The 53,210-nt window shown below is 59.4% G+C and carries 62 protein-coding genes and 5 tRNA genes (1 of these 67 running past the window's edge); 37 read left to right on the top strand and 30 right to left on the bottom strand.

All coding sequences use genetic code 11. From position 1 onward, the window contains the following. The 3 genes in view from H8F21_RS29865 to H8F21_RS22115 are tightly spaced (at most 53 nt apart) and all read right to left on the bottom strand, a layout consistent with a single transcriptional unit that may run on beyond the window. On the bottom strand, nt 1-132 hold the beginning of the coding sequence (locus H8F21_RS29865; RefSeq protein ID WP_203585323.1) for a DnaT-like ssDNA-binding domain-containing protein. It extends 684 nt beyond the left edge of the window; 132 of the gene's 816 nt are visible here — the first part of the coding sequence; it begins with the start codon at nt 130-132; its stop codon lies off the left edge, out of view. A gap of 3 nt (nt 133-135) precedes the next feature. Beyond that, nucleotides 136-393, bottom strand: coding sequence for a CII family transcriptional regulator (locus H8F21_RS22120; RefSeq protein ID WP_236043165.1), 258 nt, complete (start codon nt 391-393; stop codon nt 136-138). 53 nt (nt 394-446) lie between these two features. Then, nucleotides 447-686, bottom strand: a complete 240-nt coding sequence (locus H8F21_RS22115; RefSeq protein WP_203585321.1) for a helix-turn-helix domain-containing protein — start codon at nt 684-686, stop codon at nt 447-449. Nucleotides 687-802: 116 nt separating this feature from the next. Here H8F21_RS22115 and H8F21_RS22110 point away from each other — a divergent pair, with 116 nt between their 5' ends. The 16 genes from H8F21_RS22110 (at nt 803) to H8F21_RS22035 (ending at nt 10,452) form a co-directional block, all read left to right on the top strand. Further along, nucleotides 803-1,498, top strand: a complete 696-nt coding sequence (locus H8F21_RS22110; protein ID WP_203585320.1) for a helix-turn-helix domain-containing protein — start codon at nt 803-805, stop codon at nt 1,496-1,498. Nucleotides 1,499-1,500: 2 nt separating this feature from the next. Beyond that, nucleotides 1,501-1,809, top strand: coding sequence for a hypothetical protein (locus H8F21_RS22105; RefSeq protein ID WP_203585319.1), 309 nt, complete (start codon nt 1,501-1,503; stop codon nt 1,807-1,809). A gap of 484 nt (nt 1,810-2,293) precedes the next feature. After that, the gene (locus H8F21_RS22100; protein ID WP_203585318.1) at nt 2,294-2,542 is read left to right on the top strand and encodes a hypothetical protein; all 249 of its coding nucleotides are present in this window, start codon (nt 2,294-2,296) and stop codon (nt 2,540-2,542) included. Continuing rightward, nucleotides 2,539-2,694, top strand: a complete 156-nt coding sequence (locus tag H8F21_RS22095) for a hypothetical protein (RefSeq protein ID WP_203585317.1) — start codon at nt 2,539-2,541, stop codon at nt 2,692-2,694. The genes H8F21_RS22100 and H8F21_RS22095 overlap by 4 nt, the downstream gene beginning before the upstream one ends. Further along, the gene (locus H8F21_RS22090) at nt 2,684-2,833 is read left to right on the top strand and encodes a hypothetical protein (RefSeq protein WP_203585316.1); all 150 of its coding nucleotides are present in this window, start codon (nt 2,684-2,686) and stop codon (nt 2,831-2,833) included. The genes H8F21_RS22095 and H8F21_RS22090 overlap by 11 nt, the downstream gene beginning before the upstream one ends. Nucleotides 2,834-2,957: 124 nt before the next feature. Continuing rightward, complete coding sequence (locus tag H8F21_RS22085; RefSeq protein ID WP_203585315.1) at nt 2,958-3,719, top strand: recombinase RecT; 762 nt, start codon at nt 2,958-2,960, stop codon at nt 3,717-3,719. After that, nucleotides 3,706-5,388 (top strand): YqaJ viral recombinase family protein, encoded by a 1,683-nt coding sequence (locus tag H8F21_RS22080; RefSeq protein WP_203585314.1) that lies wholly within the window; start codon nt 3,706-3,708, stop codon nt 5,386-5,388. The genes H8F21_RS22085 and H8F21_RS22080 overlap by 14 nt, the downstream gene beginning before the upstream one ends. A gap of 15 nt (nt 5,389-5,403) precedes the next feature. After that, nucleotides 5,404-5,604, top strand: coding sequence for a hypothetical protein (locus H8F21_RS22075; protein WP_203585313.1), 201 nt, complete (start codon nt 5,404-5,406; stop codon nt 5,602-5,604). A gap of 9 nt (nt 5,605-5,613) precedes the next feature. Then, nucleotides 5,614-6,435, top strand: a complete 822-nt coding sequence (locus tag H8F21_RS22070; protein WP_203585312.1) for a DNA translocase FtsK — start codon at nt 5,614-5,616, stop codon at nt 6,433-6,435. Between the two features lie 74 nt (nt 6,436-6,509). Then, nucleotides 6,510-7,121 (top strand): 3'-5' exonuclease, encoded by a 612-nt coding sequence (locus H8F21_RS22065; RefSeq protein ID WP_203585311.1) that lies wholly within the window; start codon nt 6,510-6,512, stop codon nt 7,119-7,121. Between the two features lie 3 nt (nt 7,122-7,124). Further along, nucleotides 7,125-8,153, top strand: coding sequence for a DNA cytosine methyltransferase (locus H8F21_RS22060; protein ID WP_203585310.1), 1,029 nt, complete (start codon nt 7,125-7,127; stop codon nt 8,151-8,153). Nucleotides 8,154-8,157: 4 nt separating this feature from the next. After that, on the top strand, nt 8,158-8,475 hold the full coding sequence (locus H8F21_RS22055; RefSeq protein WP_203585309.1) for a hypothetical protein: 318 nt from the start codon (nt 8,158-8,160) through the stop codon (nt 8,473-8,475). Continuing rightward, nucleotides 8,472-8,636: a hypothetical protein gene (locus H8F21_RS22050; RefSeq protein WP_203585389.1), complete on the top strand. Its 165-nt coding sequence runs from the start codon at nt 8,472-8,474 to the stop codon at nt 8,634-8,636. Before H8F21_RS22055 ends, H8F21_RS22050 begins: the two co-directional genes overlap by 4 nt. Further along, nucleotides 8,626-10,023, top strand: a complete 1,398-nt coding sequence (locus H8F21_RS22045) for a hypothetical protein (protein ID WP_203585308.1) — start codon at nt 8,626-8,628, stop codon at nt 10,021-10,023. The genes H8F21_RS22050 and H8F21_RS22045 overlap by 11 nt, the downstream gene beginning before the upstream one ends. Continuing rightward, nucleotides 10,020-10,229: a hypothetical protein gene (locus H8F21_RS22040; protein WP_203585307.1), complete on the top strand. Its 210-nt coding sequence runs from the start codon at nt 10,020-10,022 to the stop codon at nt 10,227-10,229. The genes H8F21_RS22045 and H8F21_RS22040 overlap by 4 nt, the downstream gene beginning before the upstream one ends. Nucleotides 10,230-10,239: 10 nt before the next feature. Next, complete coding sequence (locus H8F21_RS22035; RefSeq protein ID WP_136474509.1) at nt 10,240-10,452, top strand: helix-turn-helix transcriptional regulator; 213 nt, start codon at nt 10,240-10,242, stop codon at nt 10,450-10,452. Here H8F21_RS22035 and H8F21_RS22030 read toward each other — a convergent pair. From H8F21_RS22030 to H8F21_RS22020, 3 genes are all read right to left on the bottom strand, one after another. Beyond that, on the bottom strand, nt 10,449-11,657 hold the full coding sequence (locus tag H8F21_RS22030) for a tyrosine-type recombinase/integrase (RefSeq protein WP_203585306.1): 1,209 nt from the start codon (nt 11,655-11,657) through the stop codon (nt 10,449-10,451). The two genes, H8F21_RS22035 and H8F21_RS22030, sit on opposite strands and share 4 nt — an antisense overlap. 164 nt (nt 11,658-11,821) lie before the next feature. Beyond that, nucleotides 11,822-11,897, bottom strand: a tRNA-Thr gene (locus H8F21_RS22025). 63 nt (nt 11,898-11,960) lie between these two features. Continuing rightward, nucleotides 11,961-12,389, bottom strand: a complete 429-nt coding sequence (locus H8F21_RS22020; RefSeq protein WP_203585305.1) for a pilin — start codon at nt 12,387-12,389, stop codon at nt 11,961-11,963. 219 nt (nt 12,390-12,608) lie between these two features. On the opposite strand from H8F21_RS22020, the gene H8F21_RS22015 reads away from it, so the two are divergent. The 4 genes from H8F21_RS22015 to yacG are packed head-to-tail and all read left to right on the top strand — an operon-like array spanning nt 12,609 to nt 15,515. Continuing rightward, on the top strand, nt 12,609-13,817 hold the full coding sequence (locus H8F21_RS22015) for a type II secretion system F family protein (RefSeq protein WP_203585304.1): 1,209 nt from the start codon (nt 12,609-12,611) through the stop codon (nt 13,815-13,817). A gap of 2 nt (nt 13,818-13,819) precedes the next feature. Next, complete coding sequence (locus tag H8F21_RS22010; protein ID WP_203585303.1) at nt 13,820-14,689, top strand: prepilin peptidase; 870 nt, start codon at nt 13,820-13,822, stop codon at nt 14,687-14,689. After that, on the top strand, nt 14,689-15,312 hold the full coding sequence (coaE, locus tag H8F21_RS22005) for a dephospho-CoA kinase (RefSeq protein ID WP_203479410.1): 624 nt from the start codon (nt 14,689-14,691) through the stop codon (nt 15,310-15,312). Before H8F21_RS22010 ends, coaE begins: the two co-directional genes overlap by 1 nt. Beyond that, nucleotides 15,309-15,515 carry a DNA gyrase inhibitor YacG gene (gene yacG / locus H8F21_RS22000; protein ID WP_203479409.1) on the top strand — a complete coding sequence of 69 codons (207 nt, stop codon included), beginning with the start codon at nt 15,309-15,311 and terminating at the stop codon, nt 15,513-15,515. Before coaE ends, yacG begins: the two co-directional genes overlap by 4 nt. Nucleotide 15,516: 1 nt before the next feature. Here yacG and H8F21_RS21995 read toward each other — a convergent pair whose 3' ends face one another. Together H8F21_RS21995 and H8F21_RS21990 are read right to left on the bottom strand one after the other, a co-directional pair. After that, a complete protein-coding gene (locus tag H8F21_RS21995) occupies nt 15,517-16,206 on the bottom strand; it encodes an energy-coupling factor ABC transporter permease (RefSeq protein WP_203479408.1) in 690 nt (229 codons plus the stop codon). Between the two features lie 145 nt (nt 16,207-16,351). Beyond that, a complete protein-coding gene (locus H8F21_RS21990) occupies nt 16,352-16,654 on the bottom strand; it encodes a hypothetical protein (RefSeq protein WP_203585302.1) in 303 nt (100 codons plus the stop codon). 66 nt (nt 16,655-16,720) lie between these two features. On the opposite strand from H8F21_RS21990, the gene H8F21_RS21985 reads away from it, so the two are divergent. From H8F21_RS21985 to H8F21_RS21965, 5 genes are all read left to right on the top strand, one after another. After that, the gene (locus H8F21_RS21985) at nt 16,721-18,079 is read left to right on the top strand and encodes an 8-oxoguanine deaminase (RefSeq protein WP_203479406.1); all 1,359 of its coding nucleotides are present in this window, start codon (nt 16,721-16,723) and stop codon (nt 18,077-18,079) included. Between the two features lie 132 nt (nt 18,080-18,211). Further along, the gene (locus H8F21_RS21980; RefSeq protein WP_203585301.1) at nt 18,212-19,726 is read left to right on the top strand and encodes a nucleobase:cation symporter-2 family protein; all 1,515 of its coding nucleotides are present in this window, start codon (nt 18,212-18,214) and stop codon (nt 19,724-19,726) included. Nucleotides 19,727-19,852: 126 nt separating this feature from the next. Continuing rightward, entirely contained in the window at nt 19,853-20,482 is a 630-nt protein-coding gene (locus H8F21_RS21975) for a DUF1780 domain-containing protein (RefSeq protein ID WP_136474498.1), read from the top strand. Between the two features lie 166 nt (nt 20,483-20,648). Further along, complete coding sequence (locus H8F21_RS21970; RefSeq protein ID WP_136474497.1) at nt 20,649-20,822, top strand: DUF3094 family protein; 174 nt, start codon at nt 20,649-20,651, stop codon at nt 20,820-20,822. Between the two features lie 84 nt (nt 20,823-20,906). Beyond that, nucleotides 20,907-22,202 (top strand): NAD(P)/FAD-dependent oxidoreductase, encoded by a 1,296-nt coding sequence (locus H8F21_RS21965; protein ID WP_203479404.1) that lies wholly within the window; start codon nt 20,907-20,909, stop codon nt 22,200-22,202. Between the two features lie 52 nt (nt 22,203-22,254). Here the strand turns inward: H8F21_RS21965 and H8F21_RS21960 are convergent, their stop codons facing one another. The 8 genes from H8F21_RS21960 to rluD all read right to left on the bottom strand — a co-directional run bounded on the left by H8F21_RS21960 (nt 22,255) and on the right by rluD (nt 27,979). Continuing rightward, nucleotides 22,255-22,776 carry a dihydrofolate reductase family protein gene (locus H8F21_RS21960; protein ID WP_203543641.1) on the bottom strand — a complete coding sequence of 174 codons (522 nt, stop codon included), beginning with the start codon at nt 22,774-22,776 and terminating at the stop codon, nt 22,255-22,257. A 100-nt stretch (nt 22,777-22,876) separates the two neighbouring features. Continuing rightward, a tRNA-Pro gene (locus H8F21_RS21955) sits at nt 22,877-22,953 on the bottom strand. A 98-nt stretch (nt 22,954-23,051) separates the two neighbouring features. Continuing rightward, nucleotides 23,052-23,127: transfer RNA gene (locus tag H8F21_RS21950), tRNA-Lys, on the bottom strand. 5 nt (nt 23,128-23,132) lie between these two features. Further along, a tRNA-Pro gene (locus H8F21_RS21945) sits at nt 23,133-23,209 on the bottom strand. 10 nt (nt 23,210-23,219) lie between these two features. Continuing rightward, a tRNA-Asn gene (locus H8F21_RS21940) sits at nt 23,220-23,295 on the bottom strand. Nucleotides 23,296-23,590: 295 nt separating this feature from the next. Further along, on the bottom strand, nt 23,591-26,155 hold the full coding sequence (gene clpB, locus H8F21_RS21935; RefSeq protein ID WP_203479402.1) for an ATP-dependent chaperone ClpB: 2,565 nt from the start codon (nt 26,153-26,155) through the stop codon (nt 23,591-23,593). Nucleotides 26,156-26,279: 124 nt separating this feature from the next. Then, nucleotides 26,280-27,020, bottom strand: a complete 741-nt coding sequence (gene pgeF / locus H8F21_RS21930) for a peptidoglycan editing factor PgeF (protein ID WP_203479401.1) — start codon at nt 27,018-27,020, stop codon at nt 26,280-26,282. Further along, nucleotides 27,017-27,979 carry a 23S rRNA pseudouridine(1911/1915/1917) synthase RluD gene (rluD, locus tag H8F21_RS21925; protein WP_203479400.1) on the bottom strand — a complete coding sequence of 321 codons (963 nt, stop codon included), beginning with the start codon at nt 27,977-27,979 and terminating at the stop codon, nt 27,017-27,019. Before rluD ends, pgeF begins: the two co-directional genes overlap by 4 nt. 150 nt (nt 27,980-28,129) lie before the next feature. Between rluD and H8F21_RS21920 the strand changes: the two genes are divergently transcribed. From H8F21_RS21920 to H8F21_RS21875, 10 genes are all read left to right on the top strand, one after another. Further along, nucleotides 28,130-29,146 (top strand): outer membrane protein assembly factor BamD, encoded by a 1,017-nt coding sequence (locus H8F21_RS21920; protein WP_203479399.1) that lies wholly within the window; start codon nt 28,130-28,132, stop codon nt 29,144-29,146. 92 nt (nt 29,147-29,238) lie between these two features. Then, the gene (locus H8F21_RS21915) at nt 29,239-29,469 is read left to right on the top strand and encodes a PP0621 family protein (protein ID WP_136474490.1); all 231 of its coding nucleotides are present in this window, start codon (nt 29,239-29,241) and stop codon (nt 29,467-29,469) included. Nucleotides 29,470-29,640: 171 nt separating this feature from the next. Beyond that, nucleotides 29,641-30,411 (top strand): FadR/GntR family transcriptional regulator, encoded by a 771-nt coding sequence (locus H8F21_RS21910; RefSeq protein ID WP_203479397.1) that lies wholly within the window; start codon nt 29,641-29,643, stop codon nt 30,409-30,411. Nucleotides 30,412-30,500: 89 nt separating this feature from the next. Beyond that, nucleotides 30,501-31,703 carry an ABC transporter substrate-binding protein gene (locus tag H8F21_RS21905; RefSeq protein WP_203479396.1) on the top strand — a complete coding sequence of 401 codons (1,203 nt, stop codon included), beginning with the start codon at nt 30,501-30,503 and terminating at the stop codon, nt 31,701-31,703. Between the two features lie 64 nt (nt 31,704-31,767). Further along, on the top strand, nt 31,768-32,628 hold the full coding sequence (locus H8F21_RS21900; RefSeq protein WP_203585300.1) for a branched-chain amino acid ABC transporter permease: 861 nt from the start codon (nt 31,768-31,770) through the stop codon (nt 32,626-32,628). Nucleotides 32,629-32,630: 2 nt separating this feature from the next. Then, a complete protein-coding gene (locus H8F21_RS21895) occupies nt 32,631-33,641 on the top strand; it encodes a branched-chain amino acid ABC transporter permease (protein WP_203479394.1) in 1,011 nt (336 codons plus the stop codon). Beyond that, the gene (locus H8F21_RS21890; protein ID WP_203543643.1) at nt 33,638-34,390 is read left to right on the top strand and encodes an ABC transporter ATP-binding protein; all 753 of its coding nucleotides are present in this window, start codon (nt 33,638-33,640) and stop codon (nt 34,388-34,390) included. Before H8F21_RS21895 ends, H8F21_RS21890 begins: the two co-directional genes overlap by 4 nt. Continuing rightward, nucleotides 34,390-35,085 carry an ABC transporter ATP-binding protein gene (locus tag H8F21_RS21885; protein WP_203585299.1) on the top strand — a complete coding sequence of 232 codons (696 nt, stop codon included), beginning with the start codon at nt 34,390-34,392 and terminating at the stop codon, nt 35,083-35,085. Before H8F21_RS21890 ends, H8F21_RS21885 begins: the two co-directional genes overlap by 1 nt. A 13-nt stretch (nt 35,086-35,098) precedes the next feature. Continuing rightward, entirely contained in the window at nt 35,099-36,373 is a 1,275-nt protein-coding gene (locus H8F21_RS21880) for a Zn-dependent hydrolase (protein WP_203479391.1), read from the top strand. A 1-nt stretch (nt 36,374) separates the two neighbouring features. Beyond that, a complete protein-coding gene (locus tag H8F21_RS21875) occupies nt 36,375-37,784 on the top strand; it encodes an amidase (protein ID WP_203585298.1) in 1,410 nt (469 codons plus the stop codon). A gap of 6 nt (nt 37,785-37,790) precedes the next feature. Here the strand turns inward: H8F21_RS21875 and thiO are convergent, their stop codons facing one another. The 5 genes from thiO to H8F21_RS21850 are packed head-to-tail and all read right to left on the bottom strand — an operon-like array spanning nt 37,791 to nt 40,734. After that, complete coding sequence (thiO, locus tag H8F21_RS21870; RefSeq protein WP_203585297.1) at nt 37,791-38,885, bottom strand: glycine oxidase ThiO; 1,095 nt, start codon at nt 38,883-38,885, stop codon at nt 37,791-37,793. 37 nt (nt 38,886-38,922) lie between these two features. After that, complete coding sequence (locus tag H8F21_RS21865; protein WP_203479388.1) at nt 38,923-39,330, bottom strand: type IV pilin protein; 408 nt, start codon at nt 39,328-39,330, stop codon at nt 38,923-38,925. A gap of 11 nt (nt 39,331-39,341) precedes the next feature. Continuing rightward, nucleotides 39,342-39,851, bottom strand: coding sequence for a hypothetical protein (locus H8F21_RS21860; protein WP_203585296.1), 510 nt, complete (start codon nt 39,849-39,851; stop codon nt 39,342-39,344). Beyond that, entirely contained in the window at nt 39,848-40,519 is a 672-nt protein-coding gene (locus H8F21_RS21855; protein WP_203585295.1) for a PilW family protein, read from the bottom strand. The genes H8F21_RS21860 and H8F21_RS21855 overlap by 4 nt, the downstream gene beginning before the upstream one ends. After that, the gene (locus H8F21_RS21850) at nt 40,516-40,734 is read right to left on the bottom strand and encodes a prepilin-type N-terminal cleavage/methylation domain-containing protein (protein ID WP_268963090.1); all 219 of its coding nucleotides are present in this window, start codon (nt 40,732-40,734) and stop codon (nt 40,516-40,518) included. The genes H8F21_RS21855 and H8F21_RS21850 overlap by 4 nt, the downstream gene beginning before the upstream one ends. A gap of 141 nt (nt 40,735-40,875) precedes the next feature. Between H8F21_RS21850 and H8F21_RS21845 the strand changes: the two genes are divergently transcribed. Further along, complete coding sequence (locus H8F21_RS21845) at nt 40,876-41,355, top strand: GspH/FimT family pseudopilin (RefSeq protein ID WP_236043163.1); 480 nt, start codon at nt 40,876-40,878, stop codon at nt 41,353-41,355. On the opposite strand, the gene ispH is transcribed toward H8F21_RS21845, so the two are convergent. The 6 genes from ispH to murJ all read right to left on the bottom strand — a co-directional run bounded on the left by ispH (nt 41,344) and on the right by murJ (nt 48,679). Continuing rightward, the gene (gene ispH / locus H8F21_RS21840) at nt 41,344-42,291 is read right to left on the bottom strand and encodes a 4-hydroxy-3-methylbut-2-enyl diphosphate reductase (protein ID WP_203479384.1); all 948 of its coding nucleotides are present in this window, start codon (nt 42,289-42,291) and stop codon (nt 41,344-41,346) included. The genes H8F21_RS21845 and ispH overlap by 12 nt on opposite strands. Nucleotides 42,292-42,305: 14 nt before the next feature. Continuing rightward, entirely contained in the window at nt 42,306-42,743 is a 438-nt protein-coding gene (fkpB, locus tag H8F21_RS21835; RefSeq protein WP_203585294.1) for an FKBP-type peptidyl-prolyl cis-trans isomerase, read from the bottom strand. Continuing rightward, a complete protein-coding gene (gene lspA / locus H8F21_RS21830; protein ID WP_203479383.1) occupies nt 42,736-43,251 on the bottom strand; it encodes a signal peptidase II in 516 nt (171 codons plus the stop codon). The genes fkpB and lspA overlap by 8 nt, the downstream gene beginning before the upstream one ends. Continuing rightward, a complete protein-coding gene (gene ileS / locus H8F21_RS21825) occupies nt 43,244-46,075 on the bottom strand; it encodes an isoleucine--tRNA ligase (RefSeq protein WP_203479382.1) in 2,832 nt (943 codons plus the stop codon). The genes lspA and ileS overlap by 8 nt, the downstream gene beginning before the upstream one ends. Then, nucleotides 46,072-47,022 carry a bifunctional riboflavin kinase/FAD synthetase gene (gene ribF / locus H8F21_RS21820; protein WP_203543655.1) on the bottom strand — a complete coding sequence of 317 codons (951 nt, stop codon included), beginning with the start codon at nt 47,020-47,022 and terminating at the stop codon, nt 46,072-46,074. Before ribF ends, ileS begins: the two co-directional genes overlap by 4 nt. 118 nt (nt 47,023-47,140) lie before the next feature. Next, entirely contained in the window at nt 47,141-48,679 is a 1,539-nt protein-coding gene (gene murJ / locus H8F21_RS21815) for a murein biosynthesis integral membrane protein MurJ (protein ID WP_203543648.1), read from the bottom strand. A gap of 251 nt (nt 48,680-48,930) precedes the next feature. Here murJ and rpsT point away from each other — a divergent pair, with 251 nt between their 5' ends. Next, nucleotides 48,931-49,209 (top strand): 30S ribosomal protein S20, encoded by a 279-nt coding sequence (gene rpsT / locus H8F21_RS21810; protein WP_136474478.1) that lies wholly within the window; start codon nt 48,931-48,933, stop codon nt 49,207-49,209. A gap of 158 nt (nt 49,210-49,367) precedes the next feature. On the opposite strand, the gene H8F21_RS21805 is transcribed toward rpsT, so the two are convergent. The 3 genes from H8F21_RS21805 to H8F21_RS21795 are packed head-to-tail and all read right to left on the bottom strand — an operon-like array spanning nt 49,368 to nt 52,930. Beyond that, a complete protein-coding gene (locus H8F21_RS21805; RefSeq protein WP_203479379.1) occupies nt 49,368-51,668 on the bottom strand; it encodes a PqiB family protein in 2,301 nt (766 codons plus the stop codon). Next, nucleotides 51,661-52,284, bottom strand: a complete 624-nt coding sequence (locus H8F21_RS21800) for a paraquat-inducible protein A (RefSeq protein WP_203479378.1) — start codon at nt 52,282-52,284, stop codon at nt 51,661-51,663. The genes H8F21_RS21805 and H8F21_RS21800 overlap by 8 nt, the downstream gene beginning before the upstream one ends. After that, nucleotides 52,271-52,930 (bottom strand): paraquat-inducible protein A, encoded by a 660-nt coding sequence (locus tag H8F21_RS21795; RefSeq protein WP_203585293.1) that lies wholly within the window; start codon nt 52,928-52,930, stop codon nt 52,271-52,273. Before H8F21_RS21795 ends, H8F21_RS21800 begins: the two co-directional genes overlap by 14 nt. Between the last annotated feature and the right edge of the window lie 280 nt (nt 52,931-53,210).

Raw genomic sequence — 53,210 nt, 5'->3', positions numbered from 1 at the left:
CCGACGTTTAGCTCCTGATACTCCAGTTCGATAGTCCATCCACTTACGAATGACGAAGTACAGCTTGAATACGTCCGCTGGCTCGTCGGCCAGTGCTGCGTACTCTTCGTCATTGATCTGGAAGGCAGGCACGGCCTATTCCTCGTCCAGCTGGTCGACGTGCTGGACATGCTCCATCCAACGCTTGGCCTGGTGCAGGATCGCCTCGATGTCGCGCTGGTTGAAACAACGCATCTCCATCGGGACGATCTTCAGGTCCAACACCGCAAGGATCTCTGCGAACTGCTGGAACTTCTCAGGCTTCATGCGGCTGATGGTTGCTTCATCGCAACCGACTGCAAGCGCGACCGGACCATTTCCGACCGATGCAAGCCGTTGCATGAGAACGGCCATGTTCTTGCGAGACCTTACAAGTTGGTCCTGGCTTAATTGGGTCGTCGACATGATCAAGCCGCCACGTCATCTGCCCCGGCAAAGCGCTCGGGATACAGGATGTGGATCTCGGTCAGGTCACCTTCGAAAACCTGGACCAGCTTCTCAGCTAATGCCGTGGATGCCTTCTGTTCGCCACGCTCAACTCGGGAGAGGTTTCCCGAATCGAGGCGGTCGCCCAGCTCCGCAACGCGGGCCGATACATCGGCCAGCGTCCACTTGCGGGACAGTCGTGCTCTTTTCAGCGGGGACATGGGAAATGCCTTCTTGAGGGGTTTCGAAGCAATTCTGCGCACAACGCAGATTTCGTGCAACAAAAATCTGCGCAGGGCGCTTTGCGCACAGCGCAGCAGGATCAGAAAATCAGCAGATGGACATTGGACAAAGCATCAGACAAGCACGTAAGGCCAAGGGATTGACCCTTGAGGCTCTCGCCAACCAGGTTGATACCGACACTGGCAATCTTTCACGCCTTGAACGAGGTAAACAGGGAGCCAGCCAGGAGTTATTAGGAAAAATAATGAAAGTTCTTGATATGGAAGTGGTAAGCCATATCAGGCCACTAGGACCCATCGACAGCTACGCCTTAAACAATTCCATTGAATTGACACCCGAAGAGCATCGAACGCTCTACAAGGGAAACATTGGCAACAAACTCATTTTACCCGCCAGAAGATACCCATTGTTTGGCTGGGAAGAGGCGCTGGTGCGGCATAACAGCGATCACTCAGAGTTCATTGAAGAAGGCACCCTTCTCTATCCGTCAGTTGAAAACGCCAGCACAGAAGGCTTCTGGCTCACGGTCGTGGGTGACTCTATGGCTTCTTCAGGGTGTCCGACGTTTCCCGAGGGAATGCTGATACTGATTCACCCAGCATCAGAGGCTGAGCCCGGAAAATTTTATTTAGTAAAAATGCCAAACGGGCAATTGACGTTTAAGCAATACATTGAAGATGCTGGGGCGCCCTATCTGAGACCTCTAAATCCAGCTTACCGCGTAATACCGCTTGATGGAGAATTTGAAATAGTTGGTCGTGTGATCGACACCAAAATAATAGGACTGTGAGAATGCGCGGAACGACAGAAAACGATGATGAGTTTTTCAAACGGTTCAGGCGAGCTGAATCGCTTGCGGATGAAAAGCAAGGACGCAAGCCTCAAGCGCCGATGCTCTGGCTTGTCTCGTCGTTCTTTGCCGGCTCACTACCAGCGTATTTTTGCCTGCTTATTGCTGGCTACAACGGTGAGCGCCTACAGATCCCTTTGATCTGTGCTGGATTGGTGCTCACCGGTATTGCCTACCTGCTCATAAGGGAGAAGCAGAAGCTTTGGCACAAAGAATTCATGCAGTACATGGAGCGAACCAAGCCTGACTGACCCACTGCTTCCCGACGAGTCCCGCCACAGAGCGGGATTTTTTTTGTCCTCGAAAAATTTTCTGCGCTTGACGCAGATTATTTTCTGCGCATAATGCAAATCATGTTCTGCGCACAACGCAGATTCATGGCAGCGAGCCGAAGCCAATTCGGTACAGGGGAAGCCTCACCCCGGGTGCGCAGCGTCGAGCACCGCATAAACGAGAGCCGACAGCATGCATGGCGTGGTCGGCTGTTGGGCTCTCAGGGCCCCCGAGAAAGCAATCGCCCAGCCGGATGTGGCGTGTAACACCGGCCAGCAGCATCCCTTCGCAACTCCCCGGAGCAACACCATGCCAAGACTCACGCTTGGCGCCTGGCTCTTTGTCATCGGCCTTGTCGCTTGCCTTGGTGGCAGCGTCTGGGCCCTGGCCGGCGCAATCACCTGATTTCACTGGCAGCCCTTCCCGCGAGGGGCTGACGGGAAATCAACCGAGGAACCCACCATGTTCAACAAAACCGCCCGCCAGCTGTTCGATGAACGGCTCAGCAAGGTGCATACAACGCCGCCGGGTGACCTGGTGGCAACCGAAGCCGAACTCAGTTACGCCGCTGGCATGGTCGCCTATGCCCTCTTCTGCGGAGACATAGGCCACGAAGAGCACAACCTGATCAACATGCGCATCGATATGGCCCGCCTGGGTGCTGTTGCCAGGCAGTGCCGACAGCACCGCGCAGAACCGGTGGGCGTATGAGCGCCCACGATCGCTGGCTCGACCCGCCCGATCTGGACGACGAGCCAGAGCCCACCGAAGACGATGCCGACCAGGACGATTATCCGTTCCAGGCCGGTGACTGGCGCTCCGATGAGCGCTGCATCCTGCTGGAGCGCCGCTATGACCAGTAAATGCCGGGCGGTCATCGCCCCAACTATCCCCGGATTGATCAAAGCCCTGCACCGTCAGGGCTTTTTTCTGGTTACCGATCTGCCGCAGCGAATCTCGATCGAGGTCCGCCGCAACATGCTGGTGGTGAAGCTGCCATGACCGCCATTCAACGTCGGCGCCGCCACCTGATCTGGCGCGGCGCCTTCAACTCCCTCCTTGGCTGGAACGGTTGGCTTGCGCTGATCGGGCTGGCTGACGCCATTACCCGATAGGAACCCCGCTCATGAACGATCTTGCAGTCAAACAGACATTCAGCCTGGCCCCGCAGAACCTCGACGAAGCATTGAAGTTCGCTGACTACCTGGCCAATTCCGACATCGTCCCCAAGGACTTCCAGCGCAAGCCGGCCAACATCTTGGTGGCGGTGCAGTGGGGCATGGAGCTGGGCCTGCAACCCATGCAAGCCATGCAAAGCATCGCCGTCATCAACGGACGCCCTGCGCTGTGGGGCGACGCAGTCATCGCCCTGGTGCGCAGCTCGCCCCTCTGTGAGTACGTCGTCGAGACAGATGACGGCGAGACGGCCACCTGCCGGGTGAAGCGCCGTGGCGAGGAAGAGCAGGTGCGCACGTTCAGCATGACTGACGCGAAAGCGGCCGGCCTGGCTGGCAAGCAAGGCCCCTGGAGCCAGTACCCCAAGCGGATGCGGCAGATGCGTGCTCGAGCTTTTGCCCTGCGCGACCTGTTCCCCGATGTTCTGCGTGGCATGGCGGTCGCCGAGGAGGTGCAGGACATCCCGACCGAACGCGAGCTAAACCAGGCGCATGCCCGCAAGGCTGATGAGGTGAAGCAGCTTCCTCCCTACCCCGACAGCAAGCTGGACGAGAACGCGGACAAGTGGCGCGGAATGATCGCGAACAACCGCACCAGTCCTGAGCACCTGCTTAGCACCCTGCTGAGCAAATACACCGTAACCCCTGAGCAGGTCGAGCGTATCCACGCCCTGGCCCCTATTGATGGAGAAGCCACCGATGCAAGTGCATAACGTCCAACAAGGCACGCCCGAGTGGCACGCCCTTCGCTCCAGCTACTTCACCGCTTCGGAGGCGCCCGCGATGATGGGCGCCTCGAAGTACCAGACCCGCACCGATCTGCTGGCCATGAAGAAAACCGGCATCGTCGAAGAGGTCACGCCCCAGCAACAGGCCATCTTCGACCGTGGCCACGCTACCGAAGAGCTGGCACGCCCTCTGGTCGAGGAAATGCTCGGCGAAGAGCTTTACCCCATCGTCGGCACCAGCGGGAACCTGCTGGCCTCGATGGACGGGGCCACGATGCTGGGTGACACGCTCTTCGAGCACAAGCTGTGGAACCAGGGAGTGGTCGCGCAGATCCGCGCCGGCGAATTGCAACCCCACTACTACTGGCAGTTGGAGCAGCAGCTGCTGGTCAGTGGCGCCGAACGCGTGATCTTCGTTTGCTCGGACGGCACGAACACCAACTTCGAGCACCTGGAATACCGGCCCGTTGATGGTCGCCGGGAACAGCTGCTGGCCGGCTGGGCCCAGTTCGAGGAAGACCTGGGCAACTTCGAAGTGAAGGAAGCCAAGGTCGAGGCCATCGGCGCTGCCCCAGATCAGCTGCCGGCCTTGCGCATCGATGTCACCGGCATGGTCACCGCCAGCAACCTAGACGCCTTCAAGGCTCACGCCTTGTCGGTGATCGGCAACATCAACACCGAGCTGTCGACCGACAAGGACTTTGCCGATGCCGACGCCACAGTGAAGTGGTGCGGCGAGGTCGAAGACAAGCTCAAGGCAGCCAAGGAACACGCCTTGAGCCAGACCGAAAGCATCGACGTGCTGTTCAAGGCCATCGATGACATCACAGCGGAAACCCGGCGCAAGCGACTTGAGCTGACTTCGCTGGTCAGGGCACGCAAGGAAAGCATCCGTACCGATATCGTCATGGATGCGGCCAAGGCCTTGAAGGCGCACATCGACCAAATCGACGGCACCCTGGGTGGTCGCATTCGTATGCCGCGCGTTGCTGCTGACTTCGCCGGCGCAATCAAAGGCAAGAAGTCGGTTTCCAGCCTCCAGGAAGCAGCCGACGCCGAACTGGCCCGGGCGAAGATCGAGGCCAGCCGGATAGCCGACGGCATCCGCGTCAACCAGGCGACCATGAACGATCTGGCGAAGGACCATAAGTTCCTGTTCCACGACTTCCAAGAGCTGGTGCTCAAGGCCAATGACGACCTGGTCGCGCTGATCAAGGTTCGAATCGATGAGCATGAGAAGGAACAGGCCGAGCTCAAGCGTCAGCAAGATGAGAAAGCGGAACAGCAACGCCAACAGGAAGAACTGCGGAAGCAACAGGCAGCAGAGCAAGTCGCGCAGCAGTCTGCTCAAGAGCCAGTGCAGGAAAAACCGGTGACGCAACAGGCCGTCGACCCTGCCCCAACTGCCACGCCGATCACCAGCGCAGCGCCAGCAGTCCAGCAATCAACCGACGACGGCCAGCGCATCAAGTTGGGCGATATCGTTGCCCGCTTGGGCTTCGCGCTTACTGCTGACTTCCTTCACACGCTTGGCTTCCTGCCAGCCGAGGTGAAGGCCGGCGCCAAGCTGTACCGCGCCAGCGACTTCCCACTCATCTGTGCCGCCCTTATCCAGCACATCCAGGCAGTTCAGGCAGAGCGAGCCGCTGCCTGACCAGGAGCGCAGCCCATGGCCAGCCAAACCGTTGAAGAGCTTTACGACCGAGTCGAAGAATTCCAATCCCTGCTTGTCGCCGCCGAGCTTCATGCCGACGGCGCTTGGGAAAACGAGTTCGTCGAAAACCTGCGGGCCCACTTCAAGCGCCACGGCCCGCGCACCCTTTTGAGCGTTCACCAGCAGAAGAAGCTGGAACAGATCGCCAAGTACTGAGGAACCCTCATGAAAGTAGAACACCGCGAAGCAATCGAACGCGCCAAGCTGCACGGCGTTGAACCTATGGTGCTGGCTCATCAGCTGATGGTACATGACCTCGTAGGAGCGGCCCTTTTCGAGTTGCGCAACACCAAAACGCCGTTTGGGCGGCTCAGCGAAGAAGATCAGCAGGAAGTGATTGACAGGATCACTGAGCAGGCCGAAGAGGCCGTCACCACAGCCGTTGGCATTATCAGCTCGCGCAGTGTGTGCACGATCCCATTCAAGGTGGCCGATTCCAAGTTTAAAGAGAAGAGCATCACGGTCACGGGCATAGTGGATGCGCAGGACCCGAACCGGGCTGGGCTGGTCGACCTGTCGGGCAAGTTGGTGATGATGGTGCTTGCGCCGAACGACTACAACGAAGGCAAGGACGGCATCCGGGCAGAGCGTGATCAGCGCGAGCTGCCGCTGAGCGCCGGCGCCATCGCCGAGGCCATGTATCGGGACCGCCGCAACACGCCCATGCAGGAAGATGAGCCAGAAGCTCAGGCAGTTGACCTGGATCCGACACCCCAAACCGCTCCAGCCACTGGCGATGTAGCAATAAGCAAGGAGTTCGGCGACTTCGACTATGACGATGCCAAGCAACTGATCGTGCTCAAGGCCAGCGGCAAGCCCTTCAAGGCCCACTGGGTGCAGAGCCGTCTGGCAGTCAGCAGCGAGCAAGCAACCACCCTCCTGCTGCGTCTGCTCGATGACCAGGTCATCACCGTGGAAACCGAAGGCGAGACGGCGCTCGACCACAGCTACAAGGTCAGCGCCACGCTGGAAGAAGTTGTCGCCTGACCCTGACTTATCCACAGCGAAATATGCATAACCGGCGCCGTAAGGCGCCTTTTTCATGCCCTGAGGAAACCTCCATGTCCGATTTGATCTGCGTTTACGACTCCGAAACCACCGGCTTTCCCCATTGGAAGCTGCCCAGTGACGACCCGCGCCAGCCGCATATCGTCGACATCTGCGCCCTGCTCTACACACCTGAGGGCGAGCTGGTAGACAGCTTCGAAGCCATGGTTCGCCCGGATGGCTGGGACATCCCGAACGAAGTATCGGTAATCCACGGCATCACCAACGAAATGGCGCTCGAGCACGGCATTCCCGAAGCCCTGGCCATCGAGGGCTTTCTTGCCATCCAGCGCCGTGCAGGCCTGCGGGTCGCACACAACGAATCCTTTGACGCACGCATCATGCGCATTGCCTTGAAGCGGTTCAAAGATGCTTGGGTCGCCGAGGACTTCCGCGACGGCGCCAAGTACTGCACCGCGATCATGTCCAAGCCGATCTGCCAGCTGCCGCCCACCGATGCCATGAAGGCAACCAACTTCAAGAACAGCTTCAAGACGCCAACCGTGTCCGAGGCTTTGAAGTTCTTCACCGGAGAAGACCTGGTCGACGCGCACCGCGCCCGTCCGGACGCAGAGGCCTGCGCCCGCGTGTACTTCGCCCTCCAGGCCTACCAGTCGGCGGCCTGAATCATGGGAGCCATTGCCTACTACAACGAGATTGACCCTTACACCGCGCAATGGCTCCGCAACCTGATCAGGGGGGGGCACATTGCTCCCGGCGACGTCGATGAACGATCAATCGAGGACGTACACCCAGATGACCTCAAGCCATACACCCAATGCCACTTCTTCGCCGGTATCGGCGTTTGGTCCTATGCCCTTCGTCGCGCCGGCTGGCCAGATGATCGACCTGTTTGGACCGGTTCCTGTCCGTGCCAACCTTTCTCCTCGGCAGGCCAAGGAGATGGGTTTGATGACAAGCGGCACCTCTGGCCGCACTTTCATTGGCTCATCCAAGAGCGAAAGCCTCCAGAGCTCCTTGGAGAGCAGGTTGCAAGCAAGGACGCAGAGTCTTGGCTCGACCTTGTACAAGCTGACCTGGAAGCCATGGACTATGCCTTCGGGGCTATCGCGTTCCCGTCTGCGGGCGTCGGTGCGCCGCATATCCGAGACAGAACGTACTGGGTGGCCAACGCCACAGGCCAGCGACAGCACAGGCGACGGCCAAGCGGCGCGGGACTGGATAAGCGCTTCGGGCTCGCCGGAGTTTCTGGCAGAGCGATTGGAGCAGACCAGGGGCAAACCGCTGAGCGAACAAGTCTTCACCCTGGCCGGCTGGCCAAGCCCGACCGCCTGCGACTCGAACAGGCATCCGGGCGAGAACTTCACTACGCCGAACATCACCTTGAATCACGCTGCAGTGATCAGCGGATGGCCGACGCCGACCGCTATGGACAGCGAGCAAGCGGGCGGCCAGGGATGCATTGCCAGGGGGAAACGCGGTCACTCGCTGAGCAGCGCGGCCCGGTTAACGGCATGTGGGCAGATGCTGACTGGCTCCACTGCCGGGATGGAAAGTGGCGGCCAGTTGAACCCGGCACATTCCCGCTGGCTCATGGGGCTCCCGGTCGAGTGGGACGACTGCGCGCCTACGGAAACGCCATCAATGCTGAAGCGGCGACGCAATTCATAGCCGCATATCTCGACACACAGAGGTAACACCATGAACCCAATCGCCCAGTCGGCCCTTGACCGGGCCCGCCACCCTACAGCTGCGCCTGTGTTTTCCACCTTGACGGCGCCGACACCAGATAAGCAGCTGCCGATGCCGGTACCGACCGGTCCCATCAACGAGTACATGCGCCAGCAAGCGAGGGCCGATGCCATCGAGACGGTGCATGCCTTGCGCGCCACCTTGGCCAGCCCCAATGGCGTCACGCAGGTTATCAACCAGCTCAAGCGATCAGCGGTCGGCAGGCCCGGAAGCCACGTCGCGGGGATTCTGGACGTGATCAATTTCCTACTGGAGCACGGGCAATGACCGCCCTGCGCCGCAAGGCCGTGATCCGCGGGTGCCCGATGAAGCCGCTCGACTGCAAGAGCCGCTGCGACATCTGCAACAAACCCCGCAACAAGGGCAACCACACCAAATGCAGCGCCGAACGCCAAGCGCGGGCGCAGGAGAAGGGCAATGAACAATAACGACAAGGCCATGGTTACACCGGAAATGCTACGCGCGGCTCAGATCAAGTCAGAGCTTGGCATCTACGTGACAGCCAACTGGGCCGGGGCATATGACGTAATGACCGAGCTCTATCAGGTAATGCATGAAGCCCAGCCAGCCGCCCAGCACCAGGGCGAGCCGGTGGCGCTGCCTGAGCGCAAGAACCATGTGCATCAGGGTCTATCTCATACGGATGCCAAGGCAGACGGCTGGAACGCCTGCCTCGATGAAATCGCAAAACTTGGCCCGCTCTACACCCACGCCGATCCTGGAGAGGTTGAACAGCTCCGAAGCAATCTGCGGCAATGGCTTGACGTAGATGCCGATCGGCTTGAAGTCATGGGCCGGATGTGCGCCAAGCTGGCCGTGCAGGAAACCCTGCTGCGAAAGGTGATCGAGAACGAAGAAGGCTTCACCTTCGATCATGACCTCATGAAAAATATCAAGGCCGCTCTATCCACCAGCGCAGAGCCGATCGTGCCAGAACAAGCCCAGCTCATGGAGGTCGATCTCAACAAAATCCATGGAAGCGTTACTTGCCAGCCTGAAGGTGGCGTGCCGTTTACCGTGAAGTCCGGACCAATGGAAAATCCAATAGATGGTGGTGAAAATTGGAGCCTGACAATCACCGGAGACCTATTAGGATGCCGAATTGTCAGTGAAGACGTTGAGCCAGAATCGGACATGGCGCGGCGCATTGATTTTAGTTGGGGGGGAGGAATTACTGTAGAAGGCCTTCTTCCTGAAGGGACTACTTTCAAGATCCATGGTCCGAGCCGTGATGCTAGCGCGCCGGTTGAGCGCGATGAGCTTCCGCCGTTCGCTCAGAAGGTGCTGAAGAAGCTGCGCCGCACGCAGGCATGCTTCGAGGACAGCCAAGGCACCGATATTGGCCGGGATTGGCTCGATGTTCTGGTGAGGCTTGGGCTTATGAATAGAGTTCAGCGCAGCCCGGCATTGTGGGAGATCAGCGATGCTGGTGACGCACTCTTGGAGGCCCGCGACGCCCTGGAGCGCAAGCCTTCTCTAGAGCGAGCCTTCAATGAGTGGGTCGATAAGTGCCAATGGGCACGCAAGGATGCTGTGGCCAATGAGCTGGGCATGCACCTCGCCGACGTCATCAAGCAGCGTTTCGACAGGATGCGCGCAATCTGCGTCCATCTGCAGGACGACCTTACTGCGCGGGATGAAGAGCTCGACAACCTGCGCATGGACGCCGGCCGTTACCGCTGGCTTCGAGATAAGAGTCAGTCAATCCATCCCTTCTACCTAAGCGTCCCTATATGGTTTTCCGGTATTCGCTTCCGCAAGGAGAATGTTGACGAATCTATCGACTCATCCATGACCGAGGATGTGCAGCCATGAGCCCCGCCACCGTCTTCTGGGCCTGCATTACATCGGCAGCCTTTGCCTTCCTCGTCGGCGTAGTCCTCACCATCTACGCCACAAACCAACGCATCACGCAGGCCGATGAGCAGCACCCACCACCGGCTGGTGAACAGTTCAGCGAAGGACCGGTGCTGGCCAGGCTGCCACGCACCAACACCAACCACATCCGTTACATCTTCTGAGAGGTCACCTATGAACGCTGCAAAAATCCCGGATGACGTTGAGTTCATCAAGATCGCTGAGGTTCGACGCATCACCGGCCTTGGCACCAGCACCATCTATGAGCGGATGCTGGCCAAGGAGTTTCCAGGGCAGGTGAAGCTGGGCCCCAAGGCTGTGGCCTGGATCAAGTCCGAGGTGCAAGCCTGGGTCAAGGAGCGCATCAGCGCTTCCCGCCCTGGCTAGTCCACCATCAGGCTGTCCAGGTAGTCGGCCCATTCCTGCATCATCACCCTGCGCTGCTCCACGAACTCAGCATGGTTGTACGAATCGCCAATGTGCGAGAGCTGAGCATCGATCCACTTCTCGTTGTATCCCATCTCATTCAAGGCGGTAGAGATCGTTCCACGGATTCCGTGGCCGGTAAGCCTCCCCTTGTACCCCATCCGTGAAACGGCTGAATTGACAGTGCCATCACTTATCGGCTTACGCGGGTCATTACGACCCGCGATAAGCAGCCGATATCGGCCAGTCAGCTGGTGCACACGCTTTGCTTCTTCCACGGCCTGCCGCGAAAGCGGTACCAGGTACGGTGGAATCTCCCCGCTTTTCGTTCGAACCCTCTTTTGTAATTGCTTGACGATCCCGGCCGGGATTGACCACAAACCATCCTCGAAGTCGAACTGATCAACTGTTGCGCTCCGGAGCTCTATTGTCCGGACGCCGGTCAGCAACAGCAGCCGGATGGCGCTCCGAACGTACTCGGCGCACTTGAAGTCGCGCAGCACGATCAAGAACTCTTTCAGTTCATCCCGCCGCAGGTATGGGTTGTGCTGAACTGGCGGTTCAGGCTGGGCCACGATGTCCAGGTCAGCCGCCGGGTTCATGTCGAGCAGACCCTCGGCCATCCCGTACCGGAATATCTCGTTGAGCCAGGACCGGCACTTGCGGGCAGAGTTCAGGGCGCCGCGGCGTTCGACCCTGCGCATGGCCGCTAGTACATCGCCGCGCTTCATCTGGGCAATAGGCGTCTTGCCCAGTTCGGGGATCAGGTCCTTGTCCAGGTAGAAGCGCGCCTGCACTGCAGCGCCCTTGCGGGCTGCGGACCAGCGCGGCAACTTGAACTCATGCCAGCGGTTGGCCACCGCCTCAAAGGTATTTTCCTGATGTACTGCCGCTTCTGCCTTCGCTTGCCGGCGCTCGGTTCGCGGGTCAATCCCTTTGGCAACCAGCGACCTGGCCTCGTCCCGGCGCTCCCTCGCATCGCGCAGGCCTATCTCTGGATAGGTACCCAGCGATATGCGCGCCTGCTTGCCGTGCCAGCTGAACCGGAAGTGCCAAGACTTGGTACCGCCTTCGGCGATGTACAGGAACAGGCCGTCCCCGTCCTTGAGCGTGTATGGCTTTTCTTTGGGCTTGGCCTGCCTGGCCGCTGTGTCTGTGATAGGCATTTAGTACATCACCTGAGCACTCGAATCTAGGATGTGCTGGGTAATGTACTAAAAAAGAATGGAATGTACCGGAAGAATTCGGAATGTACCGGACAAAAGAAAACCGCCAAGTGGCGGTTTCTATGGGGTTTCCGGAACCTGCTGGGCCTTCCCGGAAATGTACATGGTGCCGGAGACAGGAATCGAACCTGCGACCTTCGCGTTACGAGTGCGCTGCTCTACCGACTGAGCTACACCGGCGTGGCACCAACGCTACCACTGCCGGGTCGCTTGCGCAATTCACTGTTTAATAACAGGTATTGATCACTTCTGTGCGGCGCTTTCTGCAGGTTTGCAGCCAGCCGGAGCAAGGTCTTCTTCCAGGGTGCTGGTGCAGGCCCAGCCCGCGGCCGAGCGGGTCAGGCTGAGGGTTTTACCAGCGGCGGTGGCCGGGGCGTCGACCAGGGTGCAGACGATGCTGCCCACGCCTGTGGCTGCGGTGCCAGTGGCGGTGATGGTGCAGTTGCTGGTGGTGGCCTGGCCGCCCAGGGCGGTTACGTCGGTGATGTCTTTGCCTTGGTTGATGCGCACGTCAAAGGGGGTTTTCAAGGCGGAGATTTCCACCAGGGCAGCGGTGGCTTTGGTGCGTACCTGGTGGTTGGTGTACATGGGTAAGGCGATGGTCGCCAGGATGCCGATGATTGCTACGACGATCATCAGTTCGATCAAGGTAATGCCGCGTTGCCCTTTCATGGACGTTGTTCCTCGCAATTTCAGTTCCGGTCGGTGGCGTTCAGGGCCGGCCGCCAACAGACGCGCCAGTAGGCCCGAATAGACACCTTTTGTCACCCTGCGCCGGTTATTCGTTGATGCCGGCTCGACTACTCTAGTGAGCAGCGGGCGGCTCTGCTCGCTGCGCCGGTCTCGAAGCTGTTTCGGGGTTTGTGCGGGCCACGCAGCAAGGATGTCGCGATGACCGAAAAAACCTATAGCTACCACTGGCAAGGCACCACGACGCAAGGGGCGCAGGTAAGCGGTGAATGCCGCGAGCGCAGCCCTGCCCTGCTGCGCGCCGGGTTACGTAAACGCGGTATTCGGCCGGTAAGGGTCGAGCGGGTGCGTGCTGGGCTTTGGCGCAGAAGCGGTACGTTGGGTACTGCTGAGTTGTGCCAGTTCAGTCGCCAGCTTGCCAGTTTGATGTGTTCGGGTGTGGCGCTGCTGCAGGCGCTTGAGGTGATCGCCCAAAGCAGCAGTAATGCGGCGCTGATCACGCTGATAGGAGCGCTAAAAGCAGATATTGGCGCCGGTAGCAATCTGGCGGATGCCTTGCGCAAACATCCTCGTTACTTCGATGCGCTGTACTGCAATCTGGTGGCCACCGGCGAGCAGTCCGGCACCCTGGAGCGCGTGCTCGAACACGTTGCCTGCTTGCAGGAGCAACGGCAGGCCATGGGCGCTCGGCTGAGAAAGGCCATGACCTATCCACTGATTGTGCTGCTGACGGGGCTGGGGGTTTCCAGCTTGTTGTTGCTGGAGGTGGTGCCGCAGTTTCAAGCGATGTTCAGTGGTTTTGGTGCCGAGCTGCCGGCGTTTACACGGGGTGTAATCGCCTTGTCTGACTGGTTGGGGCGTTACGTGGGGTGGTTGTTGCTGTGTGCGGTCGCCGGGGTGTGGGGGCTGCGACTGGCTTATAGGCGGCAACCGGGGTTTCGTCTCGGCTGTTTGCGCTTGGCGCTGAGGCTGCCGGTGCTGGGGGCGTTGTTGAGCAACGCGGCATTGGCGCGTTTTGCGCGCACGCTGTCCACGTCGTTTGCCGCCGGGGTGCCATTGGTGGAGGCGTTGGGGCCGGTGGCCGGTGCCTGTGGCAATCCGTTGTATGAGCAAGCGGTGCTGCGCCTGCGCAAGCATCTGGCCGGTGGGCAGTCGTTGAGTGGGGCGATGGCGGGCAGTGAGGTGTTTCCGCGCTTGATGCAACAGATGTGCGCCATTGGCGAGACAGGCGGTACGCTGGACGATATGCTCGCCAGGGTCGCCAGCCATTACGAAAGCGCGGTCGAACGCTCGCTCGACTACCTGGCCAGCCTGCTCGAACCTATGATCGTGTTGATTCTCGGGGTGCTGGTGGGCAGCCTGGTGATCGCCATGTACCTGCCAATCTTTCAGTTGGGTAGTGTGATCTGAACATGGACTTGATGGATACGCTGGCCAGCCAGCCGCTGTTTTATCTGTGCCTTGCCCTGGTTCTGGGGCTGATTGTCGGCAGTTTTCTCAATGTGCTGGTGCATCGCTTGCCGATCATGCTGCAGCAGCAGTGGCAGGCAGAAGCACGCGAGGTGCTGGACTTGCCCAGCGAAGAACCGGCCGAGCGCTACGATCTGATTCTGCCCGCCTCTCACTGTCCGCATTGCGGGCATCGCATTCGCGCCTGGGAAAATATTCCGTTGCTGAGTTATTTGCTGCTGCGCGGACGCTGCAGCAGTTGCCGCAGCGCCATCAGTGTTCGCTATCCGCTAGTGGAGGTGCTGTGTGCGGCGTTGACGGTGTTCGCCGCCTGGCACCTGGGCGTGAGCGTTGCCGCGCTGGCGTTGATGGTGTTCAGTTGGGGGCTGTTGTCGATGAGCCTTATCGACATGCAACATCGACTGTTGCCCGATGCCCTGGTGCTGCCGCTGCTGTGGCTTGGGCTCATCGTTAATGCGTTCGAGCTTTTCGTGCTGCTTGAAGATGCCTTGTGGGGTGCGGTGGTGGGCTACTTGAGCCTGTGGTCGGTGTTCTGGCTGTTCAAGATCATCACCGGCAAGGAAGGCATGGGCTATGGCGATTTCAAGTTACTGGCACTGATCGGCGCCTGGGGCGGCTGGCAGATTTTGCCGCTTACGCTGCTGCTGTCGTCGGTGCTGGGCGCGGTGATCGGACTGATTATGCTGCGTTTCAATGGCGAGAAGGCCAGCACGCCGATCCCCTTTGGTCCTTATCTGGCCATCGCGGGCTGGATCGCACTGCTCTGGGGTGGTCAAATAACCACTTCTTATCTGAAACTCTTTGGAATGTGATGACCACCGCTGCTTTCACTCCGTGGATTCTTGGCCTCACAGGCGGCATCGGCAGCGGCAAGAGCGCTGCCGCCCAGCGCTTTGTCGAACTGGGTGTGCACCTGGTGGATGCCGATCAGGCTGCGCGCTGGGTGGTGGAGCCAGGGCGTCCGGCGTTGGCCAGTATTGTCGAGCGCTTCGGCCCGGGTGTGTTGCTGGAAGATGGGCAACTCGATCGCGCGGCGCTGCGCCAGCTGATTTTCAGCGACCCGGAGCAACGGCGCTGGCTGGAAGCCCTGTTGCATCCGTTGATTGGTCAGGAGATTTTCAGTTACCTGGCCAAGGCTGAGTCGCCTTATGCGGTGTTCGTTTCGCCGCTGATGGTGGAGTCGGGCCAGTTTCAGCGCACCCAACGTTTGCTGGTGATCGATGCGCCGCAGGAGCTGCAAGTTCAGCGCACGCTGTTGCGCGATCAAACCAGCCCCGAGCAGGTGCAGGCCATTCTCAAGGCCCAGGCCAGCCGCGAAGAGCGGCTGCGCCACGCCCACGATGTGCTGGTCAATGACCGCGACCTGAGCTGGCTGCATTCGGAGGTCGACCGCCTGCACAACTTTTACCTGACTTTGCGAGGAGGCCAAGCATGAGCCAACCGATATCCGTTGAATGCCCGACCTGTGGCGCCCCAGTTGAATGGAACGCTGCCAGCACCTTCCGGCCCTTCTGTTCCGATCGCTGCAAGCTGATCGACCTCGGTGCCTGGGCGGCTGAAGAGCATAAAATTCCGGTGGCACCCGACGCTGAAGACGAGCTGTTTTCCGGCGAACTCGACCCCCGCGCCCACCACTGATTCAACGCCCGGGGTCGTCGTCCTTCCAGGGTGCTTGCAGGTAGCGGGTGCGGTTGAAGGTTTCCAGCCACTCCGGGCAAAACACCACCAGTGCGCTGACCACCATGCCGTTGATAAAGGCTTCGGGAAAAATGATCAGCCACAGGTAGCCGATAAAGTCTTCGATCCACTCCGGCATCACAAAGCGCCCGTCGATCCATAGCAGGCCCAGCCCGATCAGCAGGCACAGCAGGGCCGCCAGGGCTGCGGCGAAAAATCCCGAACAGAAGATGTACACGAAGAGGTTTTTCGGCTGCGCGCGCTCCACCAAAATGGCGCACACCTCGGTTACCAGCACCGGCAGGCCGATAAACAGCAAGCCGTTGACGCCCATGGCGGCGAGGTCCTGGCGGCCCATCAAAATGAGCCCGACCTGGGCCAGCAATCCGGCCACAATCGCCAACGGCCAATCCAGCAGCAAGGTGACGGCGGTCAAGCCAATGAAGTGATACGACACGCCGTTGTCGAAATCGCGGCGCACCAGCCACAGCGCAAATAACGCGAACACTGCGCCGAACAGCAAGTGCTGGCGCCGGCTGTCGGTGAACAGCTCCACCCAGCCCGTACGCGCCACCGCCCACAGCAGCAATACACCATAGCCGACCCAACCCAGGGTCAGGCTGAGGTCCGACAGCACTTGAGCATCGATCACGGTATGAAGCCTTCAGCAACGTCTTTGCTGGGAGTCTACACCGCTACGCAGCAGCCTGACGGGCAGCCGTGCGGTGATAGCCACAACGGCAACGGGTGATTTCATGTATACAAAAACAAATAATTCTGCTTACATTATTCGACGCCTACGACATCGGTAATCGCCGCTGCGTATTGCGACGGTTAATGCCATGCAACACCCACAGCAGCTCGAGCTTATCGAGCATCACCCCCAAATGCCGCACGCCACTGACTGCGATGCTAGTTCCAGTAATCGCATCAGCAATGGGTTCGCCATTATCTCGTTCGCCAAGAACGCCGCCCAACGCCTTTTCGACCCCTTGGTTGATGCCCCCACCGAGGGCCATACCCAAGCGGGCGATTATTTGCTGATGCGCCAGGCAATTCACTGATTCGACACCGCACCGGATACCGCGAGCGTTGCTCATGTCGCAGATCGGGTGCCGATTAAAATTCCAGCTGAAAACCAGACTCCACACAGGAGAGGAATCCCCATGCCCAAGACTTTACTGGTCAAGAACGCCGAACTTCTGGTGACCATGGATGGCCAGCGCCGCGAAATCAAACGCGGCGGTATGTTCATCGAAGACAACGTCATCAAGCAGGTCGGCCCAAGCGACGAATTGCCGCAGCACGCCGATGTAATTTTGGACATGACCGGCAAAGTGGTCATTCCAGGCCTGGTCAACACCCACCACCACATGTACCAGAGCCTCACTCGCGTGGTGCCGGCTGCCCAGGACGGCGAGCTGTTCAATTGGCTGAACAACCTCTACCCGATCTGGGCACGGCTGACGCCGGAGATGATCGCGGTGTCGACGCAAACAGCGATGGCCGAGCTGATTCTCTCGGGTTGCACCACCTCCAGCGACCACCTGTATATCTACCCCAACGGCTGCAAGCTCGACGACAGCATTCATGCCGCCGAGGAAATTGGCATGCGCTTTCACGCCGCGCGCGGCAGCATGAGCGTTGGCCGTAGCCAGGGCGGTCTGCCGCCGGATTCGGTGGTAGAGAAAGAAAGCGACATTCTCAAGGAGTCGCAGCGCCTGATCGAGGATTACCACGATGCCAGCCATGGTTCGATGCTGCGCGTGGTGGTTGCGCCCTGCTCGCCGTTTTCGGTAAGCCGTGACCTGATGCGCGAAGCGGCGGTGCTGGCGCGTAACTACGGGGTGTCGATGCACACCCACCTTGCGGAAAACGTCAACGACATCGCCTACAGCCGCGAGAAATTCGGCATGACCCCGGCCGAGTACGCCGAGGACCTGGGTTGGGTCGGCCACGATGTATGGCACGCTCACTGTGTGCAGCTCGACCAGCACGGTATTGAGTTGTTCGCCCGCACCGGCACCGGTGTAGCTCACTGCCCATGCTCGAACATGCGCCTGGCCTCGGGTATCGCGCCAATTCGCAAGATGCGCGACCACGGCGTGCCGGTTGGCCTCGGCGTCGACGGTTCGGCCTCCAACGATGGCGCCAGCATGATCGGTGAAGTGCGCCAGGCCCTGTTGCTGCAACGCGTCGGCTTCGGGCCCGATGCCATGACCGCGCGCGAAGCGCTGGAGATCGCCACCCTGGGCGGTGCCAAGGTCCTCAACCGTAATGATATCGGTGCGCTGAGCCCTGGCATGGTAGCCGACTTCGTCGCTTTCGACCTGGGCCACCTGGCCTATGCCGGCGCGCTTCACGATCCGCTGGCGGCGCTGGTGTTCTGCACCCCCACGCACGTTGATACCAGCGTGATCAACGGCCGTGTGGTGGTCAAGGACGGACGCATCACCACCGTCGACCTGCCGCTGGTGCTGGAGCGCCACAATCAGCTGGCCCGTCAGTTGGTCAGCGGCGAGTAACCCCTCAAGCCGTTGCGCTCCGTATGGGCTGCAACGGCTCGGCCACTGCAATTGATTCACCCCGCAACCCATCGACTGCGACTGAAACCGTGCTGTTAGACGCATCAAAATAACAAAAGCGAGCTACTCACCATGACTTCTACTGCTTCAACTCGTCCCGAAGATGAGAACCTCGGCGTGGGCGCAAACCTGGCCTACGGCCTGCAGCATGTACTGACGATGTATGGAGGAATCATTGCGGTACCGTTGATCATCGGTCAGGCGGCGGGCCTTTCCTCTGCCGAGGTTGGCCTGTTGATCGCTGCTTCGCTGTTCGCCGGTGGCTTGGCTACGTTGCTGCAAACCCTGGGTATTCCTTTCTTCGGCTGTCGTCTCCCGCTGGTTCAGGGCGTGTCGTTCGCCGGCGTCGCGACTATGGTCACGATTATTGGCGGTGACGGCACGGGCGGTTTGTCGGTGGTATTCGGGGCGGTGATCGTGTCGTCGTTGATCGGCCTGCTGATTACGCCGCTGTTTTCGCGCATCATCAAATTCTTTCCGCCGCTGGTGACGGGCATTGTTATTACTACCATCGGCTTGACGCTGATGCCGGTCACGGCGCGCTGGGCCATGGGCGGCAACAGCCAGGCCGCAGACTTTGGCAGCACGGCGAATATTTCTCTGGCGGCATTCACGTTGGTCACCGTGCTGCTGTTGAGCAAGCTGGGCAGTGCCAGTATCTCGCGCCTGTCGATCCTGCTTGCGATTGTCATCGGTACGCTGGCCGCGATGACCCTGGGCATGGCCGACTTTTCCCAGGCGCTTCAAGGCCCGTGGGTAGCAATGCCCGAGGTTCTGCACTTTGGCGCGCCGCAATTTCAAATCGCCGCCATCTTGTCGATGCTGATCGTGATTATCGTGACCATGGTCGAGACCTCTGCAGACATTCTCGCCGTGGGCGAAATCATCGACACCAAGGTCGACTCGAAACGCTTGGGAAACGGCCTGCGGGCAGACATGATTTCCAGTGCCCTGGCGCCGTTGGTAGGTTCCTTCACCCAGAGTGCCTTTGCACAGAACGTTGGCCTGGTGGCCGTAACCGGTGTGAAAAGCCGTTACGTGGTGGCGTCGGCCGGGTTGATTCTGGTAACCCTCGGTTTGCTGCCGGTAATGGGGCGACTGGTCGCCGCCGTTCCCACCGCTGTGCTCGGTGGCGCCGGGCTGGTGCTGTTCGGTACGGTTGCAGCCAGTGGCATTCGCACCTTGGCGCAGGTGGACTATCGCAACAACATGAACCTGATCATCGTCGCCACCTCGATTGGTTTCGGCATGATTCCCATCGCCGCGCCTGGCTTCTATCAGCACTTCCCGGTGTGGTTCGAAACTATCTTCCATTCGGGCATCAGCTCGGCCGCAATCATGGCCATTTTACTCAACCTGTTGTTCAACCACCTGCGTGCCGGCAACTCTGACCAGCAGTCGGTATTCGTCGCCGCCAGCGAGCGCACCTTGCGCTATCGCGATATTGCCGGTCTCAACGAGGGTGATTTTTTCCGCGAGGGCAAGTTGTACGACTGCGAAGGTAAAGAGGTGCCGATTGTGGACACCGATGAGGAGCACGTCGCTGGCTCCGCGCTTGGTAAAAAACGTGTCGAACCGGTGCACTGACCCGCCCTGAAACCAGCAAGCGGCGTTTCGACGTCGCTTTCAGGCCTTATAGTGAATGGTTGCCAAGATGGCCGGTTACGACAGACTTTATTCATGAAGACACAATAGAACGCTAAGCTTGTCCTCATGGATGACTCAGATTACCTGCGCCTGCTAACCATTCAGGCCGAACAAGCCAATGCGTTTTTGTCCAATGCCCGTAAGTGGGAACGTGAGCGTTGGGTATGCCAACGCCTGCTGCAAGGGTTGAACATTCCTTACCGTAGCGAAGACTTCAGCCCCGCCGGGCAAGAGCCACCCGACGTGTTGTTTCGCGATGCGGCGTTCGAGGTTTTTTTCGTGCTCGATGAAGGTCGAAGGCTCAACGATGAGTGGCGCGAGGAGCTGCAACGGCGACGCAGTGCTTTTTCCTTGAGCCAGTTGGTGCGCCGCGAAGCGCGACCACGGCGTATCAGTGCGCAAGAATTACTGCAGCGTTTGGCGCCGACTTTGCGCAAAAAGGCGCATAACTATCAGGAGCGTGGGCTGGATCTGAGCGAACTGGACATCATTGCTTTCGCCAGCCTCAAGCGCGAAGTGCTCGATCTGAACAGCCACTTTCCACCGCCCACCGAATACCTTCGCCAGGGCTGGCGTTCACTCTCGCTGGTGGGGCCGACCTTTGCCCGGGTGTTGTTCGCTCATCCCGATGCGCCGGATTTTTTGCGCGGCAACCTTGGCCGCAGCATTGTTTTCGACGTAGGTATCAGCCTTTGAGATGGCCCCCTGCCAACGCGCAATGGCATAAATTGCGCGGCGGTGATACAAAGCGCAATCATTCGTCATAAAGCTGCTGCGTGGCTGCCCCCTGGGTCCTGTGCAAACAACTACAGTGAACCTGTAGCTTCCAATCAGTCACCAGCGTCTACCTGACGAGGCCCTCATGACCAGCCGCCTGAATCCCGAAGACCAACGTCGTGTCGATCAATACCTGCAAGCACCCCAGCATCAAGTCGAGCGCAAGCCTTTCAGGCCCTGGCTGCTCCTTTGTATGGTGGTGCTGGTGACGATTGGCCTGGGTCTGTTGAGCCGCCTTTTGAGTACCCTGGTGCTATGAGCTGCCTTGCGCTCGCCCAATACGCCCGCCCTGCGCGGCCTATCACTCAATACCCGAATTCCGTAAACCTTATGAGATATCTCCATGACTCACCGTATCGTGATTGTCGGCGGCGGCGCCGGCGGCCTGGAACTGGCGACCCGCCTGGGTAAAACCCTGGGCAAGAAGGGCAGCGCCAGCATTACCCTGGTCGACGCCAACCTGACTCACATCTGGAAGCCGTTGCTGCACGAAGTAGCCGCCGGCTCGCTGAACTCCTCGGAAGACGAACTGAACTACGTGGCCCAGGCCAAGTGGAATCATTTCCAGTTCCAGCTCGGGCGCATGAGTGGCCTGGACCGCGAGACCAAGCAAATCCAGCTCGCCGCAACCCTCGACGAAGAGGGCCGCGAGCTGCTGCCTGCACGCACCTTGGGTTATGACACGCTGGTGATCGCGGTCGGCAGTAACACCAACGATTTCGGTACCCTTGGCGCCGCCCAGAACTGCCTGTTCCTGGATACTCGCAAGCAGGCAGAACGTTTTCATCAGCAACTGCTCAACCACTACCTGCGTGCCCATGCCGGGGATCAGGCGAATGAAACCATCAGCGTGGCTATTGTTGGCGCTGGTGCCACCGGTGTTGAGCTGGCTGCCGAGCTGCACCATGCCGCGCACGAGCTGGCCGCCTATGGCCTGGACCGTATCCAGCCCAAGGACATGCACATCACCTTGATCGAAGCAGGCCCGCGGGTTCTGCCGGCGTTGCCGGAACGTATCAGTGTGCCGGTACACCAGACGCTGGAAAAACTCGGCGTTACCGTCATGACCAATGCGTCGGTCAGCGAAGTTACCGAGACCGAGCTTAAAACCAGCAATGGTGATGTAATTCCGGCCAGCCTCAAAGTGTGGGCGGCGGGTATCAGGGCGCCGGGCTTTCTCAAGGATATCGATGGCCTGGAGACTAACCGGATCAATCAGCTCGTGGTTCGCCCTACCCTGCAGACAACCCTGGATGACGATATCTTTGCCTTCGGCGACTGCGCGGCATGCCCGCAACCGGGTAGCGATCGCAACGTACCGCCACGGGCCCAGGCGGCTCACCAACAGGCATCGATGCTGGCCAAGTCGTTGAAGGCGCGCCTGGAGGGCAAACCCTTGCCGACCTACGCTTACCGTGATTATGGCTCGCTGGTATCGCTGTCGCGCTTCTCGGCAGTGGGTAACCTGATGGGCAACTTGACCGGCAGCGTAATGCTTGAAGGGTGGTTGGCGCGGATGTTCTATGTGTCGCTGTACCGCATGCACCAGATGGCACTGTATGGCACCTTCCGCACCCTGATGCTGATGTTGGGTAGCCGCATTGGCCGTGGCACCGAGCCACGCCTGAAGCTGCACTGATACCTACCTGTGGGCGCCGGCCTTGCCGGCGATGGGGCTGCTGCATGCAGCCCTATTTGATGACTCGATAGGTGCTCTGCACAAAGCCGTTCTCGAAGGTGGTGCTGCGCATGTGCTGCAGCGCCACATCTTTGCTCAGTGCTCCAAACAGCGGAATGCCGTTGCCGAGCAATACGGGAATGCGGGTGATGGTCAGCTCATCTACCCGCCCCTCACGCAAAAAACTCTGCACCACCTGGCCACCATCGAGGTACAGGCTTTTCGCGCCGGTGTCGCGCAGGTGCTCCACCAGGTCGGCAATCGGCCCTGGATGAACTTCAACCCCTGGCGCCGCCCCCAAGGTGCTGCTCAGCACCACCACTCGCTTGTGCGGATACGGCCACTCGCCAAAGGTGAGGACTTTTTCATAGGTATTGCGGCCCATCACCAGGGTATCGACCGACGCCATGTAAGCGGCGTAGCCATGATCGTCGCTGGAGGTGGTAGCGACCATTAGCCAGTCCAGCTCACCGCTCTCACGGGCAATAAAGCCATCGAGGCTGGTGGCGATGTAAACGGATGCCTTGAGGGTCATGGCGCAGCTCCCTGCAAAAGCGAAATAGTAGCAGGCAATTATTCAGGGCTGCAGAAACGAAAAAAGGGCACCTTTTTCAAGGTGCCCTTTTTTCTGAATATGGTCGGGGTAAGGGGATTCGAACTCCTGACATCCTGCTCCCAAAGCAGGCGCGCTACCGGACTGCGCTATACCCCGGTAAAAAAAAAGCACCGATTAAGGCGCCTTTTTTACGGCTGGACGCTAATGGCGTTCCAACCTTTTAAGATCCAAACCCAGCGAACCGGATTCGAAAATGGTGGGTCGTGTAGGATTCGAACCTACGACCAATTGGTTAAAAGCCAACTGCTCTACCAACTGAGCTAACGACCCAAAAATGGTCGGGGTAAGGGGATTCGAACTCCTGACATCCTGCTCCCAAAGCAGGCGCGCTACCGGACTGCGCTATACCCCGGTTTGAAATTTGGCTCCGCGACCAGGACTCGAACCTGGGACCCAATGATTAACAGTCATTTGCTCTACCGACTGAGCTATCGCGGAACTACAACTTCAAGTACTGCAATTTCGAAAACTGTATCACTACCGCTTCGAACTCTTCGACCTTGTGCATCGCTGCGTTCATGTCTCTGAGGCGCGCTATTCTACAACTTTCAAAACCCTTGTCAACCCTTAATTTGCATTCAACTTACTGATTTGCAACTTTTTTTCAGATTCCCAATTTTGCCGGAAACCTGCGGGGTGACATACAGCGGGGCGCACTTTACAAGCAGTTGAGAAAAAATGCAAAGAAAAAAAAGGCCTCGAAATCGAGGCCTTAACTTAACCCACCGAAAAATCAGGCAAAGACGATTTCTTCGCCCTCTACCTTGGCGGTGATTCCGGTGCCAGGCAGGAACTTGCCAGCCAGGATCAACTGCGCCAACGGGTTTTCGATCCAACGCTGGATGGCGCGTTTCAGAGGCCGTGCGCCGTAGACCGGGTCGTAACCGACAGCGATCAGTTTATCCAACGCTTCGTCGCTCAGCTCAAGGCTCAGGTCGCGCTCAGCCAGACGGCTGCGCAGACGGCCCAGCTGGATCTGAGTGATGCCAGCGATCTGATCTCGGCCCAGAGGCTCGAACACCACCACTTCGTCGATCCGGTTGATGAACTCGGGGCGGAAGTGTGAACCCACCGCATCCATCACTGCAGCCCGTTGCGCTTCGCGATCCCCTACCAGCTCCTGGATTTGCGACGAGCCCAGGTTGGAGGTCATCACGATCACGGTATTACGGAAATCTACCGTGCGACCGTGGCTGTCAGTCAGGCGTCCATCTTCAAGCACCTGCAGCAACACGTTGAACACATCCGGATGCGCCTTCTCGACTTCGTCGAGCAGCACAACGGCATAAGGCTTGCGCCGTACCGCTTCGGTCAGGTAGCCACCTTCCTCGTAGCCGACGTAGCCTGGTGGAGCACCGATCAGGCGAGCCACGGAATGTTTCTCCATGAACTCGGACATGTCGATACGCACCATTGCCTCTTCAGTGTCGAACAGGAACTCGGCCAGCGCCTTGCACAGCTCGGTCTTACCTACCCCGGTTGGGCCGAGGAAGAGGAACGAGCCACTTGGCCGGTTCGGGTCGGACAACCCGGCACGCGAACGCCGTACCGCGTTGGAAACCGCAACCACGGCTTCTTCCTGCCCGATCACCCGTTCGTGCAACAGGCTTTCCATTTTCAACAGTTTTTCCCGCTCGCCTTCAAGCATCTTGGACACAGGGATACCGGTCCACTTGGAAACGACTTCGGCAATTTCTTCTTCAGTTACCTTGTTACGCAGCAACTGGTTCTCGGCCTTGCCGTGCTGGTCGACCATCTGCAGGCTGCGCTCCAGATCCGGGATAACCCCGTACTGCAGCTCGGCCATGCGGCTGAGGTCGCCTTTGCGTCGAGCGGTTTCCAGCTCTTGGCGCGACTGTTCGATTTTCTGCTGGATCTGCGCAGAGCCCTGCACTTCGGCTTTTTCCGACGTCCAGATTTCTTCCAGATCGGCGTACTCACGTTCCAGACGGGCAATCTCTTCGGTCAGTTTTTCCAGACGTTTGAGCGCGGCCTCGTCTTCTTCTTTCTTCAGCGCCTGAGATTCAACCTTCAGTTGAATCAAACGGCGCTCCAGGCGATCGAGCACTTCAGGCTTGGAGTCGATCTCCATACGAATGCGGCTGGCCGCTTCGTCTACCAGGTCGATAGCCTTGTCCGGCAATTGCCGGTCGGTAATGTAACGATGGCTGAGCTTGGCCGCGGCAATGATTGCGCCGTCGGTAATCGCCACCTTGTGGTGAACCTCGTAACGCTCCTTGAGGCCACGCAGAATGGCGATGGTGTCCTCCTCGCTCGGCTCCTCTACCAGTACTTTCTGGAAGCGCCGCTCAAGTGCTGCGTCTTTTTCGATGTACTGGCGATACTCGTTCAAGGTTGTAGCACCGACGCAGTGCAGCTCACCACGCGCCAGGGCGGGTTTGAGCATGTTGCCAGCGTCCATGGAGCCTTCGCCTTTACCGGCGCCGACCATGGTGTGCAGCTCGTCGATGAACAGAATGATCTGCCCTTCCTGCTTGGACAGTTCATTGAGCAACCCTTTGAGGCGCTCTTCAAACTCACCGCGGAACTTGGCACCGGCAATCAACGCACCCATATCCAGCGAGAGCAGACGCTTGCCTTTAAGGCCGTCCGGCACTTCACCATTAATGATGCGCTGGGCCAGGCCCTCGGCGATTGCGGTTTTACCCACACCAGGCTCACCGATCAGCACCGGGTTGTTTTTGGTACGACGCTGCAACACCTGAATGGTGCGGCGAATTTCGTCGTCACGGCCAATCACAGGGTCGAGCTTGCCGTCTTCGGCGCGCTTGGTCAGGTCGACGGTGTACTTGTCCAGGGCCTGACGCGACTCTTCAGCGTTCGGGTCGTTGACTGCTTCACCGCCACGCAGGTTGCTGATGGCATTTTCCAGGGCTTTTTTGGTTACGCCCTGGCTCAGCAGCAATTTGCCGAGCTTGCTGTTCTCGTCCATGGCGGCGAGCAGCACCAGTTCACTGGAAATGAACTGGTCGCCCTTCTGCTGGGCCAGGCGGTCAGCCTGGTTGAGCAGGCGCGCCAGGTCCTGCGACATGTTCACGTCGCCGGTAGGGTTCTGGATTTTTGGCAGTTGGTCGAGTTCGTTGCTCAACGCCTTGCGCAGGGCATTAACGTCAAAGCCCACCTGCATCAGCAACGGCTTGATCGAACCACCTTGCTGATCGATCAACGCTTGCAGCAGGTGCGCAGGTTCGATGGCAGGATGGTCCATACCAACAGCCAGGGATTGGGAGTCAGATAACGCCAGTTGTAGCTTGCTGGTCAAACGGTCTATTCGCATAAGTTACCTTCCTTTTTGGGCAGGCCGGAGCGATGGACACACCTGATGAAGATAAACCTGCCAGAGATACCCCATTAGATAAGGGTGATTCTGGAGGATTCAAGCTTAGCGGGGTTGATTCAGGTCAGCGTGGAGCGAGCCAGATCAAAGAGGCAAAGCGACCGCCTTGGGGGGTTCGCCGGTAAGAATAGAAGCGCTGATCGCTGACGGTGCAATAACCCCCGCCATACACCGCTGTTACACCACGGGCTGCCAAACGCAGGCGAGCCAGCATGTAGATATCGGCCATCAGTTTATCCGTACTTGCGCCGGGCACGAAGGCCTGGGCAGTTTCCGGATGAACGGTCGTGAAGGCATCGCGCACTTCCAGACCTACTTCAAAGGCTTGCGGGCCAATAGCCGGGCCCAGCCACACCAGTACGTCTTCCGGGGGCAACGCCAGGCGATCAAGCGTGGCCTCGATGACGCCATTGGCCAGGCCACGCCAGCCCGCATGGGCAGCGGCAACCCGTGTGCCGTCGCGATTGCAGAACAGCAACGGCAAGCAATCGGCGGTCATTACCGTGCAGGCAATGCCTGGAGTGGCGGTCCAGCTGGCATCGGCCTCGGCAATTACGCCCGGGTCGGCATCCGCCACCACTACACCATGCACTTGCTTGAGCCAGGCAGGCTGGATACCGAACTCGGCGGTAAGACGCCGACGGTTCTCGGCGACCGCGTCGGGCGCATCGCCCACATGGTCGCCAAGGTTGAAGCTTTCATACGGAGGCAGGCTAACGCCACCTGCCCGCGTGGTGACGCACGCGCGAACCCCGGCTGGCGCAGGCCAGTTGGGGATCAGCAGTTCGCGCGCCAGCTCACTCATCCTACGAACGCATCGCGGTCTTGCTTGAGCAGCGACAGCAGCCAGACGAAATCGTCTGGAAGCGGCGACTCCCACCCCATGCGCTCACCTGTTGCCGGGTGATCCAGCTCCAGGAAACGTGCATGCAGGGCCTGACGCGGGAACGTCTTGAGCGCCTCGACCATGGTGATGCTCGCCGCGGGCGGAATACGGAAACGTCCGCCGTAGACCGGATCGCCGACCAACGGAAAGTTCACGTGAGCCATGTGCACGCGGATCTGGTGGGTGCGTCCGGTTTCCAGCTTTACCCGTACATGGGTATGGGAACGGAAGCGGTCCAGTACACGGTAATGGCTGACAGCCGGCTTGCCGCCTTCGGTCACGGCCATGCGCTGACGCTGGCCACCATGACGACCGATAGGTGCGTTGATCTTGCCACCTGCAGTGACTACACCAATTACGATGCATTCATAGATGCGGCTGACGCTGCGGCTTTGCAACTGAGTAACCAGTTGTGTCTGCGCCTGGATGGTCTTGGCCACCACCATCAGACCGGTGGTGTCTTTGTCCAGGCGGTGAACGATGCCTGCACGCGGTACGTTGATAATATCCGGCACGTGGTGCAGCAGGGCATTGAGCAAGGTGCCATCGGCGTGGCCAGCGGCCGGGTGAACCACCAGCCCTGCAGGCTTGTTGATTACCAGGATGTGCTCGTCTTCATAGACGATATCCAGCTCGATATCCTGGGCCACCCACTCGCCCTGGGCTTCCTGCTCGGCCTCAAGGGCCAGCATCGCGCCGCCATGGACGATATCGCGTGGACGCAGGACTGCGCCGTCAACCGTCAGGCGCCCCTCCTTGATCCAGGTGGATAGGCGCGAGCGCGAGTGCTCAGCGAACAATTGTGCGGCGACTTGGTCGAGGCGTTGCCCGCCCAATTCGGACGGCACCTCTGCGCTAAGTTGAATGATCTCGGACATGCTCGAATCAGCGGGCGGCACAGCCTTTGGTTTCGACTGCGCGCTTGTGGTTAAATACGACGTCTTTTGCCCCGGGTGTTGCATCGGGGTGCTCATCATAACAGGACGGCCACGCCCAAGACAGCGGCCGTCATAGGGACGCAAGCCGCCATGCAAGTGAAACACCTGCTGCTGATCGCCATCCTCGGACTGACCGCTGCTTGTTCTTCGAAGGAAGTCGTCGACGAAAACCTGAGCGAAGCCGAGCTGTACCAGCAGGCGCAGGCCGATCTGGACAACCACAGCTATACCAGCGCCACCAGCAAGCTCAAGGCTCTGGAATCGCGCTATCCGTTCGGTCGCTACGCCGACCAGGCCCAGCTCGAGCTGATCTACGCGAACTACAAGAACGCCGAGCCCGAAGCTGCCAAGGCGGCCGCCGAACGCTTTATTCGCTTGCACCCACAGCATCCGAACGTCGACTACGCCTACTACCTCAAGGGCCTCACCTCCTTTGACCAGGACCGTGGCCTGCTGGCGCGCTTCCTGCCGCTGGACATGACCAAGCGTGACCCGGGTGCTGCCCGCGACTCCTACAACGAGTTCGCCCAGCTCACCAGCCGCTTCCCTAACAGCCGTTACTCGCCAGACGCCAAGCAGCGCATGATCTACCTGCGCAACCTGCTGGCGGCTTACGAAATTCACGTCGCCGACTACTACCTGAGCCGCCAGGCTTATGTAGCTGCCGCCAACCGTGGTCGTTATGTGGTCGAGAACTTCCAGGAAACCCCATCGGTCGGTGACGGCCTGGCGGTGATGACCGAAGCCTATATGCGTCTGCACCTGGACGAATTGGCCGCCACCAGCCTGGAAACCCTCAAGCTCAACTACCCGGATCACCCAAGCCTGGTGGACGGTCAGTTCGAGCCCAAGCAGGATGAAGCCGACAACCGCTCCTGGCTGTCCAAGGCCACGCTGGGCCTGATCGAAAGCGAAACGCCGCTGCCACCGGGTGAAACCCGTGCCAACCAGGACGTTATCCGCCAGTACGAAGACGCCAAGGAAGCGATTCCAGCCGACCTGCTGCCAAAAGACGGCGACGCCGTGCAGGAAGAAGAACACGAAGCGGAAGGCAATAACGACGACCGCTCCTGGTTCAGCTACATGACCTTCGGCGTGTTTGACTGATCAATCACGCAACAGATAAAGGGAGGCCAGGCCTCCCTTTTTTTATGCCTGAGCCCTAGAATTGAAGCTCTTTATTGATAAAGCTGAACACCATGGTTCGCCTACTTTTTTGGATTGCCCTGATTGCCGCTGCTTTCTGGCTGTGGCGCAAGTTCAAGGCCAGCACTGCTGCCAGGCCTGACAACAGTCTTGAAGACCCGCTGAAAATGGTGCGCTGCGCCCATTGTGGCGTGCACCTGCCCAGCGATCGTGCCTTGCACCGGGGCTCGCAGTGGTATTGCAGCCCGGCGCACCTGGAGCAAGGGCCGGGCGCGCAACGTTAACCCGCCTTATCTGTGGAGCCGGCAGACGCCGGCGCCCACAAGGTCGTGCGCACATACCCATAAGCGACCTTAAGCCCTCATTTGCGACACCCTCCCCCATCCCCCTGTTGACCTATTCGACCAAAGATCATTAAGTACTATTTATCCGCATTAATACGATAAATAGCCTCCATGCTCAAACGCCCGCTCAAGCGCAAACGTCAAAAGCTCTCGGACATGATTGTCGAGTCGGTAAAGCGCTCGATTGTCATCGACGCCCTGCGCCCCGGTGACCGACTACCCACCGAGCGCGAGCTGATGGAGAGCTTTGAATGCTCCAAAGGCACTGCTCGCGAAGCGCTCAAGGCCCTGGAAGTCGAAGGCCTGGTCAACACCCGCACCGGCCCTAGTGGCGGCGCCTACCTTAATGAAGCCGGGACTGAGCCCGCCAGCCGCGCCCTGCGCAACTATCTGCACTTTCAGCAACTCGATGGCGAGCAGGTGTACCAGCTGCGCAAAGTTATTGAGGTGGAGCTGGCTGTAGCGGTAATCGGACGTCTGGACGAAAGCGACTTCGACGCCCTGCAGGCCAACATCAATTGCTGCAGCACTCCGGAAGACAGCGAGCAGGGCCAACGCGAACAGCGTCTGGCCGAACTTGAGTTCCACAATATTCTGGCCCGGCGCTGCCCCAACCCCTTGCTGAGCTTCATGGCAACCTTTCTTAATGATCTGCTGCGCGATCTGGTGGTGCTGAAAAAAGCCTACAAACCCAAGCGCCAGCAGTTCGACGCCGCCAACATCGATTACCACAAGCAACTGCTGGTGGCCCTGCGTGCCGCCGACGAACCCGCCGTACGCCGCCTGATGCACGAGCACATGTGCGATGCCGAACAGCACATGACTGCTCTGGAAGGTGAAGTCGCCCGTAACTTTCTTCTGGAGTTCGACCACCACCACTGATCCCGCTGACCAGAGGCCTGCACACAGGCCCGGCCGCTCCGCTTTGTCATTGCCACTCCTGCCTAATAACCAGAACCAAGGAGTTACCCATGCAAAGACGTACCCTGCTCAAGGCAGGCCTTGCCCTTGGCAGTCTCGGTTGTATCCCTGCCGGGATGCGCCTGGCCTACGCCGAAGAGCCGATTACTTTCTACGGTTTGAAATCGATGTCCGGGGCCTTTGCCAGTTACGGCAAGTACGCCGACATGGGGTCACGCCTGGCCATTTCCGAGCACCCGCAACTGCTTGGCAGGCCGTTGAAGTACAAGGTGATCGATACTGAAGGTAACGCGGGCAAGGCGGTGCGCAAGGTCCAGGAGGCTATCGGCCAGGATCAGGCGCGGTTTTTCCAGGGCTGCACCCTGTCCTCCTCGGCGCTGGCGGTGTCAAAGGAGATCCACAAGGTCGGTGGCGTGTTCATGACCCCGGTGGGGGCCGACGAAATAACCGGCAAGGACTGCAATTCCTCAACCTTCCGCTGGTCGGTACCCACATACGGCGCTATCCGCGAAACGCTGGTGCCAATGATTCGCCAGCTACCGGCCGCCAAGCGCTGGTACACCATCACTCCGCAATACGTATTCGGCGACGCGCTGCTGGAAAACGCCCGCAAGGTGTTCCAGGAGTTCGGTGTCGAACATATCGGCAACAGCTACCACTCGCTGCAGGAACAAGAGTTTTCCGGTTATCTGACCAATGCCATTGCCGCAAAGCCGGATGTGCTGGTGCTGCTCAACTTCGGTAGCCAGTCGTCAAACGCGCTGCGCCAGGCAGTCAACTTCGGCATCAAGGAGCGCATGAAAGTGCTGCTGGTGTGGTCGGCAGGGCTGGATCAGTTCCAGGAGTTGGGCAGCGATGTACTCGAAGGGGTCTATCTGGGGGCGCAGTACTGGCATCAGGTCGACACCCCGCTCAACAAAGCGCTGGTCAAGGCTACGCAAGCGGCCTACGGCATCAACCCCAACTACCCACTGGCCGCCGACTATATCGGCACTCGGGTGATGCTCGAAGCCATTATCAAGACCGGCAGCTTCGACGGCGCCGCCATCGCCAAGACCCTGCAGGGTATGAGCTTCCAAGGGCCGACCGGGGATGAAGTGATTCGTCCCGGCGATCATCAGGTCATGAAGGACTACTACCTGCTGCGCGGCAAGCCGCAGGCGCAGATGCGTGACGAAGATGACCTGGCCGAGGTAATCAGCGCGGGCCGCTCCTTCATCGACGTCGCCACTACCGGTTGCGCCCTGGCCTGACCCCCGGCGCTCGCTACCACACTACTGCAATGCAGCCGTTACGCGCGCTGCAGAGGGTTCGTGCATGCTCAGTCTTTACCTGTTCCAGCTACTCAACGGCCTTGGCCTGGGAATGATTTACTTCCTGATCGCCGTGGGCCTGACCATTATCTTCGGTTTGCTCAACTTCGTTAACTTCGCTCACGGCGCGTTTTTTCTGCTCGGTGCGTACTTGTGCTACACCGTCGTGGCGCTGACCGGCAACTTCTGGGTCGCGCTATTGCTGGCCCCGCTGGCCGTTGCAGCACTGGCCTGGGTGGTCGAGCGATTATTGATCAAACGCATCTACCACTTGCCGCACACCTTTCAGATTCTGGTAACCCTGGGGATTGCACTGATTATCCAGGAGGCTTCAGTACTGATTTGGGGCCCCGTGGGCAAAAGCATCGCCGTACCTCAAGAGTTGCGCGGCGTGCTGATCATTGGCGACTTCATCTATCCCTACTACCGCCTGTTCCTGATTGGCTTCTCCGCCCTGATCGGCCTGGGCCTGTGGCTGTTGCTCGAGCGCACGCGCTTCGGCGCACTGGTGCGGGCCGGTAGCGAAAGCACAGAAACGGTTTCGTTGCTGGGCACCAATATTTTCCGCCTGTTCTCCCTGACCTTTGCCCTCGGCGTTGGCCTGGCCGGCGTCGCGGGCGTGCTGTTTGCGCCACTGCGCGGCGCGCAACCGTTCGTCGGGCCAGAGATTCTGGGTATCGCCTTTGTCGTCGTGGTGATTGGCGGCATGGGTTCGTTCGGCGGCGCGCTGGTTGGCGGCCTGCTGGTTGGGGTAGTGCAAAGCATGATGACCACCTTTTGGCCGCAAGGCGCCAGCTTGATGATCTACGGGGCCATGGCCGCTGTGATTCTGGTGCGTCCATACGGTCTGTTCGGGAGAGCATGAAAATGAGCGATAAAAACCCGTTGCCGTTGGCCAAGGGCCGTTCACCCCTCTTGTTGCTGCTGGTGATCGCCACGCTGATCGGTCTGCCACTGCTGTTGCCATCAACCACCCTGGCCACCGAGATCCTGATATTTGCCCTGGCTGCACTGGCCTGCAACCTGCTGCTGGGCTTCACCGGACTGTTGTCGTTCGGCCAGGGGATTTTTTTCGGTGTGGGCGCCTATGGCGCGGCCCTGTTGATGATCCATTTGCACTGGGGCATGTTCCCGGCCTTGCTTGGCGCGGCGGTGTTTGGCGCGCTGCTGGCACTATTGGTAGGTGCCCTGGCCATTCGCCGCACCGGCATCTACTTCGTCATGCTGACCCTGGCCTTCAGTCAGATGGCGTATTTCCTGGCCTACACCCTCAGCGACTGGACCGGCGGCGACAACGGCCTGCTCGATGTGCCGCGGCCTGATCTGTCGATTGCTGGCCATGTGCTGGTCGACCTGAGCGATCCACGCCACTTCTATGCCTTCGTCGCCGTGCTTTTCCTGCTGATATTCGTGGGCGCACAGCGGGTAATCCGTTCACCGTTCGGCAGCACCCTGCTGGCGATTCGCGAGAACGAAACCCGCGCGGCAGCCATTGGCTATGACACACGCCACTTCAAAATTCTGGTGTTCATGTTGTCCGGCGCCGTTACCGGCATTGCCGGGGCGTTGTACGCGATGCTGCTGCATTTCGCCCCCCTGTCGAACATCGACCTGGTGATGTCGGAAAACATTCTGATCATGACCATTGTCGGCGGTACCGGCTCGCTGTTCGGCTCGCTGCTGGGTGCAGGCTCCATCGTCTTGCTCGGCGATGTGCTCTCGGACCTGTGGCCGCGCTGGCTGATGCTGTTGGGCGTGATTCTGATTCTGGTCGTCGTGTTCATGCGAGGCGGACTGTGGGGCGGCCTGGCCGATCTGGGCAAGCGCTTGTGCTCGTTGCGAAGCGCCGCAAGCAAAACCAAGGAGAACCTGCAATGAGCGATTATCTCTTGGAAACCCGCGGGCTGGAGCTGGCCTACGGGCCGTTTCGCGCGGTGGCCGGTGTTGATCTGAAAGTCACGGCGGGCACCATTCATACGGTGATTGGCCCAAACGGTGCCGGCAAGACCAGCCTCTTTCATTGCCTGACGGGCGAGCGCCAGGCCACGGCCGGCGAGATTCTGTTCGGTGGCCAGAACATCATTCGCAAACCTTCCCATGGCCGAGTGGGACTGGGTATGGCGCGCTCGTTTCAGCTCACCAGCCTGTTCCAGAACTTGAGTGTGCGCGAAAACCTGCGCCTGGCCGCCCAGGGCCGGGATGGCCTGGCCGCATTGAATTTCTGGCGCACGGTAGAGCACAAGCGCAGCCACTGGGACATGGCCGACCAGGTGCTGGAGCGTCTGAAGCTCACCCAGCGCGCCGACACCCTCGCTGGCGAGCTGTCTCACGGGCAGCAGCGGGTATTGGAAGTGGGCATGTCGATCTGCGCCCGCCCCAAGTTGCTGATGCTCGATGAGCCAACATCGGGCATGGGCATCGATGACATTCCGTTGATGACCGATCTGATCAGCGACCTGGGTCGCGACCACACGGTGCTGTTGATCGAGCACAACATGAGCATCGTCATGTCTATCAGCCAACGCATTACGGTGATGAGCCATGGCCAGATCCTGGTCGAAGGCACCCCGGAATTCGTGCGCAACGATGAGCGCGTACGCACCGCCTACCTCGGAGAAGCTGCCTGATGCTGAACGTCGAGAATATTCATTCCTACTACGACAAGAGCCATGTACTCGAGGGTGTTTCGCTGAGCGTTGGCGAGGGTGAGCTTGTGACCTTGCTGGGGCGCAACGGTGCCGGCAAGACCACCACCTTGCGCAGCATCCTCGGCATTGTTCGCCCTCGCCAGGGTCAGATCCACTTCAAGGGCCAGCAACTGGTCGGTCGCGAAATCTTCGAAATTGCTCGCCAGGGCATCGCTCTGGTACCGGAACATCGCGGTGTCTTCCGCCTGCTCAGCGTCGAGGAAAACCTCAAGATCGCGGCGCGCAAGGATAGTCGTTGGCAACTGACAGATGTCTACGCCATGTTTCCACGCCTCAAGGAGCGTCGCAGTAACAACGGCTTTGCCCTGTCAGGGGGTGAACAGCAGATGCTCGCCATCGCCCGCGCTCTGCTCAACGATCCCAAGCTGTTGATTCTTGATGAACCGACCGAAGGCCTGGCTCCAGTCATCGTCGATGAGCTGGTGAAGATCCTGCGACGAATCAAGGAAGAAGGCCTGTCGATTCTGTTGGTGGAACAGAACCTGATGGTTTGCGACGCCCTTGCCGACCGCCACTACGTACTCGAACAAGGCCGCGTGGCTTACCAGGGCAGTGCGGCGCAGTTTCGCGCCGACCCCAGCATCAAAAACCGCTATCTGGCCTTGAGCGCCTGAAAGGAGACTGCCCATGAATACTTCAATCGATCCTACGCAGCACCTGCTCGGCAACGCTCCTTTGGTCAACCGGGACCGACTCTGGCAATCGCTGATGGACTTGGCGCAATTGGGTGCTACCGCCAAAGGTGGCGTCTGTCGGTTGGCGCTGACCGAACTGGATCGTCAGGCGCGAGACCTGTTTGTCAGTTGGTGCGAAGACGCTGGTTGCACTATCAGCGTCGACGCCATCGGTAACATCTTTGCCCGCCGTGCCGGCCGCGACGCGTCGCTGCCTCCTGTGATGACCGGCAGCCATATCGACACTCAACCCACCGGCGGCAAGTTCGACGGTTGCTACGGGGTAATGGCCGGACTTGAAGTGATCCGCACGCTGAACGACTTGGGTATTGAAACCCAGGCACCGCTCGAGGTGGTGGTCTGGACCAACGAGGAAGGATCACGCTTTGCCCCGTGCATGATGGGCTCGGGCGTTTTCGCGGGAAAATTCGACCTGCAGCAAACCCTGGACAAGGTCGATGAGCAAGGGTTGTCGGTGGGTGGCGAGCTTCAGCGTATCGGTTACGCCGGGGAACGTACGCCTGTCGGTCATCCGGTCGGCGCCTATTTCGAAGCGCATATCGAACAAGGGCCGGTGCTGGAAGATCGCCAGACCACCATCGGTGTGGTACAGGGCTGTCTGGGCCAGAAGTGGTTCGACCTGGTGCTTACCGGTGTCGAGGCGCATGCCGGACCGACACCGATGCACCTGCGCAAGGACGCCCTGGTCGGCGCTGCCGAGGTAATCAGTGCCATCAACCGTATTGCTCATGCGCACCAGCCGCATGCGTGCGGCACAGTGGGCTGCCTGAATTTGCACCCGGGGTCGCGCAACGTCATTCCTGGACGAGTAAACATGACCATCGACCTGCGCCACCTCGACCCCGCGCATTTGCAGGCGATGGTCGAGGAAGTCCAGCAGATCATAGAGAGCAGCTGCGCCAAACATGGCTTGAGCTATGAGCTGACACCAACGGCTGACTTCCCGCCATTGTACTTTGCCGCCCAATGCGTCGAGGCCGTTCGCCACGCTGCGGCTGAGCTGGGGCTGAGCCATATGGAGATTGTCAGCGGTGCCGGTCACGATGCGATCTTCCTTGCCGAACTGGGCCCTGCGGGAATGATCTTTGTGCCTTGCGAAGGGGGTATCAGCCACAACGAAATTGAAAACGCTGCGCCACAGGATCTGGCCGACGGCTGCGCGGTGCTGTTGCGCGCCATGCTTACAGCGGCTCAGGGAGGACATTGAGATGAACAAGAAAACCGCCATTGGCGAGCTGACTGCCGTCGAGTTACTGGCGCTGTACCGCAGCCGTGACCTGTCGCCGGTGGATGTCACCGAAGACGTGCTGGCCCGTATTGCCCAACACAACCCGGTAGTTAACGCTTACAGCCACATTGACGAGGAAGGCGCGCGGATCGCCGCGCGCGCCAGCGAAAAACGCTGGCAGCAAGGCGCCCCTTGCGGGGGCCTGGACGGCGTGCCGAGCTCGATCAAAGACCTGACCCTGACCCGTGGCATGCCAACCCGCAAAGGTTCTCGCACCACCAATAGCGAAGGCCCGTGGGACATCGACGCGCCGTTCAGCGCCTTCATGCGTAAGGCCGGTGCTGTGCTTGTCGGCAAAACCACAACCCCGGAGTTCGGCTGGAAGGGCGTCACCGACAACCCGCTCTATGGCATTACCCGCAACCCGTGGAATACCAGCCTCACGGCGGGCGGGTCTTCGGGGGGTGCGGCGGCGGCGGCCGCCTTGAACCTGGGCGTACTGCATCAGGGCAGCGATGCCGGTGGCTCGATCCGTATTCCTTGCGCTTTTACCGGCACGTTCGGGATCAAGCCAACGTTCGGCTATGTGCCCCAATGGCCCGCCAGTGCCATGACCATTCTTTCGCACCTGGGGCCAATGACCCGTACGGTGGAAGATGCGGTGCTGATGCTCGACTGTGTGGCCCACCCAGACCCACGCGACGGCTTGGCGGGTGCCGCACGTCAAGCTGCATGGCTATCCCCGGGGGAAAGTCTCAAGGGCATGCGTATCGCCTACAGCGCCAACTTTGGCTACGTGAACGTAGACCCACAGATTCAAGCGCTGGTGGGTCAGGCGGTTGAGGGTCTCGCCCAGTTGGGCGCACAGGTGGAAGCGGTCGACCCAGGCTTCAGCGACCCTGTGGAAATTTTCAATACGTTGTGGTTCGCAGGAGCCGCTCGGCTGATGGGCCAACTCAGTGCCGAGCAATGCGCACTGGTTGACCCAGGGCTGCTACAGATCGCTGGACTGGGTGCTGGTATCAGCCTGAGCGAGTACACCGAGGCGATGGAGGCCCGGGCGGCATTGGTGGCGCAAATGAACGCCTTCCATCAACGGTATGACGTATTGGTGACGCCAACGCTGCCGCTGACCGCTTTTGAGGCGGGGTATAACGTGCCCCCCGCCTCGGGCTTCAAGCAATGGATGGACTGGACACCGTTCAGCTACCCCTTCAACCTCACCCAGCAACCTGCAGCCTCGGTGCCCTGCGGGTTTACCTCAGCCGGGTTGCCGGTAGGCCTGCAGGTAGTGGCTGCACGCTTTGCCGATGAAAAGGTACTCAAGGTGTGCCAAGTTTTTGAGCGGCACTTCCCAACCCAGCATCTGCAAACACCGATTATTGGCTGAGTCCGTTCACACAAGCCGGCTTGGCGCATAAGGCCGTGGATCGATGATCGGTTCGCGGCCCAGCAGCAGGTCGGCAAACAGCTGGCACGATGCTGGCGCCAACACCAAGCCGTTGCGGTAGTGCCCGCAGTTCAACCACAGGCCTTCCCAGCCCGGCACTTCGCCGATGTAGGGAATACCCTCGGGTGATCCTGGACGCAACCCTGCCCAATGACCCACCGGGGTGACCTCGGCCAACGCTGGAAGCAATTCGATAGCAGATGCCTTCAGGCTTTCCAGCGCTTCGGCGGTTGGGGTCTTGTCGTAGCCGACGTGCTCCAGGGTGCTGCCCACCAGGATGTGCCCGTCGCGGCGAGGAATTGCGTAGCGGCCCCTGGCCAAGACCATGCTGGGCAGAAAATCTTCGGCGCACTTGAACAGAATCATCTGCCCTTTGACCGGCTCCACCGGCAGTTCCAGCCCCAATGGCCGCAACAGATCGCCACTCCAGGCGCCAGCAGTCAGGACCACGCGATCACCGCCAATCGCACCGTCCGTAGTTTGTACGCCGGTAATTTTTTCGCCTTCGCGGATGAATCCAGTGATTTCACAATGCTCGCGCAAGGTTACGTTTGGCAGTGCCTGCAGCGCCGCTTTCAGCGACTTGACCAAACGCGGGTTGCGCACGTTGGCAACACCCGCCATATAGATCGCCCGCTCAAAGCCCGCGCCCAGCACCGGCACGGCGTCATAGGCTGCCGAGATATCCACAGCACTCAGGGGCCGCCCTTCACGCTCGGCCCAAGCCAACGCCTCGGCCTCGTCTTCCAGGTCCAGCCAGTACAGCCCAGTGGTATGCACCTCGGGATCTACCCCGGTGCTGGCAAACAAACGCGCTCCCAACTGTGGATAAAAGTCTTGCGACCAGTGCGCCAGTGCGGTTACGGCTGGGCTGTAGCGCCAGGGGTAGAGCGGCGAAACGATGCCGCCACCGGCCCAGGACGATTCCTGCCCCAGTTCGCCACGATCACACAACACCACCTGTTCGACCTCTGCCGCCAGATTGAACGCCGTCAACAGGCCGATCACTCCGCCACCGACTATCACTACTTGCTTGGTCATCTATCGATCCAATTTCTGAAGTAAATCGCGAAAGGCTTCAGCCTCCCCAACACCCGCCTTCCGTATTCTCGGCGCCTTGGGGATTGCCCCGCCTACCTGCCTGGTCAAGCTCATAGTCACCACACCGATCAGCCATCATCAGGCCGCCGGGAAGGCGGCGTGCCGAAAGGGTGAACGACTCCTTGTCGCGCATGGCATGCAAACTGTAGTGAGCGGTGCCGCTCGCCAGTGAGGCCTGAAGGTCTTCAACGTCGCTGTACTGGCCTGCACGTGAGTAGTGTCGCTCCAGTAGCTGCGCGCTCTCGATCAGCAGGCTGACGATTTCCGTGCGTGCGGATTTTTTCACCAGATCGGAGTAACCGGGGTAGGCAATGCTCGCAAGAATGCCGACCACAGCGATCACAATCAACAGTTCGATCAGACTCAATGCGCGCTGATGCTTCATTTACTTGCTCCTCAATAGACCTGACGCCAGTAGATGCGTCGCCATGGCTGCGGTGCTGGGCCGACAGGCTGCGCAATCACGCTCTCCATCACGCTGCGCGCCGTGCCGAGGCGACTTACCGCAGTGACTCGATACAGGTTTGCCTCCAGCCCTTGTGGCATCTGCCTGGCCTTGGTACTTCGCCCCAGTGACTGAACCAGATAGAAACCACCCGTCGCCGCCTGCCAGTTCAACCCTGAACTCTCCCCCTGCCCCACATACACACCGCTTGAGGTGACGTTGCCAGCTTCGGGTGGTGGCAAGCAAAACGCACACGCTGGCCATGCCTGTACGTGTAGCCTGGACTCCCCCAACTGCAGCACCTGATGGCTCTGCTGGAAAGCTTTCAGGGTACTCAGCAGATTGCGCGACATTCGCTGCTGCTGAATCGCACTGCCCATGGCCGACAATCCGAGCAGGCCCAGCAACAGCATCAGCGTCAGGCTGAGCAATAGAACGAGGCCGCGCTGTCTGGATTTCATAGCAGGTCTACCGGATTACCCAGGGCAACGCTGACGCGATAGGTTTGCGGCCTGACGCGTTGCTGTGGGTCGGTCAAGGTCAAGCTCAGGCGCACGCCTGAGACTGCCAGGGTGCTGGTTCTGAGCAGTTCAAGCTGCAACTCACTAACGCCCTCTACCAGCACGCCGTTGCTCGCCGCGCTGCGCAGGCGAAGCTGGTCTGCTACCAGGCGGTACTCCTGGCGTCGGATGGGTATCGCAAACTGCCCGTCTGCCGGTTTTTTTGCCCCAGCGTGCACCATCGCGTGGGTGACGCAGTCAGTGAGCAGCGTCCAGTCAGGCTCGCCGCTGGTATACACGCTTTCGGCACTTATCAAGCTCAAGCGCAGCAGGCGACCCTGCGCATCACGGCTGACGTGTAGCGGTTGGGCAAATGCTTGTGCCGCCAAGGGATCGAGAAAATCGACAGCGTCGTAACGCAGACAACCGAAAGCCCCTGCCATACGAATGCTTTGGGTCAATCGTTGCAGGGCCAGGCGTCCATCCTCCTGCATTTGCGCAGCCGCCATTTGAGCCTGCCAGGACTGGCTCGCGGCGATGAACAGGCGACTGGCAGCGAGTAACAACAGCATTCCCAGGCTCAGCGCCAGCAACACCTCGAGCATGCTAAAGCCCGACTGCCTGCTCACAACCCCGCTTTCTCGCCAAGCTGCAGGCCATCTGCCCGGGCCTGCTCCTGCAGCGCGTGCTCACCATACGCAGTCTGGGTAGTGCGCAAGGCACTTTCAGTGGCCTGCAATGCGCGCAGTTGCAATCCGGCAGCCGTAAACAAGCCCATCCCGAGCACGACGATTGCCAGTAATACTTCTATCAGCGTCATTCCTTGTTGCTGCCAGCGATCCATGGCCAACCTCCCGAGATTTTTCCACCGCCCCCTGCCAACCCAGCTGACTGGACGCCAGCAAGGCGAGCCCTGAACCTACAGCGAAGCACTTCCAGGGAGGAATGCACGGTGAGGCAACAGGGCGTAACACTGATACAAATTTTGTTCGCATCGGCCCTGCTGGGGCTGCTTACACAGGTTGGGGTTCCGGCCTACAGCGCGATGAGCGCCGGGCTACAACGGCAGATGGTCGCCACAGACCTGGCCCAAGCCTTGCGCACGGCGCGCAGTGAAGCGCTGCTGCGCAATAGCGTGGTGCGCCTGCAAGCGCTGGGATCAGACTGGAGTCAGGGCTGGAGGATGGTGGTTGAGCACGACAGCCCGCAGTTACTGCAGCAATGGCATGGCAATGAACGCGTGATTGTCGTCGGCAACCAGCCGGTGGCCCGGCAAGTGAGCTTCAGTGGCCTGGGCGTGCCGCTATTGGATAACGGCGCCTTCCAGGCCGGGACGTTGCATGTGTGCCAACGTCCCGAAGCACTGAGTCACTATCAGGTGGTGCTGTCACGCAGCGGAAGAGTCAGCCTGCGTGATGCGCTGAGCGAGCAGCCGCTTTGCGCGGCTGCGGGGTCAGATCAGTGAGCGAACGCGCAATTCCTTGGGCATCGAAAAGGTGATGTTCTCTTCGCGCCCATCCAGCTCTTCGGCCCCCGTTGCACCCCAGGCACGCAGTTGCTCGATCACGCCGCGCACCAGCACTTCAGGTGCGGAAGCACCGGCAGTGATGCCAATTCGCTCGACACCCTCAAACCAGCTTTTTTGCAGGTCTTCGGCGCCGTCGATCAGGTAGGCCGGCGTTGACATGCGCTCGGCAAGCTCGCGCAAGCGGTTGGAGTTGGAACTGTTGGGGCTGCCCACTACCAGCACCACATCGCATTCGTTGGCCAGTTGTTTGACCGCATCCTGGCGGTTCTGGGTGGCGTAGCAAATGTCGTCCTTGCGCGGGCCGCCGATGTTCGGGAAGCGTGCACGCAGGGCGTCGATAACCCGACCGGTGTCATCCATCGACAGCGTGGTCTGGGTAACGAACGCCAGCTTATCCGGGTTATTGACCTGCAACTGGGCAACATCTTCCTCGTCTTCGACCAGGTAGATCGCACCGCCATTGCTGGCGTCGTACTGGCCCATGGTGCCTTCGACTTCCGGATGGCCTTCGTGGCCGATCAGGATGCATTCGCGGCCGTCGCGGCTGTAGCGCGCTACCTCGATATGCACCTTGGTAACCAGTGGACAGGTCGCATCGAAAACCTTCAGGCCGCGCCCTGCTGCTTCCTGGCGCACAGCCTGGGAAACACCGTGGGCACTGAAGATGACGATGACGTCATCCGGAACCTGATCCAGTTCTTCGACGAAGATCGCCCCGCGTGCGCGCAGGTCTTCGACCACGAATTTGTTGTGCACCACTTCGTGACGTACGTAAATCGGTGGGCCGAAAACTTCCAGCGCGCGATTGACGATCTCAATCGCCCGGTCCACGCCCGCGCAGAAACCGCGGGGGTTGGCGAGTTTGATTTGCATGCTCGGCTCCGGGCTCAAAGCGCTGTGACTTCGAGGATTTGCACCTCGAAGTTCAGGGTTTTGCCGGCCAGTGGATGGTTGAAGTCGATGGTCACCTGGGCCTCATCGAATGCCTTGACCACACCTGGCAGCTCAGCATTGGCAGCATCGTTGAAGATCACCAGCAAACCTTCGGAAAGCACCATGTCGTTGAATTGCGACCGTGGAATGATCTGTACGTTCTGCGGGTTGGGCTGACCAAAAGCGTTTTCCGGCTGGACGGTAACGGTGCGCTTGTCACCGGCCTTGAAGCCGAAGATTGCCGCTTCAAAGCCCGGCAGCAGGTTGCCGTCGCCAACTTTGAACACAGCCGGCGATTTGTCGAACGTGCTATCGACGGTGTCGCCGTTTTCCAGATGCAGTGCGAAGTGCAATTTGACTTCGGTGTTCTGGCCTATGCGGGTCTCAGTCATGGACGGGTTCTCCGGACTTCTTGCTCTTGAACATATCCAGCGCAAGCATTACCGCACCCACGGTAATGGCGCTGTCGGCCACGTTGAAGGCCGGGAAGTAATAACGGTTCTGCCAGTGCACCAGGATGAAATCGACTACATGGCCCAACGCGATACGGTCATACAGGTTGCCCAGCGCGCCACCCAGCACCAGTGCCAGGGCTACGGCCAGCCAGGTCTCGTTGCGCCCCAGGCGCTTGAGCCAGACCACCAGCACTGCACTGACCACCAAGGCGATCAGGGCGAACAGCCAGCGCTGCCAGCCAGAGCTGTCAGCCAGGAAGCTGAACGCTGCACCGGTGTTGTAAGCCAGGGTCCAGCTGAAGTAGTCGGGAATGACCACGATCTGCTGGTACAAGCTCAGCGCGCCTTCGAAATAGAACTTGCTGGCCTGGTCAATGACCAGGACCAGCAGGCTCAACCATAGCCAGCCTAGGCGCCCGAAGCGCCCGACAGCAGGGTTAGGCATAGTGGCGCACCTCGCCCTTGCCGCTGATGTTGTCAGCGCAACGGGCACAGATTTCCGGATGTTCCGGGTTCGCGCCAACGTCGGCACGGAAGTGCCAGCAACGACCGCACTTGGTGTGCGCGGACTTGACCACTTTCAGCTTCAGGCCCGGTACTTCGGTCTCGACTGCATCGGCTGGCGCCTGAACGAATGGCGCAACGCTTGCAGCCGAGGTAATCAGCACGAAACGCAGCTCGTCACCCAGCTTGTTCAGGTCGGCGCTCAGGGCGTCGTCGGCGAACAAGGTCACTTCAGCTTGCAGGTTGCCACCGATGGCCTTGGCCGAACGCTGGTTCTCCAGTTCTTTGTTGACCGCAGTTTTCGCAGCCATCACGCGGTCCCAGTAGGCGCGACCCAGCTCGAAACCTTCCGGCAGCTCGGTCAGACCCTGATACCAGGTGTTGAGCATGACCGACTCGTTGCGCTCGCCTGGCAGGTACTGCCACAGTTCGTCAGCGGTGAAGGCCAGGATCGGCGCGATCCAGCGCACCAGCGCTTCGCTGATGTGGTAAAGCGCGGTCTGGCAGGAACGCCGGGCAACACTGTTGGCACCGGTGGTGTACTGACGGTCCTTGATGATGTCCAGGTAGAAGCCACCCAGCTCCTGCACGCAGAAGTTGTGGATCTTCGAGTAGACGTTCCAGAAGCGGTATTCGCCGTAGTGCTCTTCCAGCTCGCGCTGCAGCAACAGGGTACGGTCGACAGCCCAGCGATCCAGCGCCAGCATGTCTTCAGCTGGCAGCAGGTCACGAGCCGGGTCGAAGCCAGACAGGTTGGAGAGCAGGAACCGTGCGGTGTTGCGGATACGGCGGTAGGCATCGGCGCTGCGCTGCAGGATCTGCTCGGAAACAGCCATTTCGCCGGAGTAGTCGGTAGCCGAGACCCACAAGCGCAGAATGTCGGCACCCAAGGTGTCGTTGACCTTCTGCGGCTCGATGGTGTTACCCAGCGACTTGGACATTTTGCGGCCGTTCTCATCGACGGTGAAGCCGTGAGTGAGCAATTCGCGGTACGGCGCATGGTTGTCGATGGCGCAGCCGGTCAGCAGCGAGGAATGGAACCAGCCACGGTGCTGGTCGGAACCTTCCAGGTACAGGTCGGCACGCGGGCCGGTGTCGTGACCAATGCTGTGCGAGCCACGCAGTACGTGCCAGTGAGTGGTGCCGGAGTCGAACCAGACGTCGAGGGTGTCGCTGATTTTGTCGTACTGATCCGCTTCTTCGCCCAGCAGTTCGGCGGCGTCCAGCTTGAACCAGGCTTCGATGCCTTCTTGTTCGACGCGCTTGGCCACTTCTTCCATCAGCTCGACCGTGCGCGCGTGCAGCTCACCGGTTTGCTTGTTGAGGAAGAACGGAATCGGCACCCCCCAGTTTCGCTGGCGCGAGATGCACCAGTCTGGACGGTTGGCGATCATCGAATGCAGACGCGCCTGGCCCCAGGCCGGAACGAACTTGGTTTCTTCGATGGCTTTGACCGCACGCTTGCGCAGGGTGTCGCCATTGTCAGGCTGCTTGTCCATGCCCACGAACCATTGCGCCGTGGCGCGATAGATCAGCGGGGTCTTGTGGCGCCAGCAGTGCATGTAGCTGTGGCTGATGGTTTCGGTGTGCATCAGTGCACCGACTTCCGACAGCTTCTCGACGATGGCCGGGTTGGCCTTCCAGATAAACTGGCCGCCGAAGAACTCCAGCGTCGGCACATAAACGCCGTTGCTTTGCACTGGGGTCAGAATGTCGTCGTTGACCATGCCGTAGCGCTTGCAGGTAACGAAGTCGTCTTCACCGTAGGCAGGAGCCGAGTGAACCACGCCGGTACCGGCACCCAGCTCAACGTAATCAGCCAGGTAAACCGGCGACAGACGATCGTAGAACGGGTGGCGGAAGTTGATCAGTTCCAGCGCCGAGCCTGGAGCAGTGGCGATCACCGTACCTTCGAGCGCATAGCGCTTGAGGCACGACTCAACCAGCTCTTCAGCCAGAATCAGCAATCTGTCGCCAACATCGACCAGGGCATAGTTGAACTCCGGATGGACGTTCAGTGCCTGGTTGGCCGGGATGGTCCACGCAGTGGTGGTCCAGATCACGATGGCAGCGGGTTTTTCCAGCGAAGCCTGGCCGAACGCAGCAGCCAGTTTGGCTTCATCGGCCACCGGGAAGGCGACGTCGATGGTCTGCGATTTCTTGTCGGCGTATTCGACCTCGGCCTCGGCCAGGGCCGAACCGCAATCGAAGCACCAGTTCACGGGCTTGAGGCCCTTGAATACGAAGCCGTGCTTGACCATCTCGGCCAGGGCACGGATTTCACCGGCCTCGTTGGCAAAGTTCATGGTCTTGTACGGATTGTCCCACTCACCCAGCACACCCAGGCGGATGAACTCGGTCTTCTGCCCTTCGATCTGCTCGGCAGCGTACGCACGGCACAGCTCGCGGGTTTTGTCGGCAGTCAGGTGCTTGCCGTGGGTTACTTCAACCTTGTGCTCGATTGGCAGGCCGTGGCAGTCCCAACCCGGAACGTAAGGGGCATCAAAACCGGACAGGGTTTTGGAGCGGATAATCATGTCCTTGAGAATCTTGTTCAGCGCATGACCGATATGAATCTTGCCGTTGGCATAGGGCGGGCCGTCGTGCAGCACGAACTTCGGGCGATCCTTACCAATTTCACGCAGCTTCTGGTACAGGCCAATGCTGTCCCAGCGCTGCAGAATCTGCGGTTCGCGCTGTGGCAGGCCGGCCTTCATCGGGAAGGCTGTGTCCGGAAGGTTTAGCGTGGCTTTATAGTCGGTCATTTCAGGCTCTTCGTTAGCGGTTGAGCGTGCCAATGGGCACGTGCGGCGGCGATATCCGCATCGATCGCCGACTTCAGCGCCTCCAGGGAGGCGAAACGCTGCTCGTCGCGCAGCTTGTGGTGGAATTCCACCGTCAGGCGCCGGCCATAAAGATCGCCGGCATAATCCAGGAGATGCACTTCCAGGTGGGCACGGCCATCACCTGAAACGGTTGGCCGCACGCCGATGTTGGCGACACCTGGCCAAGCCTTGCCATCGAGTTCGACACTGACCAGATAGACACCGGTCAGCGGTACGCGATGACGCTTGAGCTGTATGTTGGCAGTCGGCGTGCCCAGTTGGCGCGCCAGTTTTTGCCCATGCAACACCGTACCGGTGATGCGGTACGGACGCCCGAGCAGTCGTTCGGCCAGGGGGAAATCCGCCTTGGCCAGCGCTTCACGCACTTGCGTGCTGCTCACCCGCATGCCATCGAGCTCGACGGTTTGCGCCGCTTCAACGGTGAAGCCCTGGCTCAGGCCCGCCTGTTGGAGAAACTCGAAGTCTCCGACGCGGTCGCAACCGAAGCGGAAATCGTCACCCACTTCCAGGTGCTTTACGCCCAGACCGTCGACCAGAATGGTATCGACGAACTCGGCGGCGCTGAGTTTGCTCAAACGCTGGTTGAAAGCCAGGCACAACACCCGGTCCACGCCTTCAGCAGCCAGCAGCGCGACCTTGTCACGCAGGCGGGCCAAGCGGGCCGGCGCGGAGTCCGGAGCAAAGTATTCGCGCGGCTGCGGCTCGAAAATCACCACGCAGCTGGGTACGCCCAGCTCTACCGCACGCTCACGCAGGCGCGCCAGGATTGCCTGGTGACCACGGTGAACACCGTCGAAGTTGCCAATAGTGGCGACACAGCCCCGGTGCAGGGGGCGCAGGTTTTGAAGGCCTCGAACCAGCTGCATAACGCGCTTCTTGCTCATAAAGTGGTCGATTATAACCACACCCGGGCGCTGGTGACAGGCAGCAGCGTAACCCCGAAGCATGGAATAGAAAAAACCGACGTCTGGCCGTGTTCGCGGCTCAATGCAGTGCCTTGCGGGCAAAGTCACGCGGGCGGAAGCCGAACACGAACAAACTGCCGAAATACGTCACCACGCCCGCCAGAATCAGCACGCCCAGGCGCAAAAAGCGCTCAAGCATCTGCCCTTCTGCCCAGGCCGGCATGAAATGCAACCCAACCAACAGCACTGCCGACATCAACAGCACTGCGGCCACCAACTTGGCCAGGAACTTGGCCCAGCCCGGTTGCGGCTCGAACAGATTCTGTTGACGCAACTTCCAGTACAACAAACCGGCGTTCAGACAGGCACCAAGGCTGATGGCCAACGCCAGGCCTGCGTGTTGCAGGTGCGTGATGAAAGCCAGGTTGAACAGCTGGGTGCAGACCAAGGTGAATATCGCGATCTTAACCGGCGTACGAATGTTCTGCTGGGCATAAAAGCCAGGAGCCAGCACTTTCACCAGAATGATCGCCAACAAACCGACCGAGTAAGCGATCAGGGCGCGCTGGGTCATGGCTGCGTCAAAGGCGGAGAACTTGCCGTACTGGAACAGCGCAACGGTCAATGGCTCAGCCAGAATCGCCATCGCCAGGGTACACGGAAGCACCAGCAGGAAACACAGGCGCAGGCCCCAGTCGAGGATTCGTGAATACTCGTGGCGATCACGGTTGGCGTAGGTTTTGGCCAGGGTTGGCAGCAGGATGGTACCCAGGGCCACGCCCAGCACCCCTGAGGGCAGTTCCATCAGGCGGTCGGCGTAATACATCCAGGACACCGAGCCTGCCACCAGGAACGAGGCGAAGATGGTATTGATGATCAACGAGATCTGGCTGACCGATACCCCAAGGATTGCCGGAAGCATCTGCTTGAGTACCCGCCATACCCCCGAGTCACGCAAATTCAGGCGCGGCAGCACCAGCATGCCAATCTTCTTGAGGTGCGGCAGTTGGTACAACAGTTGTGCCAGGCCACCCGCCAATACCCCCCAGGCCAGCGCCATGATCGGTGGGTCGAAGTACGGGGTGAGGAACACGGTGAAGGCAATCATCGCCACGTTCAGCAGGGTGGGCACAAACGCCGGCACCGAGAAACGGTTCCAGGTATTGAGGATCGCCCCGGCCAGCGATGAAAGCGAGATCAGCAGTATATAAGGGAAGGTGACGCGCAGAAGGTCGGTGGTCAGTTGGTATTTTTCACCGTCGTCTACAAAACCAGGCGCCGTAACCCATACCACCCAAGGCGCCGCCAGAATGCCCAGCGCGGTGACCAGGGCCAGCACCAGGGTCAGCAAGCCGCTGACATAGGCAATGAAGGTACGCGTCGCCTCCTCACCCTGCTGAGTCTTGTATTCGGCCAGAATTGGCACGAAAGCCTGGGAAAACGCTCCCTCGGCGAATATTCGTCGCAGCAGGTTGGGCAGTTTGAAGGCGATAAAGAAGGCGTCGGTGGCCACCCCTGCGCCGAACACTCGCGCCAGGATGGTATCGCGCACAAAGCCCAGCACCCGTGAAATCATGGTGATGGAGCTGACGGCGGCCAAGGATTTCAGAAGATTCATTGAAAGTTTTTTACGCCTAAAGATAAAGGGCTGTGCCGCAACGCGCGCAGTTGTGCGATACTCCGCGCCGCAACGCAAGCAGAGCAAAAGCTCCCGAGTTTACAGGTCGTGCCGCAGAAGGGAATCTCTCCCTTGTTCGGAACAACCACTCAGCGGATCCATGCAAGTGCCCTTGACAACCGATCAACTCATCGGCATGATTCGCGGCCTATTTTGTTTGCTATTTACCAAGTCTTTCGAGGAGCTCGACGGTGGCCAACTCACCTTCCGCCAAAAAACGTGCAAAACAGGCTGAGAAGCGTCGCAGCCACAACGCCAGCCTGCGTTCCATGGTTCGTACCTACATCAAGAATGTGGTTAAAGCCATTGACGCAAAAGACGCCGAAAAAGCGCAAGCTGCTTACATCCTGGCTGTTCCAGTTATCGACCGTATGGCCGATAAAGGTATCATCCACAAGAACAAGGCTGCTCGCCATAAAGGCCGTCTGAATGGCCACATCAAGGCACTGAAGCTCGCTGCAGCTGCCTAAGCGACACGCTTGTTAAAAAACCGACCCTAGGGTCGGTTTTTTGTTGCCTGCGATTTGGTATTTTCTGTTGGAGCATTACCAATGCCCCCTACCGAATCTTCGCCAACCGCTCCCGCAGTGATAATCCTGCGGAAGCGGGGGCCAACCATTAGCTGATATTACTTACCGATCTGAATCTTGGGCGCCCACTGCAGCCATTCATCTTCAGACTTATCAAACAATGCGAACGTCTGCTGCGGCCTGGCCGGATTACCCATCTTTTCCCCATCCGGTGTGGCGAAGGCTATGCCACCCTCGATAAGGGTCTCCAGAGACTCTGTACGCACCGTAGCGCCTTTGAATAAGCCAACCTCAAAGCCGAATCCACTGCTGTTCCAGAATCGGCTTCCGCCCCTTACCAGCGCGGCATAGCGCGGTTCGATAAGGATATGGATAAGCACCCGGTCCGCCGTTTGGCCCAGCTCGAAGCCTGTGACTTTGCCAACCGGGATCTCACGATAAGTAACTGGCACCCCTGGCTTGATCGAGCCACGACGCGGGGCACTGAGCACCAACGCCAAGCCCGCTTCACGCGCAGAGAAGTCCGGAGCCTGAGGTAGCGCATTGAACGTGGTCTGCGGCCCGAGACTCTTCGGCGCGGGCTGCACTTCCAAGTACTGCCCTGTCACCAGAGTTTCCAGGTTTGCAGTCTTGACGATGCCCAGAGCCGGTTTGACCACCCAGAATTGCGTACCTTCACGAGCGATTCGCTCTGGCACTTCGGTAATCCGCGCCTTGAGCAGAACAGCTTGCAGGTCACGGGTCAGATCAACCTGCTCGACTTTGCCGACATCCAGCCCCTTGAAGCGAATCGGCGTGCCTACCTTGAGGCCGTCTGCCCGCTCCACGCGAATAGTCACGGTGGTGCCACTGCGATTGGCTGCCTCCTGGTCCGGATGCAGGCGGAAACTAGGAATACGGCGCTTGAGCGGCACATCTGGCGTTGGCGTATCGAACGCAACACCGCCCGCCATCAGGCTCTGCAGCGACTCGCTCTTGATTTGCACGCCCGACAGGCCACCGGTAAGGGTGATACCGCTGGCATTCCAGAAACGCGTCGAGCCGTTGACCAGGTTGGCGTACTCCTTCTCGATATGCACACCGATCAACAGGCGTTTGCTCTTTTTAGAGAACTGGTAGCTCTGTACAGAGCCAACCTTGACTTGACGGTATAGCACCGGACTGCCCACCTCCAGCGAGCCCAGGTTGTCACTGAACAACACCAGATGCAGGCCCGGTGCTTTCAAATCGAGCGGCGGTGCTTTGGCCCGCGCTTCAAACTCGCGCTGCGGAGAGGCGCCCTTCTCCCCCGGACGTATGGCAATGTAGTTACCTTTAACCAATGCCTCCAGCCCCGTGATGCCCGCCAGGGAAATCGAAGGCTTGACCACCCAGAACTGGGTTCCGTCGACCAGATAGTCTTCGGCCAATGGGTCGAGGGTCAGTTCAGCCATTGCGCTGGTGAGATCGGCATCGACTTTCAGGGTTTTCAGCGAGCCGACCTGAATACCCTTGTACATGACCGGGGTACGACCAGCCTGCAGCCCTTCGAAATCGGCCAGCTTGACCTTGATGCGGATACCCGCCTGGGCAGCATCGAAGTCTTCGAACAGGCGAAACGGCAGGCTCGGGTCGGTTGCCGGGCTATCCTTGCGGTGTTCAGGTGTCGCGAATGCAATACCGCCGGCAACGATGCTAGCCAGCGACTCACTGCGTACTTTCACACCCGACAAATTAGCATCGATACTGATGCCGCTAGCGTTCCAGAAACGCGTGTGTTTGCGCACCAGATCGGCATAGGCCGGCTCGATGAACACCTTGATCTCCACCGTGCCCTGGTCATCGGCCAACCGGTAGCTTTTAACTTTACCGACCTGAATCTGCTTGTAGAACACCGGGCTATCGCGGTTGAGCGAACCCAATCGATCCGCCTTGAGGGTCAGGTGCAGCCCAGGCTCGCTATCCGACAGCGGTGGTGCTTCATCCAACGCCTTGAAGCGCTTGCTCGGCTCTCCCTTGCCTGGACTGATGGCAATGTAGTTGCCCGACACCAGCGTCTCAAGACCGGTGATACCGGCCAGGCTGACACTTGGCTTGACCAACCAGAAGCGTGTGCCACTGTTGAGGTGCAGCTCTGCTTCCTTGTTCATTTCAATGGTAGCTACTACACCGGTATTGCTGCCCTCGGCATCCAGTACCAGCTCTTTGACCTTACCCACCGACATGCCCTTGAAGACAACTTCGGTTTTATTGGCAACGATTCCCTCGCCACTTTCGAAGCGAACCTGAATGTTCACCCCCGCATCGCGGTAGGCCTGCCATCCAAGCCAACCGCCAATTACCAAGGCAATCAGGGGCAGTATCCATATAGCCGACCAGTTTGAAGCTGGGCGGGTTTTAGCCGTAGGCAAATCACTCATGGTCGTCATCCGACTCCGTGTTATCCCAAATCAGTCGGGGATCGAAAGTTACTGCAGCGAGCATCGTCAGGATCACCACACTGGCGAAGGCGACGGCGCCCAGATTGGCTTCGATACTGGCGATCCTGCCGAAATTCACCACCGCCACCAGAATGGCGATCACGAAGATGTCCAGCATCGACCAGCGTCCGATAAATTCAATGAAGCGATACATCAATATTCGCTGCCGCGCAGACAAAGGCTGCTTGCGCTGCACCGAATAAAGCAGCAGCCCAATACCCACCAATTTGAAGGTGGGCACCAGAATGCTGGCAATGAACACCACAGCCGCAATCGGCAACATGCCGAACTTAATCAGCGTAATGACACCCGACATGATGGTGTCCGGCTCGCCTTGCCCTAACGTGTTGACCGTCATGATCGGCAGTATGTTGGCCGGAATGTAGAGAATGGCCGAGGTGAGCAGCAACGCCCATGTACGGGTCAGGCTATTGGGCCTACGCGCATGCACAATTGCACCGCAGCGGGTGCAGGTTTGCGAATTACTGTCTGGCTCCTGACGATTAAGCTCGTGGCATTCACCACAAATTAAAATGCCGGCATCAATCGCACGCATGCAGATCTTCCCCCGATAACGCACTCCAGATCTGGTGAGGCGACATCACTACCTCCAACCACACCTGGATCAATAACAGACTGATAAAACAGGCAAGCCCAAGGCCGAGGCTAAGCTCTGCCAGGTCGACCAACTTGACCATCGCAACCAGCACGCCCATGAAGTACACCTCAAGCATGCCCCAATCACGCATGTGGTGATAAATCCGGTACAGCAACAAGCCATAACTGCGTCCGACGTTGAGGCGAATGCTCAATAACACCGCAAGTTGACATAGCAACTTGAGTAACGGGATGGCCATGCTGCAAAGAAACACAACGACCGCCACTTCGGGCATCCCGGTGTTGAACAGCCCCACCACGCCACTCCAGACCGTGTCGTCGGCACTCCGACCCAGTAGATGGAGTTGCATGATAGGTAGGAAATTCGCCGGTATATAGAGCAGCAACGCGGCGAGAACCAATGCCAGGCTACGCTGGACAACATTATGGCGATGAGCGAAAAGCTCGTAGCCGCAGCGCGGACAATGTGCTTTTTCATCCAGCTTTAGCGCAGGCTTGCGCATAAGCAGGTCACACTCGTGACACGCCACCAGTTGATCCAGAGGAAGGTCAACAAGTTGATGGGAATCGACAGGGTCAGACATAGTGAACTTCTGAGTCAACACAAGGCCGGTATTCTAACCGATACACGGTGCTGGGTTCGCGTGGTGAAATCAGCTAGGCGGCAGTCTTGTGGTTTACAAAGGGCAGGAATGAACTTGCCCGTCCTCGCGGGGTGTCAGGGCGAGGGTATTGCAGGGCACGCCCGCCGCCACAGTGGCGGGACTTTCGATCGCGGAAAAGACAAAACCCCTACCTGCATGCGCAGATAGGGGTTTCGGAATTTAATCTTGACGATGACCTACTCTCACATGGGGAAACCCC

The sequence above is a fragment of the Pseudomonas arcuscaelestis genome, from assembly GCF_016881005.1.
Classification (GTDB): domain Bacteria; phylum Pseudomonadota; class Gammaproteobacteria; order Pseudomonadales; family Pseudomonadaceae; genus Aquipseudomonas; species Aquipseudomonas arcuscaelestis.
Note: the sequence above shows the minus strand (reverse complement) of the source record. Positions and strands in the feature narration are given on the sequence as shown.

Bases quoted from the DNA above. Each gene is read 5' to 3' on its own strand.
- H8F21_RS22120 (WP_236043165.1), bottom strand. From the start codon at position 393: ATGGCCGTTCTCATGCAACGGCTTGCATCGGTCGGAAATGGTCCGGTC.
- H8F21_RS22115 (WP_203585321.1), bottom strand. From the start codon at position 686: ATGTCCCCGCTGAAAAGAGCACGACTGTCCCGCAAGTGGACGCTGGCC.
- H8F21_RS22110 (WP_203585320.1), top strand. From the start codon at position 803: ATGGACATTGGACAAAGCATCAGACAAGCACGTAAGGCCAAGGGATTG.
- H8F21_RS22105 (WP_203585319.1), top strand. From the start codon at position 1,501: ATGCGCGGAACGACAGAAAACGATGATGAGTTTTTCAAACGGTTCAGG.
- H8F21_RS22100 (WP_203585318.1), top strand. From the start codon at position 2,294: ATGTTCAACAAAACCGCCCGCCAGCTGTTCGATGAACGGCTCAGCAAG.
- H8F21_RS22095 (WP_203585317.1), top strand. From the start codon at position 2,539: ATGAGCGCCCACGATCGCTGGCTCGACCCGCCCGATCTGGACGACGAG.
- H8F21_RS22090 (WP_203585316.1), top strand. From the start codon at position 2,684: ATGACCAGTAAATGCCGGGCGGTCATCGCCCCAACTATCCCCGGATTG.
- H8F21_RS22085 (WP_203585315.1), top strand. From the start codon at position 2,958: ATGAACGATCTTGCAGTCAAACAGACATTCAGCCTGGCCCCGCAGAAC.
- H8F21_RS22080 (WP_203585314.1), top strand. From the start codon at position 3,706: ATGCAAGTGCATAACGTCCAACAAGGCACGCCCGAGTGGCACGCCCTT.
- H8F21_RS22075 (WP_203585313.1), top strand. From the start codon at position 5,404: ATGGCCAGCCAAACCGTTGAAGAGCTTTACGACCGAGTCGAAGAATTC.
- H8F21_RS22070 (WP_203585312.1), top strand. From the start codon at position 5,614: ATGAAAGTAGAACACCGCGAAGCAATCGAACGCGCCAAGCTGCACGGC.
- H8F21_RS22065 (WP_203585311.1), top strand. From the start codon at position 6,510: ATGTCCGATTTGATCTGCGTTTACGACTCCGAAACCACCGGCTTTCCC.
- H8F21_RS22060 (WP_203585310.1), top strand. From the start codon at position 7,125: ATGGGAGCCATTGCCTACTACAACGAGATTGACCCTTACACCGCGCAA.
- H8F21_RS22055 (WP_203585309.1), top strand. From the start codon at position 8,158: ATGAACCCAATCGCCCAGTCGGCCCTTGACCGGGCCCGCCACCCTACA.
- H8F21_RS22050 (WP_203585389.1), top strand. From the start codon at position 8,472: ATGACCGCCCTGCGCCGCAAGGCCGTGATCCGCGGGTGCCCGATGAAG.
- H8F21_RS22045 (WP_203585308.1), top strand. From the start codon at position 8,626: ATGAACAATAACGACAAGGCCATGGTTACACCGGAAATGCTACGCGCG.
- H8F21_RS22040 (WP_203585307.1), top strand. From the start codon at position 10,020: ATGAGCCCCGCCACCGTCTTCTGGGCCTGCATTACATCGGCAGCCTTT.
- H8F21_RS22035 (WP_136474509.1), top strand. From the start codon at position 10,240: ATGAACGCTGCAAAAATCCCGGATGACGTTGAGTTCATCAAGATCGCT.
- H8F21_RS22030 (WP_203585306.1), bottom strand. From the start codon at position 11,657: ATGCCTATCACAGACACAGCGGCCAGGCAGGCCAAGCCCAAAGAAAAG.
- H8F21_RS22020 (WP_203585305.1), bottom strand. From the start codon at position 12,389: ATGAAAGGGCAACGCGGCATTACCTTGATCGAACTGATGATCGTCGTA.
- H8F21_RS22015 (WP_203585304.1), top strand. From the start codon at position 12,609: ATGACCGAAAAAACCTATAGCTACCACTGGCAAGGCACCACGACGCAA.
- H8F21_RS22010 (WP_203585303.1), top strand. From the start codon at position 13,820: ATGGACTTGATGGATACGCTGGCCAGCCAGCCGCTGTTTTATCTGTGC.
- coaE (WP_203479410.1), top strand. From the start codon at position 14,689: ATGACCACCGCTGCTTTCACTCCGTGGATTCTTGGCCTCACAGGCGGC.
- yacG (WP_203479409.1), top strand. From the start codon at position 15,309: ATGAGCCAACCGATATCCGTTGAATGCCCGACCTGTGGCGCCCCAGTT.
- H8F21_RS21990 (WP_203585302.1), bottom strand. From the start codon at position 16,654: ATGAGCAACGCTCGCGGTATCCGGTGCGGTGTCGAATCAGTGAATTGC.
- H8F21_RS21985 (WP_203479406.1), top strand. From the start codon at position 16,721: ATGCCCAAGACTTTACTGGTCAAGAACGCCGAACTTCTGGTGACCATG.
- H8F21_RS21980 (WP_203585301.1), top strand. From the start codon at position 18,212: ATGACTTCTACTGCTTCAACTCGTCCCGAAGATGAGAACCTCGGCGTG.
- H8F21_RS21975 (WP_136474498.1), top strand. From the start codon at position 19,853: ATGGATGACTCAGATTACCTGCGCCTGCTAACCATTCAGGCCGAACAA.
- H8F21_RS21970 (WP_136474497.1), top strand. From the start codon at position 20,649: ATGACCAGCCGCCTGAATCCCGAAGACCAACGTCGTGTCGATCAATAC.
- H8F21_RS21965 (WP_203479404.1), top strand. From the start codon at position 20,907: ATGACTCACCGTATCGTGATTGTCGGCGGCGGCGCCGGCGGCCTGGAA.
- H8F21_RS21960 (WP_203543641.1), bottom strand. From the start codon at position 22,776: ATGACCCTCAAGGCATCCGTTTACATCGCCACCAGCCTCGATGGCTTT.
- clpB (WP_203479402.1), bottom strand. From the start codon at position 26,155: ATGCGAATAGACCGTTTGACCAGCAAGCTACAACTGGCGTTATCTGAC.
- pgeF (WP_203479401.1), bottom strand. From the start codon at position 27,020: ATGAGTGAGCTGGCGCGCGAACTGCTGATCCCCAACTGGCCTGCGCCA.
- rluD (WP_203479400.1), bottom strand. From the start codon at position 27,979: ATGTCCGAGATCATTCAACTTAGCGCAGAGGTGCCGTCCGAATTGGGC.
- H8F21_RS21920 (WP_203479399.1), top strand. From the start codon at position 28,130: ATGCAAGTGAAACACCTGCTGCTGATCGCCATCCTCGGACTGACCGCT.
- H8F21_RS21915 (WP_136474490.1), top strand. From the start codon at position 29,239: ATGGTTCGCCTACTTTTTTGGATTGCCCTGATTGCCGCTGCTTTCTGG.
- H8F21_RS21910 (WP_203479397.1), top strand. From the start codon at position 29,641: ATGCTCAAACGCCCGCTCAAGCGCAAACGTCAAAAGCTCTCGGACATG.
- H8F21_RS21905 (WP_203479396.1), top strand. From the start codon at position 30,501: ATGCAAAGACGTACCCTGCTCAAGGCAGGCCTTGCCCTTGGCAGTCTC.
- H8F21_RS21900 (WP_203585300.1), top strand. From the start codon at position 31,768: ATGCTCAGTCTTTACCTGTTCCAGCTACTCAACGGCCTTGGCCTGGGA.
- H8F21_RS21895 (WP_203479394.1), top strand. From the start codon at position 32,631: ATGAGCGATAAAAACCCGTTGCCGTTGGCCAAGGGCCGTTCACCCCTC.
- H8F21_RS21890 (WP_203543643.1), top strand. From the start codon at position 33,638: ATGAGCGATTATCTCTTGGAAACCCGCGGGCTGGAGCTGGCCTACGGG.
- H8F21_RS21885 (WP_203585299.1), top strand. From the start codon at position 34,390: ATGCTGAACGTCGAGAATATTCATTCCTACTACGACAAGAGCCATGTA.
- H8F21_RS21880 (WP_203479391.1), top strand. From the start codon at position 35,099: ATGAATACTTCAATCGATCCTACGCAGCACCTGCTCGGCAACGCTCCT.
- H8F21_RS21875 (WP_203585298.1), top strand. From the start codon at position 36,375: ATGAACAAGAAAACCGCCATTGGCGAGCTGACTGCCGTCGAGTTACTG.
- thiO (WP_203585297.1), bottom strand. From the start codon at position 38,885: ATGACCAAGCAAGTAGTGATAGTCGGTGGCGGAGTGATCGGCCTGTTG.
- H8F21_RS21865 (WP_203479388.1), bottom strand. From the start codon at position 39,330: ATGAAGCATCAGCGCGCATTGAGTCTGATCGAACTGTTGATTGTGATC.
- H8F21_RS21860 (WP_203585296.1), bottom strand. From the start codon at position 39,851: ATGAAATCCAGACAGCGCGGCCTCGTTCTATTGCTCAGCCTGACGCTG.
- H8F21_RS21850 (WP_268963090.1), bottom strand. From the start codon at position 40,734: ATGGATCGCTGGCAGCAACAAGGAATGACGCTGATAGAAGTATTACTG.
- ispH (WP_203479384.1), bottom strand. From the start codon at position 42,291: ATGCAAATCAAACTCGCCAACCCCCGCGGTTTCTGCGCGGGCGTGGAC.
- fkpB (WP_203585294.1), bottom strand. From the start codon at position 42,743: ATGACTGAGACCCGCATAGGCCAGAACACCGAAGTCAAATTGCACTTC.
- lspA (WP_203479383.1), bottom strand. From the start codon at position 43,251: ATGCCTAACCCTGCTGTCGGGCGCTTCGGGCGCCTAGGCTGGCTATGG.
- ileS (WP_203479382.1), bottom strand. From the start codon at position 46,075: ATGACCGACTATAAAGCCACGCTAAACCTTCCGGACACAGCCTTCCCG.
- ribF (WP_203543655.1), bottom strand. From the start codon at position 47,022: ATGCAGCTGGTTCGAGGCCTTCAAAACCTGCGCCCCCTGCACCGGGGC.
- murJ (WP_203543648.1), bottom strand. From the start codon at position 48,679: ATGAATCTTCTGAAATCCTTGGCCGCCGTCAGCTCCATCACCATGATT.
- H8F21_RS21805 (WP_203479379.1), bottom strand. From the start codon at position 51,668: ATGAGTGATTTGCCTACGGCTAAAACCCGCCCAGCTTCAAACTGGTCG.
- H8F21_RS21800 (WP_203479378.1), bottom strand. From the start codon at position 52,284: ATGCGTGCGATTGATGCCGGCATTTTAATTTGTGGTGAATGCCACGAG.
- H8F21_RS21795 (WP_203585293.1), bottom strand. From the start codon at position 52,930: ATGTCTGACCCTGTCGATTCCCATCAACTTGTTGACCTTCCTCTGGAT.